Genomic DNA, 56,885 nt, shown 5'->3' with positions numbered 1-56,885 from the left:
GAATGTGAATTTCGCTTCAACCATCGCTACGAAAACGTGTATAAAGTCTTGCTCAAAGAACTTCGCCAACGGCCCCTCTAAGCTCGATTTGCTTCCTAAGCCCCTCCCTGATTATGTATGGGCATAACACTTACCGCAGCACCTCCAGAAACATCTTGGTGCCAGCCAGGTCCCGGAACTCCAAGTCCTCGACGGCGCGCTGGGCGAAGGTACGGTCGAGCTGGATGGCCCGGCGCAGGTTCTGGCCGACCTGGGCCTCGTCCCTGGCGCGGGCGGCCACCACGGCCAGGCTGTAGTAGGCCAGCGCGTCGTTGGGCTTCAGGGCCAGGGCTTCCTGGTAAATGCCGGCGGCCCCGTCGTAGTTGCCCTTGAGCACGTAAATCAGCGCCTTGTTCATCGTGTTCTGGTAGCTGCGGCTGCTGTAGCCCAGGCTGCTGACGGCATCGTCGAGCTGCCCGATTTCAATTTCGAGGGCGGCTTTATCGGCGAAAATCTTGTCCAGCACCGGGCGCGGGCCGCCGAGCTTGATGGCGTAGTCGTAGTTCTGCAGGGCTTCGAGCTTGTCGTCGGCGCGGTGGTAGGCGGTGGCCACGCGGTAGAACATATCGGCCGTGGGGTTGCGGTGGGCGGCCAGCGTGAAGTTGGTGGCGGCCCGGCGCAGGTAGGCCCGGCGCACCTTGTCATTAACTTCCTTCTCGGAGCGCTGCAGCAGCACCACGGCCAGGTTGTGGTAGGCCTGCCAGGAGCCGGTGGTAGCCACCGAGGTTTCGTAGATGCGCTGCTTTTCGGCCAGCAGGGGCGTGAGCGTGGCCGAGTAGCGCAGCTCTTCGGCCGTGAGGGCGTCGGCCTCGGTTTCCTTGGCCACAATCTTTTTCGAGAGCAGGTAGATTTCCGAGTCGTAGCGCTTGGGAGCGGTGTACTCCACGGCCACGGTGCCGAAGCGCAGCACGGGGTAGATGTACTGGTCGAGGTAATCGAAGAAGGACAGCTGGTGCAGGCTCTTCTCCTTGCGGGCAAAGGAGCCGGGCGTGTCGTTGAGCAGCAGCAGCACCGAGTCGACCTGCGCGGGCTTCAGCGCCGACTGCTGCACCTTGTTCAGAAACAGGTCCCAGCGGCGGTGGTAGGCCAGGGTCTGAAACTCGATGGCGCGCACGGAGTTGAGGTAAGAGTCGGTGTCGACGCGCTTCCTGTAGTATTTGAGCAGGGCCTGCACCCGCTTGTCGGCCAGGCGCGGGTCGTGGGCATCGAGCGAGTCGGGGGAGTGGCCGGCCACAATCATCACCTTGCGGGTGCGCTGGTTGGCTTCAATGAAATCTTCCAGCGCCGCCACGTTCGTGCCCAGGTAGTTGCGGATGGCTGCCTGCCCGCCGTCGAAGAAGAAGGGCAGCACCCGCGTGCCGCTCATGTTGTTGTCGGCCGTTTCGGGCAGCAGGTTGAGGGTCGTGTCCTGACGCACCACCAGGCGCCCGGTCGTGACGATGCCGCGGGCCAGGCGCAGCTCGGGCCCTTTCAGGCGCTTGCCGTTGCGCTTGGTTTCGCGGGCGTCGGGCCGGGCAATCAGCTCCCCGGGGTTTTTGCGCGGCGCGTAGGCAAACGCCACCTGCCGGGTGATGACGACGCGGTCCTGGTGCTCGGGGTCGTAGACGAACTCGCCGGAGACGAACGTGAGGCGGCCCAGCGTGTCCTCGCGCAGGCCGTTGTCGTAGCGGTAGCTCAGGTCGAGGTTGTAGGCCTGCCCCTTGCGGATGGCCGCGGCCGGCACGCTGGCCCGCACTTCAAAGAGCACATTTTCGCCGTTGCTCTCCAGCACGCCGGGCTTGACCGAAATCTGTTGCCCCGCCTGCGCAACCTTTAGCAGCCGCGGTAGCGTACAACCGGGCAAAGCACCCGCGGCCAGCAGTAGCAAAACAAACGAAGACGGACGGAGAAAACGGCGCATAAGCAACGAGTGAGGTAGAAACGGCGGGGCGGCCAGGCTGCCCCTCAAACGCAAGAACTGCCGCTAAGGGTCAGAAATTGTACCTGATCGGGACGCCCGGGCTTGTCATTCGCAGTTTTTCTTGTTATTTTGGACTGGCGTAGGTCGCGTCAACTGGTTATAAATGAGGAGCAATGAAACGACTAACTGACTTCATCGAAAAGCAGAGCTTCGGGGTCTGCAACGCGTTGGGGGACCGGCTCGGCTTCTCCAGCAGCAGCGTACGGCTCTCGTTTGTGTACGCGTCCTTTTTTACGTTCGGCTCGCCCGTTGTGCTCTATTTCGCCCTGGCTTTCTGGCGGAACGTGCGCCAGGCCATGCGCCGGCAGCGCAGCACCGTCTGGGATCTGTAAGCTAGCGCGGCACTGATTCCGCCCCGGAACCTGCCCCGACTGCCCGCCCCAATCCGGACTGGTCGCCGGGGAAGCCGCCGGGGTCGAGCTGGGAAAAGGCCCGGATTCCCCGGGCAAAATAGGCCCAGACCAGACTGCCGTTGTACACGCCGGGCCGGGCCTGCGTGAGCAGCTGCTGCCGGGCTTCCGCCCGCTTCTGCCGCCAGTAGCTGCGGCCTCGGAAAAAGTCGCGGTGCGCCCGCAGGATGGCTTTGGCGTCGCCGGTACTGCCCTGGGCAAGAAAGCGCAGGGCCGCCACCCAGTCCAGCACCAGCCGCGCGGCCATGATGCCCGGCAGCTCCCGGGAGTGCGCGTTTTTGTACACCAGGGCCAGCCCGTTGCGGAAGTTGAGGTAGGTTTTGCGCGGGTTCGACTTGTGAAGCGTCCCGCCGCCCACGTGGTAGACCGTGCTGCCGCCGTGGTACCACACCTGCTGCCCTGCGTTCCAGAGGCGCCAGCACAGGTCAATTTCCTCCATGTGGGCAAAAAAAGCCGTTTCCAGCCCGCCCAGCGCGTGCCAGGCACTGGCGCGCACAAACATACAGGCTCCGGTGGCCCAGGCCACCGGCCGGGCATCGTCGTACTGGCCCCGGTCTTTTTCCAGGGTATCGAACAGGCGGCCGCGGCAGAAGGGGTAGCCCAGCCGGTCGAGGTAGCCTCCGCCGGCGCCGGCGTACTCAAAGGCGTCGGGCGCGGCCTGCGCCCGGATTTTGGGCTGGCAGGCTGCAATGCCGGGCTGCTGCTCCAGCAGCTCGCGCAGGGGCCGCAGCCAGCCGGGCGTCACGGCTACGTCGGAGTTGAGCAGCACGTAGTACGATGCCTGAATCTGCTGCAAAGCCTGGTTGTAGCCGGCGCAGAACCCCAGATTTTCGGCGTGCGCCAACACTTCCACGGTCGGAAATTCCTGCGCCAGCACCCGCACGGAGTCATCCGTGGAGGCATTGTCGACCACGATGATGCGGGCATCGGCGGAGTGAGCCAGCACCGACGGCAGAAACTGCCGCAGCAGCGCCTGCCCGTTCCAGTTCAGAATCACGACGGCCACATCGGCGCAGGAAGCCGCCGCGGAGGGTTTAGAGGCCAAAGCTGCCCAGGTCGAGGCCGGGAAGGTTGGGCATCAGGCCGGAGGTTTTGCTTTTCAGCTCTTCCCGGGCTCTTTCGGCCACTTCCTCCATCACCTTGTTCACGGCTGCCACTACCAGGTCCGCCAGCATGTCGCGGTCCTGGGGCGTGAGCAGGGACTCGTCGATTTCAAGCTTGAGCAGGCGCCGCTGCCCGTTGGCCGTGGCTTTCACCAGGCCCCCGCCCGATTCGGCCGTGGCGGTGAGGTGCTGCAGCTCGTCCTGGGCCTGCTTCATCTTTTCCTGAAGCTCTTTCACCTTGCCCATCATGCCCATCATGTCAAACATAAGCTCTGAATCGTTGTTTCCAGCGTGCTGGAAGGGTTTTATGGAATCTGTTGGCGGCCGCCCAGCCTGACTTAGTCCGGGCAGTCCGCGTGGGCGTCGGGCCCGGGCCGGCGCAATGAAAAAGGGCAAAGCCACCTTTTCATTGCGCCGGCCAGCGGGTAATCCGACGGGCAATTTACGCAAAGCCCACGCATCACGGCGCGGCCGCCCCCCCCGTAGTCGGCGCCGGGGTAATTTGGCCCCCCCGGAGCCCGGCCTCGGCCCGGCCAACACAACCTGAGCCAGAGCAATGGGGTACTAGGAGCCGGGTCCGCACCGCCGCGGGCCGCCCAGTGGCCGCTTACCGGCGGGCCAACGCTGGCTTAACCCCCGATTTCTGATGACGAAACACACCTACGACATGGGCCTGATCGGCAACTGCGCCTTTCTGGGCCTGATCGGCACCGATACGGCCGTGCGCTGGCTTTGCTGGCCCCGGTTCGACAGCAGCTTCGTGTTTGGCTCCCTGCTCGATTCCGGCAAGGGCGGCGAGTTCAGCATCCGCCCCACGGCGGGCGGCGGCTTCGAGTCGCGGCAGTACTACCAGCAGAACACCAACGTGCTGTGCACCGAAATCACCAATGCCGACGGCAGCTACCGCGTCACGGACTTCGCCCCGCGCTTCGAGCAGTACGAGCGCAGCTTCAAGCCCCTGATGATGGTGCGCAAGGTGGAGCCCCTGCGCGGCACGCCCCGGGTGCGGGTGGCCTGCCGCCCGGTGGGGCAGTACGGCGAGCTGGCCCTGAACCGGCGCCGCAGCTCCAACCACATTGCGTTTCTGGGCCTGGACGAGGAAATTCGCCTCACCACCAACATTCCGCTGACCTACGTGCTGGATGAGGAGGACTTCACGCTCAACGAAACCAAGTACCTGGTGCTGACCTACGGCGCCCCGCTGGAAGCCCCGCTGGAAAGCACCGTCGAGCGGTTTCTGTCCAGCACCCGCGACTACTGGCGCAAGTGGGTGAAGAGCATGAGCATCGGCGACTTCCACCAGGAGCAGGTGATTCGCTCGGCCCTGGCCCTGAAAATGCACCAGTACGAGGACACCGGCGCCATCATTGCCGCCACCACCACCAGCCTGCCCGAGGCGCCCGGCAGCACCCGCAACTGGGACTACCGCTACTGCTGGATGCGCGACACCTACTACATCCTGACGGCCTTCAACAACATTGGCCATTTCGAGGAGATGGAGCGGTATTTCCACTACATCGCCAATATCTCGACCAAGGTGCAGGACAAGTACCAGCCCCTGTACGGCATCAGCGGCAGTGCCCAACTCGTGGAGCAGGAGCTGCCGCTGGAAGGCTACCTGGGCAACCAGCCCGTGCGCATCGGCAACGACGCCTACACCCACATTCAGAACGACGTGTACGGGCAGGTGCTCGTGGCGCTGCTGCCGCTCTACGTCGACCGGCGCTTTATCGACCCGGAGCGGCCTAACCCCGAAAAGCTGATTTTTGAGGCCCTGCGCATGATTGAAGTCACTATGGACCAGCCGGACGCGGGGTTGTGGGAGTTTCGCAACCTGGCCCAGTACCACGCCTACACCTACCTGTTTCACTGGGCCGGCAGCCACGCCGCCCGCCGGGTGGCCCAGACGCTGGGCAACCCCGAAATGGAGCAGCTGGCCACCCGCCTGATGCACGAGGCCGCCGACCACATCGAGCAGTGCTACAGCCCCGGGCAGGCCGCTTTCACCAACGCCATCGGCTCGCCCCACCTCGATGCCAGCGGCCTGCAGCTGATTATGATGGGCTACCTCGATCCAAACTCGCCGCTCACCCACCGCCACCTGGAGGCCCTGGAAAAAGAGCTGAAAACGCCCGAGGGCCTGTTTTACCGCTACCGCCACGCCGACGACTTCGGCACGCCCGAAACCACGTTCCTGATCTGTTCCTTCTGGTACGTGGAGGCCCTGGCCTGCGTGGGCCGCGTAGACGACGCCATCCGCGAGTTCGAGAAGCTCATCACCTACACCAACCACCTGGGGCTGCTCAGCGAGGACGTGGACGCCAAAACCGGTTCCCAGTGGGGCAACTTCCCCCAGGCCTACAGTCACGTCGGGCTGGTCAATGCCGCCTACCGGATTGCCAAAAAGCTGGATAAGCCCAATTTCGTGTAGGAAGCCCCACCACGGTATCGCCCGGCCGGCGCCGGGGAAACATTGCTGCGTCAGCGGGCTGACAGTAGCCTTTCCCCGGCACCGGCCGGGCTTTTTGGCGGCCGGTGCCGGGCCGAAGCCGGCGGGCGGGCGGGCGGGGTGAGAAAACGGCAGCCCGGCGCCTAACCCGCAGCGGGGCCCGGACCGTAACCAAGCCGAACCATCTTCTCCGTCGCCATGCCTCTGCACCCTGAATTAGATAAAAAGCTCAGCAGGCTCTACGAGCCCCGCACCAGCATCGACGACGTGTTCAAGGGCTACGATATCACCTTCGTTACCAATGAGCACGGCGAGCCGGTAACGCTGTTCTTCGGCAAGCGCCGCCCCGACGGCCTCATTGCCGGGGAGCGGTACACCCGCACCATCAAGCGCCAGCCCGACAGCCCGCAGGTGCGGGCCAGCCACTGGGACAACCAGGGTAAAACCAGGCGCTGATTGCGCCTTCCGCAGCCTGCCCTCAGTGCCCGGCCGCCGCTAGTGCGGCGCTTCGAGGAGGCTGCGCAGCAGCTGCCGCACGTCGGGGGTAGCGCGCAGGTGAAACCGGGCCTGAGACCGGGACGAGGTGCCGACTTTGATGGTGTAGGCCTCGGGCGGCATGGCGGCGAAGGTGTCCTCGTCGGTCCGGTCGTCGCCGATGGCGAGGATGAAGCCGGGCTCGTGCTGGCTCAGCCAGCGGGCGGCGGCCGTCCCCTTGTTGACGCCGGCGTTCTTGATTTCAATCACCATGTTGCCTTCCAGCACCTGCAGGTCGGTATTGGAAGCCATGAAGGTGAGGTGGCTGAGCAGCTCCCGGGCCCGCATGGCGCCCAGGTCAGCATCGGCGCGGCGGAAGTGCCATACCAGCGAGTACTCTTTTTCCTCAATGAAAGAGCCGGCGGTGCGGGCCACGTACAGCTCCAGCACCGGCCGCAGCTCCTTCATCCAGTCGTTGCGCAGGGGCTGAAACAGCTGCCAGTCCTGGCCCGCGGCGCGCAGCCACACGCCGTGCTCGGCAATAAAGTCGAGGGGCAGGTGGCCGAGCCAGCTCTGCAGCGTGTGCCGGTCGCGCCCACTGATGATGACGACATGATTCCGGGGGTTGGCGGTGAGGGCCCGCAGCAGCAGCAGCAGCTCCTCGTCGGGCCGGGCCCGCTGGGGGTCGGCGTGAAACGGGGCCAGGGTGCCGTCGTAGTCGAGCAGCAGCAGGCGGTGGTCGGCCGTCTGGTACTCCTGCCGCAGCTGGGCGCCGGTGGCCGGGTCCAGCGTGGCGGTGGCCAGCATGTGCTGCTTCATCTTGGTGTAGGCCAGCTGATTCATAAACAGCCGGCTCCAGGCAAACACGTTGTAGCGCTTCACCAGGGCCTGCATGGCCGCCATGCGCTGGATCTGCTCATCCTCGGGCATCACCAGCGCGTCGTGCATGGCTTCCACCAGCTGGTTGGTATCGGTGGGGTTGATGATCAGCGCGTCGGCCAGCTCCCGGGCGGCGCCGGCCCGCTCACTGAGAATCAGCACCCCGCGCTGGTCGGCTTTGCAGGCAATAAATTCTTTGGCTACCAGGTTCATCCCGTCGCGCATGGGCGTCACCAGCGCCACTTCGGCCAGCTGGTACAAAGAAGCCAGCTCTTCCAGGGGCAAAGAGCGGTAGAAGTAGTGAATCGGGTTCCAGCCAATGGTGCGGTACTGGGCGTTGATGCGGCCCACCAGCTCGTCGATTTCCTCCTTCAGGGCCGCGTACTGCGCCACCTGGTCGCGGGAGGGCACCACCAGCATAATCAGGCTGACCTGCTCGTGCCACTCGGGGTAGCGCAGCAGCAGCAGCTCAAACGCCCGCAGGCGCTGGGCAATGCCCTTGGTGTAGTCGAGGCGGTCGATGCTGAGAATGACGCGGGTATCGCGCAGCGCGGCGCGGTACACCTGCCCGTGCTCCTGCGCGGCAGAAGAGGCGGCGGCCCGGGCGTAGCGCTCGTAGTCGATGCCCATGGGAAAGGCATCGACGCGGATGGTGCGGGTCGGGGTTTCAATCTGCCCGTTCTGGGTGGGCAGGCCCAGCAGCTGGGCCACGGCGCTCAGGAAGTGGCGCATGTAGCCGAAGGTGTGAAAGCCGATCAGGTCGGCGCCCAGCAGGCCGCGCAGCAGCTCGGCGCGCCAGGGCAGCACCCGGATCAGCTCATACGATGGAAACGGGATGTGCAGAAAAAAACCGATGGTGCAGTCGGGGCGGGCCTGGCGCAGCATCTCGGGCAGCAGCAGCAGCTGGTAGTCGTGAATCCAGATGGTGTCGTCGGGGCCGGCCTGCTCAAGCACGACCCGGCAGAATTTCTCGTTCACGGCCACGTAGGCATCCCAGTGGCTTTGCTCGTAGGTGGCCAGCTGGCTGAAGTAGTGGAAGGTGGGCCAGAGGGTGGAGTTGCTGAAGCCCTCGTAATAGTCCCGGATTTCGGCCTCCGTCAGAAACACCGGCACCATGCTGTCGGCCCGCAGCTGCTCGGTTACGTACTGCTCCTCGGCCGCATCTTCCACAAACAGCCCCGGCCAGCCGACCCACATGTTGCCCTCGGCCCGGTAAATAGAGCCCAGGCCGGTAGCCAGGCCGCCCTCACTGGGCTGGAAGCTCAGGCTGTCAGCGGTGCGCTGGACTTTGGTGGGCAGGCGGTTAGAGACGATAATCGTTTGAGACATGCGCTTGGCAGGATGGTAAACCCTTCAGCTTACGCAGCAAGGGCCGGTTTAGCTGCAACGGATGAGCAACTTGTGCCGCTGGCCCGGGCCAGGCCGGCCGGCGCCGGATGGCCGGAGCCCGGCGCGCCAGCGGCTGGCAGGCCGCCGCGCAGCAGCAGTCTGGGGCAGTCAACGGGCCTGGCCGCCTCAGCCCCTAAACCCGTTGGCGGGCACGCCGGCCACTCCGGGCCGCACGGCAAACAGGTCGCCGCTGCGCGGGTACTGCCGTAGCTGTTCCGGGGTCAGCCCGTGGCGGGCGGTAGTGATGTAGAGCGTCAGCAGGCCGGGCCCGCCAAAGGCGCAGGAGGCCGTGTTGGGCGCCGGGACGGGAATGGTATGCAGCCGCTCGGCCGTAGCGGGGTCGTAGCACACCACCTGGCCGCCTCCCCACAGGGCAATCCACAGGTGGCCGGCGGCGTCGATGGTCATGCCGTCGGGGGCGCCGTCGGCGGCCGGAATCCGCAGGGCGGGGCGGCCGTTGCGGAGGTGGCCCGAGGCGTGGTCGTAGTCGAAGGCCTGCACGGTCTGGGTGGGCGTATCGACATAGTACATGATGCGCTGGTCGGCAGTCCAGACCAGCCCGTTGGAGATGGTAACGTGCCGGAGCACCGGGCGCAGCTGGTGGTCGGCCCCGAAACGGTACAGCGTAGCGGCGCCCGCCTGGGTGTCCAGGGCCATGGTGCCCACCCAGAGCCGGCCGGCCGGGTCGCACTTGCCGTCGTTGAAGCGGATGGCGGGGTCGGTAAGCGGGCGGCCCAGCAGCGTCAGCTCGCCGGTGCGGGTGTTGAGGCGGTGAATGCCGCTCTGCAAAGCCAGCACCACGTAGCCCGGTCCGGCCGGCACCACGGTGCCCACCCGGGAGCCGGTGGGCAGCTGCCGGTCGTAGTTAGTGGCCGGGTCGAAAATGTGCAGCACCATGCCCTCGATATCGACCCAGTACAGCCGCTCGTCGTCGGGGTTCCAGATGGCGCCCTCGCCCAGCTCGGCCTGGGCGGGCAGCAGGTGCTCGACGGGCGGCAGTGGCAACGGGCCGGGGAGGGCAGCCATAAGCGGAAAGGCTAGGAGGAAAGAGCCGCCGAATCCAGCCGACTCAGCAAGGCCGCCTGCCCACGCAGCGTCACGTCGGCGGCGCCCTGGGTGGTAACGGCGGCGGCCCGGTCGGTGATGCCCAGCACCGCCAGGGCCGTCTGGTAATGGTCGAGCAGGTGCGCTTCCCCGGCCAGCACGATGCGGCCGGTAAACGAGGCGGGAAACGTGCTCAGCTCGGCGCCAATCAGGATGCCGCTGAGGTAGTAGAAGTTGGCCGGCCTGGAGAGCTTGTCGAACAGGTCGTTGGTGCGCACCCGAAACGCGTTGTGGAGCAGGTGAGCCCGGGGGCTGGCCCGCACGCCCTGTTCAAACGCCTGCCGGTAAGCGGCCGTGCCCAGGTCGCCGCCGGCCCTGACCGAGGCTGCCAGAATGCTCTGGCCCGACAGCAGGGCGAAAAACTCCCCCGTCATGTAGGTTTGCAGCGCTACGGCCTGGCCGTGCCGGATGGTGACGTGCTTGCAGTGGGTGCCCGGGTGCAGAAACAGCTGGTCCTCCCCGGTGGGCGCAAAGCCGCAGCCGACCAGCTGCACTTCCTCCCCGCGCATCACGTCGTCGGCGGTCCGCACCCCCGACACCAGCAGCGTGGGGTGGCGGAAGTCGACGGTGGCGGGCAGCAGCAGGGTGGCCAGGTCGGAGCCGTCGGTGGCGAAGGGAAACGCCTTGTAGGGCAGCTCCCGCATCCCGATGGTGGAGGACGCCATGCCCGAAATGACCAGCGGCAGGTCGTCCAGGCTGGTGCCGAGCTGGGTTTCCAGCGTCCGGAGGTGTTTTTGAATGACGGCCCGGTAAAATGCCCCGCGCTGCCCGGTGGGCTGCTGGGCCTGCTGCCAGGCCGCAAACGTGGCGGCGTTGCCCTCGTCGGATGTGGCCGTGGCCAGCACCCGCAGGCCGGGCAGCGCCACCAGCTTCAGCCGAAACGACGAAGTGCCCCAGTCGCAGCTCAGAAATCGGGTTGGGTTCGGCATTTTAAATGGCAGTGCTTAAATACGAGAGCTTAGAATCAGGGCCGTGGAAGTCACGTGAGAAGGGGCAGTGAGGCCAGAGCTTTTCTCTCAGTTCTATCGTCTGAGTTCCAGGCTCTGAAATAAAGCCGCTTACCACTCGGCTACGCTGCCGTCGGGGTTGCGCCAGATCGGGTTGTGCCAGTTGTGGCCGATGGCGGCGCGCTGCTGCACGTACGCCTCGTTGATATCGATGCCCAGGCCGGGGCCTTCCGGAATGGTGGCGTAGCCGTTGTCGTACCGGAACACGCTCGGGTCGACGAGATAGTCGAGCAGGTCGTTGGTGGTGTTGTAGTGGATGCCCAGGCTCTGCTCCTGAATAAAGGCGTTGTGGCAGGTGGCGTCCACCTGCAGGCAGGCGGCCAGGGCAATGGGGCCCAGCGGGCAGTGCGGGGCGGCGGCCACATCAAACGCCTCGGCCATGGAAATAATTTTCTTGCACTCCGTGATGCCCCCGGCGTGGCTCAGGTCGGGCTGAATGATGTCTGCGTAGCCGTCGATGAGCAGCTTTTTGAAGTCCCAGCGCGAAAACATCCTTTCGCCGGTGGCAATGGGAATGGAGCAGTGGCGGGCAATTTCACGCAGGGCCTCGTTGTTTTCGGCCAGCACCGGCTCCTCGATAAACATGAGCTTGAAGGGCTCCAGCTCCTTGGCCAGCACCTTGGCCATGGGCTTGTGCACCCGGCCGTGGAAGTCGACGCCGATGCCCAGGTAGGGGCTGGTGGCGCGCACGGCCGCCACCCGGGCCAGCACCGCATCCACCTTCAGGTGGGAGTCGACGTAGCCCATTTCCTCGGTGCCGTTCATCTTGACGGCCGTGAAGCCCTTGGCCAGCATGTCCTGGGCGGCGGCGCCCACGTGCTCGGGCCGGTCGCCGCCAATCCAGGAGTACACGCGCATGGTGTCGCGGACCTTGCCGCCCAGCAGCTGGTGAATCGGCACGCCCAGAAACTTGCCTTTGATGTCCCACAGCGCCTGGTCGATGCCGGCCAGGGCACTCATCAGGATGGGTCCGCCGCGGTAAAAGCCGCCCCGGTACATTACCTGCCAGTGGTCTTCGATGTTTGCGGGGTCTTTGCCGATCAGGTTCTCCATCAGCTCCTGCACCGCCGCGTGCACCGTGGCGGCGCGCCCTTCCACCACCGGCTCACCCCAGCCCACGAGGCCCTCGTCGGTTTCGATTTTGAGAAACAGCCAGCGCGGCGGCACCTGATAGAGCTTAAAACCGGTGATTTTCATGGTAAGGAAGAAAGCAGGAGCGGAAGAAACAGGGTAGGCCCGGGCTGCAGGGCCCGGCGAAGTAGGGATGGGCTCGTGCGCTAAGCCGAAGCCGAAACGGCCTGCACGAACTGCCGGGCTTTGTCGGTCAGGACGGCCAGGTACTCGGGCGTGGCGGGCTGGCGGGTATCGACCAGGGCGCTGCCCACCCCGAAGGCCACGGCGCCGGCCTGCCGCAGGGCGCTGATGTTGTCCAGCGTCACGCCGCCGGTGGGCATGAGCGGAATGTGGGGCAGCGGCCCGGCCAGGTCCCGGAGGTAGCCCGGGCCCAGCGTGGCGGGAAACACCTTGATGATGTCGCCGCCGTGCTCGTAGGCGGTCAGGATCTCGGTGGGCGTGAAGGCGCCGGGAATGCTGATGGCGCCGTAGCGCTTGGTCATCCGGATGGTTTTCGCGCTCAGGGTAGGGGAGATGATAAACCGGGCGCCGGCCAGCAGGGCCGCCCGGGCCGTTTCGGGGTCGAGCACGGTGCCGGCCCCGATTAGCATCCGGGAGCCCAGCTCCGCCGTCAGCTTCTCGATGCCGGCCAGGGCTTTAGGCGAGTTGATGGTAACCTCCACCGCCCGCACGCCGCCCGCGTGCAGGGCCCGCACAATGCTGACGAGCTGCTCCGGGTCGGCCCCGCGGATGATGGAAACGACTTTATGCTCGAGCAAGTGAGCTAAAACATCCTGCGACATGACGGGCGGAAAAGGAAGTGGAAACAAACAAGGACCACAGCTACTACGGATGCCCGCCGTTTTCTGCCGACTCCCGAATGCGCAGCCGCTCGCGCGGCTTGCCTTCCCCGAATGCCGCCGCCAAGGAACCGGGTCTCGGGCTGAGGCTGCGGCCCGCTACCGCACAATCGTGACGGTGCCGTGCTGGACGATGCGGGTGCCGGCGTCGTCGGTGGCCTCGAAGCGCCAGACGTAGGCGCCCGGGGCCGGCTCGGCGGTACCGATGCGGCCGTTCCAGGTCTGGGTCGGGTCAGTGCCGCGGAACACTTCCTGCCCGTTGCGGTCCACTATGGTGAAGGTGAACTTGGTCACAAAGCGGCCTTTCACGCCGAACACATCATTGAGGCCGTCGCCGTTGGGGCTGAAGGCATTGGGCATAAACAGCCGGAGCTGGCGGGCCACGGTGGCCACGTTGGAGTAGCTCACGAGCTGGCCGGGGCTGCTGGCCGCCACGCGGTAGCGCAGCACCTGCCGGTCGGCGGGCGGCTGCAGGTCAACAAATTCGAAGGCCGCCAGGGCGGCGTTCAGGGCCCGCCACGAGCCGTCGGCCAGCTGCACTTCCACGGCGTAGCGCACGGCCGCCGCCGGGGCCTGACTGCCCAGGGCCGTCCAGTTGAGCTGGGCCCGGGTGCCTTCGGCGTCGGCGGCCCGGGCCGTCAGAAACACGGGGCAGAACGGCTCACTGGGCGCCGACTTATTGCCGCACTCATCCAAAAACTGCACGGTATAGCAGCTGGCGCCTTTGCCGGCAGCGGCGGTGGAGTCGCGGGCGGTGCGGCGGGCGGTGGTGGCCACGGTCTGGGTGTTGTCGCGCAGGTACAGCAGCTGGCCGCCGCTGGGTAGGTTGGGCACGGTCGCCGTCAGCTCGACCTGGTTGCGGGCGTTGAACGTGGCAAACAGGCGCGGCACCGGCTGCACCCGCAGGGCCGAGGTCAGCACCGTGACCTCACTGGTCGAAATGCCGGCGCCGGCGGTGGCTTCGAGGCGGTAGCGGTAGCTTATCCCGCAGGTGATGCCCACCGAGTCGGTGTAGGGCGAGGCCGCCCCGGGCAGCACCACGCCGTCGCGGCGCAGTACGTAGCCGGCAAAGTTGCCCGTGGTCGGCCACGAAAGCAGGTTGCGGCCATTGGCCGAGGTACCCGTTAGCGCGATGGCGCACAGCTCGGCGGAAGGCAGGCTGACCACGCTGGTCTGGCAGACGTCGGTGAGCAGCAGGCGGAAGCAGCCGGCGGCCGGCGCCGGGGTGAGAATATGCGTGGGCTGGGTAATGGCCGCAAGCGTGCGGTAGCCGCCGGGCGCGGTGGCCTCGGCCTGCTGCAGGCTGTACCGGTAGCCGGCCTGCAGGGGGGCAAACTGAAATTCGAGCTGGCCCGCCTGGGCGTTGAGCTGGCGGATAAAGGGCGCAACCGGCGTAGCGGCGGGCGTAAACGACTGCGCCACGGGCGCCGAGGAGCAGCCCCCGGTGTACTGGCCCGTAACGGTTACGCTGGTCACGCCGCTGCCCACGGGGTATTGCGTGGGGGCCGCGCCGCGGGGCACGGTGGCCGTGGCCGCACCCACCTGCACGAAGTACGAGGTGTAGGCAAGGCTCTGGTCGTTGATGCGGACTTCCACCAGGCCGGGCGAGCAGCTGGTCAGCGTGAATACCGGGGCCGGCCGCTCCCGCACTTCAAACGTGCGGCTGTAAATGATGCCCGTGGCCGGGTTGACCAGGTTGGGCGTGTTCTGGGTAATGACCAGCGGGCCGGCGGCGGTGGGGGTATAAAACGTGGTGGTATCGGTGCCGGCGGCGCAGGAGATGACCGGCCCTTTCAGGTAGTAAATGCGGGACGCGGGAAAGATCTGGGGGGGCGTGAGCTTGTCGCTGACGTCCTTGAGCCGGTAGCGGATGCCGACGCACAGCGCGTTGACTTCCTGCTTGGTGGCCGCGTCGTAGACCCGGAAATTCCGGGTGCCGTTGGAGTTGTCGGGGCAGCTCTGCCCGTACCCGGCCGTCAGGCCGCCGAGCAGCAGGGCCAGGAGAAGAAGCAGTTTGGAATTCACGGTACTCATAACGCGCCCCGGCGGTATTTACGTTTGCAACTGCCTAAAAATAGCACCTTCAGCCCGAACTGCGGCGGCGGCCCGCTACTGCCAGTCGTAGGTGCGCACGAAGGCAGCGGCGGCGTGCAGATCGGGGTAGAGCACCCGGTCGCGGCTCACAAACTTTACCTTTTCGCGGAAGGCCTCCACCACCTGCTCCAGGGCCGCCGAGGTGCGGGCCGGGCGCCGGAAGGCCAGCGCCTGGGCCGCATTCAGCAGCTCGATGCCCAGAAGCTGCTCCACGTTCTCCACCACCCGGCGGGCCTTGGTGGCGGCATTGGCGCCCATGCTTACGTGGTCTTCCTGCCCGTTGCTGCTCACGATGCTGTCGATGGAGGCGGGCGTGCACAGCTGCTTGTTCTGGCTCACGATGCCCGCGGCGGTATACTGCGGAATCATCAGGCCCGAGTTCAGGCCCGGCTCGGCCACCAGAAACGGCGGCAGCCCGCGCTGCCCGCTGATGAGCTGGTAGGTGCGGCGCTCGGAGATGCTGCCCAGCTCGGCCACGGCAATGGCCATGAAGTCGAGGGCCAGGGCCAGGGGCTGCCCGTGAAAGTTGCCTCCGCTCAGGATCAGGTCGTCGGCGGGGAAGATGTTGGGGTTGTCGGTGACGGCATTGCACTCGGTTTCCAGGGTCTGGGCCACGTAGGCCAGCGCGTCGCGGGAGGCCCCGTGCACCTGGGGCTGGCAGCGGAAGGAGTAGGGGTCCTGCACGGCCGTCTTGGGCTGGCTTTGCAGCTCGCTGCCCGCCAGCAGCCCGCGGATTCGCTCGGCCACCTTCAGCTGCCCGGCGTGGGGCCGGATGAGGTGCAGGCGGGCATCGAAGGGCTCGGGCCGGCCGTCGAAGGCTTCCAGCGACAACGTCCCGATGGTGTCGGCGGCGTTGGCCAGCCGCTCGGCGCGCAGCTGGCAGTGCACGCCGTAGGCCAGCATAAACTGGGTGCCGTTGAGCAGGGCCAGCCCTTCCTTGGCTTCGAGCACCAGCGGCTCCCAGCTAAACAGGCTCAGCACGTCGGCGGCTTGCAGGCGGTAGCCCTGGTAGTTGACCTCGCCCAGGCCCAGCAGCGGCAGACACAGGTGGGCCAGCGGCGCCAGGTCGCCGCTGGCACCCAACGAGCCCTGCTGGTAGACTACCGGGAAAATGTCGCGGTTGTAGAAGTCGAGCAGGCGCTGCACGGTGGCCAGCTGCACGCCGCTGTGGCCGTAGCTCAGGCTCTGCACCTTGAGCAGCAGCATCAGGCGGACCAGCTCCTCGGGCACTTCCTCGCCCGTGCCGCAGGCGTGCGACATCACCAGGTTTACCTGCAGCTGCTGCCGTTCCTCGGGCGCAATGCTCTCGTGGCACAGGGCCCCGAAGCCGGTGTTGATGCCGTACACCGGCGCGTCGGACTGCGCCAGCCGGTCGTGCAGGTACTGGGAGCAGGCCTGAATGCGCTGCCGGGCCTCGTCGTCGAGCCGGACGGTGGCTTTGTCGGCCAGCAGCCGGCGCAGGGTGGGCAGGTCGAGGTGGGTGGTGGGGCTGATGAGGTGGTCGGCGGCGGCGGGCATGAAGCGGGTGAAAAAGGCGGGGGTGGGTGGCCCGAAAGTTCCTGAATCTTTTCCAGACCCGCCCGGTTGCCGGCATTCCTCATTCCGGAAACCGGAACGGGCCTCATGGGACCTATCCAGCCTAATCCGCAAAAAGAACGGTCATGCCGAGCATGGGGCGCTTCAGGCCAGCGCCGCCACCACCTGGGCCAGCGTCAGCGTCTGCTCCTGGCCGGTGCGCAGGTCTTTGAGCTTGAAGACGGCGGCGGCGCGCTCCTCCGAGCCCTGCAGCAGCACGTAGGCCACACCCTTGCCGTCGGCGTACTTGAACTGCTTGGCCAGCTTGGCCGGCTCGGGGTATAGCTCGCTGGCAATGCCGGCCGCCCGCAGCCCGCGCAGCACGGGCAGCATGGCCGTCATGTTGTCGGCGTCGAAGTTGGCAATCAGGCAGCGGGTGGTGGCCGCGGCGCCCTCCGGAAACAGGCTCAGCTCTTCCAGGCAGTCGTAGAGCCGGTCGACGCCGAAGCTGAAGCCCACGCCCGACACGCCGGGCAAGCCAAAGGAGCCGGTCAGGTTGTCGTAGCGGCCGCCGCCGCTCACGCTGCCCATGTTCACGTTGTTGATCTTGATTTCGAAGATGCAGCCCGTGTAATAGGAGAGGCCCCGGGCCAGGGTGGGGTCGAATTCGAGGTTCCCGAACTGCTCGAAGCCGAAGCCGCGCAGCAGCTCCAGCACCTGGCCCAGCTCGCGCAGCCCCTTGTAGCCGTCGGCGTGGTCGGCTTCCACGCCCGCCGTCACGAAGCCGGCCAGCAGGCGCTCCAGCTTTTCCTGGAAGTCGCCGCTCACCGACAGCAGCTCAAACAGCGTGTCGATAACCGGCGCCGAAAAGCCCCGCTCCCGCAGCTCCGTGGTCACGCCGTCGCGCCCGATTTTGTCGAGCTTGTCGATGGCCACGAACAGGTCGGACTCGCGGCCCTCGCCGCCCAAGGCCTGGTAGATGTTGCGCAGCACCCCGCGGTGGTTGATTTTGATGGTGAAATCCGTCAGGCCCAGCGCGTTCAGCACCTCGCACATCATCAGCACGATTTCGGCCTCGCAGAGCAGCGAGTCGGTGCCCACCACGTCGGCGTCGCACTGGTAGAACTCGCGGTAGCGGCCGCGCTGGGGCCGGTCGGCGCGCCACACGGGCTGAATCTGGTAGCGCTTAAACGGGAATACCAGCGTGCCGCGGTTCATCACCACGTAGCGGGCGAAGGGCACGGTGAGGTCGTAGCGCAACCCTTTTTCGGCTACTTTGGGCAGCACCCGGCGGGTGGCTTTGCCGTCCTCGTTGGTCAGGTCGTCGGCCGTCACGTCCTTGAGGAAGTCGCCGGAGTTCAGGACTTTAAACAGCAGCTGGTCGCCTTCGTCGCCGTACTTGCCGGTGAGTACCGACAGGTTTTCCAGGGTCGGGGTTTCGAGCGGGGCGTAGCCGAACTTCTCGAACGTGCGGCGGATGATGCCGAAGATATAGTTGCGGCGGGCCACTACGGCCGGGCCAAAGTCGCGGGTGCCTTTCGGGATGCTGGGCTTCTGAATGCTCATCGGGAGGGATGCGGAATGATGCCGCGAAGGTACAACGGGTGGCCTGACTTCAGCCTTTGCCGGTCGTATTGCCCCCGGCAAGAATGCTCACATCATCATGTGGGGCGCCATGACGCATTCTTACAATGAGTCAGGGTCGGGGAAGCCGTACCTTTAAAGAGCTGGTTTTGTGGCGCAGTACCTGCTTTACCTCCCTCCCCACCATGCATATCCAATCGTTTCCACCAGTGCCGGCGCTGGCCACCTACGTGGAGCAGTATTGTCTGTGGGATGATGAGGCCACCCCGCAGACTCCGGTCCTGCACCCCGTATTTCCGGGGCTGGTCAATGGCCTCAACGTGCTGTATGGGGAGCCTTTCGAAACCGTCACCATTGCCGGCAACGAAGTGCTGACCACGCCGGGGGTAGAAATGATCGGGATGGTGACGGAGCGCCGGCTCTACCTGCGCCAGACCGGCCGGGTAGGGGTGCTGGGTGTTTATTTCCAGCCAACGGGCTTCTTCCGCCTGTTCGGCGTGCCCATGTCGGCCGTCACGGATGCTACGCTGGAGCTGGACAGCGTGGCCGGACAGTTTGCGCGCGAGCTGCGGCAGCGCGTGGGCGAGGCGGGCACGCCGGCCCAGCGGCTGGCGGTGGCCGAGGAACTACTGCTGCGGCAGCTGCGCCGGGTGCAGCCCGCGTCGGAGGTCATTGCGCGGGTAGCCACTTGGATTCGGGGGCACCACGGGCAGGTGTCGGTAGAAGCGCTGGCGCATGCGGCCAACCTGAGCCGGCGGCAGCTGGAGCGGCGGTTTTGGGCCGAAGTAGGCACTACGCCCAAGCTGTATGCGCGCATTGCCCGCTTCAACCACGTTTTTCAGCTAGTGGAGCACACTTCCACTCCTGACTGGCTCGATGTCAGCCACCAGTGCGGCTACTTTGATCAGGCGCATTTTATCCGGGAGTTCAAGCACTTCACCGGGGAGTCGCCGGGAGGATATTTCCAGCACTACAATGACTTTGCCCGCTTTTTCTGGGCTCGTTAGCCGGCCGCGTCGCATTCGTCCAATACTTCGGCAGACGGCCGCCTTATCTTTCCTAGGCGCTTCTTTTCGCCCTTCCCACTTGCCCCGTTGCTCAGCGGCCCCGGAACCCCGCTTTGGGCCCCACGGTCCCGCCAGGCCTCTTTTTTCTCATTCCAACCTCATCCTGAACTCATGAAAGCGAACCGACTTCTCTATCTGGTGCTGGTCAGCATGCTGCTGTTTACTTCGCTGGCTTCGGCCATGCCGCGCCCGCGCCCGTTGCCCGTGGGAGGCTACTGGAACCTGGAAACCAACCTGGCCACCCGCGACTACACCATTGTGCGCTTCTACGACGCCCAGGATCAGCTCATGTACGAAGAGCGCCTGGACAACCTGTGCCTCGATCTGAGTGGTGGCACCAGCCTTTGCCGCCGTACGGCCCGGCGGCTTGATGTAGCCCTGCAACAGGTTCTGCGGAATCCTTCCTCCGCTGGGGAGACTACCACCATGCTGGCCCTGCAACTTGGTCAGAACCGTCGGGTGCAACGCTCCTACGCCGTCCGCTAGGCTTTTCTTGAGGGCTATACCGCCGCCGCCTTCGTGAACTGTGCAATGCGCCTACGCCGTCCGCCAGGCGCGCGGGGTTGGCGGTAACATGCTGCTCTGTACCCATTGTTGTGCCTTCCCGGGGCATACCAGTAGGGTGGCTAATACTCCATTCGGCTTATCTCCTGCACGGCGTCGAGCAGTGTGAGGGCCAGCAGGGGCTGGGAGGGCTCGTCGAGGTCGAGGAAATGGAAGCGCATCGGGTCGGGCACGTGGCACATGACGAGGCGGCGGTTCTGGGCGTGCAGCATAAACGAGTAAGCCAGCAGCAGGTCCACGGCTTCCTCGCTCAGGCACTCGACCAGGCTGCAGTCGACCAGCACGGCGTACTTGCTGCTGCGGCTGGCCCGGTGCAGGGCCCGGGTGAGCTTCACCTCGTTGGGCTCGCAGCCGACGTCGGGCGAGAGAATCAGCAGAAAGCCGTTGGGCAGCAGTTCACGTTGAACATCAAGCATAAGAATACGATAAGGGTAAGCAAACCGGGCGGCCCCGCTCAACCCCGGCCGGCCGCTTTTGGCAGGCCGGGGTTGAGCGGGGCGGTATGGGTGTATCGGTGAAATTCCGCGCGAGTTGCACTTTGGGGAGTGATTCCCGCATCATTTATAGTTTTTATCGGCCCCGCCCAATTGGGCCGGTGCTGCCGGCGGCGGCAGCCAATTTCTGCCGGCGCCCTGGCCGGGTGGGCTCCGGAACCGGCCGCCCTACTGCTCCTTCAGGCGCCGGAGCTGGGTCAGGACCGGGCCGGCCAGCGGCGTCTTCAGGGCCGTACGGACGCCGGTGCGGCGCAGCAGGCGGGTGGTCCAGTCGTTGCAGGTGCGCAGGGCATGGTAGCGGCCCCGGGCGCGGAAGAAGAAGTCCTCCGCCGTGTAGCCGGCCGCGTGGTAGCGCTGAAAACGGCCCAGGCTGTCGGGGGCAAAAGCCTGGGTCAGCTGCCCGGCCAGGACGCGGTATTCGTCCGGGGTGAGGCGCAGCTGCACGGCTCGCCGCCCCGGCCGCGGGGCTTGCCGGTAAAAATCGACGTTGAGCAGGGTCGGGCCCGGCACCAGGGCCCGGGCAAAAGCGCCGGGGCCGGGTAGCCGGCCCCCGTAGGAAGCCCTGAAAAACTTCTCGCTGCCCCAGCCAAAGGCCACGTAGCGGTAGGTGCCAAACGTGGCTTCCCAGCCCGGCTGATTGAACGCCGGCAGCCAGAACGTGTGCGTGCGGCTTTCCCGCAGCGGCAGCACCAGCGACGTATGCCAGCCGTTGGACACCACGAACACCGGGATACCGTCGGGCGCTGGCCGGAACTGCCGGTTAACCGGAATCAGGGCGCCGCCAAGGAAAAGCACCAGAAAAGCCACCGCTGCCTGCATGCTGCCAGCAACAGCGGCCGCGGGTGGAAAGTGTCAGGCCGCCGCCGCTAGTCGGCCAAAACGGGTCAGGCCCACCGCCGGGGTAAGGCAGAGGGCCTGGGAATAGCAGTGGTTAGGCGGCGCCGCAAGGCTACCCGCCGAAGCCGCCCCCGCCGCCCTGGGGCTGGCTGTCAATCTTTTTCCCCGGCTTGTTGGAGCCGAAATACCAGGCAAAGCCCAGGTAGCCCACCCGCGTTTCGTACTTGTTGTCGTAGGTGGCCGCGAAGCCCGGGCCAAAGGCGGTGGTGCGCTGCTGCTGGGTGTTCAGCACGTCGCTCACGCGCAGGGTGAGGGCGCCCCGGTCATGGAACAGGCGCTGGCGCAGGGCCACGTCCAGCCCGCCCTGCGGGGCCAGCCGGCCCTGGGGCGTGAGCACGGCGGCGCGGTAGCTGCCGGTGAGCTGCACGTCGAGTTTGCTGGTCGGGTTGAAGGTGTTTTGCAGGCGCAGGGTGCCCGTCAGGTTGCGGCGGCTGGCCTCGGTACCCGTCGCGGCCGTGATTTGGTTGCGGAACAGCGAGCCGCTGGCCGTCAGGCGCCACCACTTGGCCAGGCTCTGATTCAGGGAAACCTCGGCACCGTAGCTGGTACTCTGCCCCACGTTTTTGCTCAGCTCGGCCGTTACTACGCCCCCGGCGCCGTTGAGGCGCGTCGCCACGGTGTCTACTTCCCGGATGCGCTGGATGGAGTTGGTGGTCTGGCGGTAGAAGACCGTGCTGCTCATGCTGGCGCTGCCCACGGTAGCCTGGTGCCCCAGCTCGAAGGCGTTGATGTATTCGGGGCGCAGGGCGGGGTTGCCGAGGCGGTAGCTGCGCGGGTCCTGGTAGAGCGGGAAAGCCAGCAGCTGCATAAAGCCGGGCCGGTTGAGCCGGCGGGCGTAGCTGAGCTGCAGCTTCTGGTCGTGGGGCAGGGTGCGGGCCACGGTAGCCGAGGGAAACAGGTTGAGGTAGCGCAGCCCGAAGCGGCCCTGGCCGCCCACCACCTGCCCGTAGGTATGGGTGTATTCGGCCCGCAGGCCGCCCTGGTAGCTCCAGCGCCCGTGCTGGCTCTGGTAGGTAGCGTAGCCGGCCTGCAGGTATTCGGTGAAGTCATAGGCAAAGGAGCGGTCGGCCACGCGGGTGGGCTGCTCGGGGTTTTGCAGCAGCAGGTAGTCGTCGATGCCGTGGTTCTGCTGCCACTGGCCCTTCAGGCCCAGATCCAGGCGGTGCAGCGAGTCGAGCGGGTGGGTGTAGTCGAGCTGGCCATACACGGCGTGCAGGCGCACCTGCAGCTCCTGCTGCCACTCGGGCTGGGCTGTGCCGGCCGCCGTCACCTGCTGGCCCACGTTCACGTTGGCCCACAGGTTGGTGTAGCCCAGGTTGGTGGTCAGCTCCCGGCCTTTGTGGGCCGCCCAGGTGCGGCGGTAGTCCGACGACATATCCAGGGTACTCACGTTCTCGTTCACGTGCAGGCGGTTGTCCTGGCGCGTAGTCGAGTCGGGGGTGGTCAGCGTAGCCAGCTGGGTGCCGATGTTGGTGCCGCGGGTCAGGTTGGGCTCCGCCGTGAAGGTCAGGCTCTGCTCGGGCGAAATCGTGTAGTCGAGCCCCACCCGGCCGCTGTGGTTGCGGTTGTGGCGCTGGCTGCGGCCGGTCTGGTCGATGCGCAGCGGGCTTTGCTCCAGGGTGGTGGTCTGGTGCAGGTCGTTGCGGCTGCGGTAGCGCTCGTCGCGCAGGTCGTAAGAGCCGAACAGGTTCAGCTTGCCGGTGCGGCGGTTCAGGCTGAGCGACGGATTGTACTTGTCGCGGGTGCCCAGGTTCAGGGTTGCCTGGCCGTTCCAGCCGTCTTGTCGCTGCTTTTTCAGAATGATGTTGATGACGCCCCCCGCGCCGGCCGCATCGTAGCGGGCCGAGGGGTTGGTGACGACTTCCACCTTCTCAATGGCGCTGGCCGGAATCTGCTCCAGGCGGGTGCCGGTGGCGCCGTTGCCGGCCCCGGAGGGCTTGCCGTCGATGAGTACCGTGATGTTGCTGCTGCCGCGCATACTCACGGTGCCGCTGGCATCCACGCTCACGGAGGGCACGTTCTGCAGCACGTTCACGGCCGTGCCGCCCACGCTGCTCAAGTCCTTCTCCACGTTGATGACTTTCTTGTCGAGGTTGTCGACCACGGCCGCCCGCTCCCCCTGCACCGTCACGCCGCGCAGGGCCGTAGCCGTGGGCCGCAGCCGTAGCGCCCCCACCTGTCCTTGCGGGGCCGCCGCCGTCAGCACCACCAGCTGGCGGCTGGGCTGGTAGCCCAGCACCGTGGCCCGCAGCTGGTAGGCGCCCAGCGGCAGGTGGTCGAGGCGGAAGCTGCCGTTTTCGGCCGTTGCCGCCCCGGCTACAAAGCTGGAATCCTGGGCGCGCAGCAGCACTACGTTGGCAAAGGACAGGGCTTGGCCCGTGCTCTGGTCGAGCAAAGTGCCCGTGACGGCGCCGGAACTCTGCGCCGTGGCAGCCAATGGGCCCAGCAGCAGCACTGCGCTCAGGGCGCGAAAAATCCGCAATAAATTGGGGAAGAAGTTCATCAGACAGGTAGTTGGGATGACCCCGACGGTGCTGGACAGGCTGATAGCAGAGCAGCAGGGGGGGCAGCTATTTTAAAAGTACTGGGTGATACAAGGTAAAGGCGCAAAAAAAAGCAGGAATCGGAGGGGTTCCTGCGCGTAGGCTGAGCGCCAAGTCAGTGGTTCGACTGCGGGCCCGGGTGGCGGCAGGCAGACTGGCTCCGCCACCCGGGCAACCTGTAAGGCAGGGCTAGCGGGCCGCAAACGTGCCGCCTTTCGGGGCGCGGTGGTAGCGGCCCAGGCCGTTGGCTACCATGGTCGTATTGCGGGTGCGCTGCACCTGCACCAGGGCTTTGCTCAGCATGCGGGCCGTGCGGCGGCAGGCGGCCGTGCCTTTGCTGGGGTCGAGGCACAGCTCATTGAGGCGCTCCTCGTAGATTTTCTCGTGCTGCGCCGAGTAAAAGCGCACGATGCTGTAGTCGCGGTGGCTCTGGTCCGATTCGATGGTCCAGTAGCCGGTGCCGGCGGGCCGGGCATCCTCGGTGTAAGTGGTGGTTTGGGCGGTAGCCAGGGTGATGGACAGGCCAAACAGGATAGCCAACAAACTCAGACGGGCAAGCAGGAAAGTTTTCATAGTTCAGAAAGACAAAAAGGTTGGAAGTCAGGAAAGCAAAGGCAAGGCACTGGCCGTAAGCCCCCGGAAAGCCGGGGCCAAAGGCAAAAGCAACTGAAAAGGCAGGGTGGGTCGGGCAGCCCGGAACCGGGGCTAGCGGGCGGCCAGCAGCACGCGGGGGGCCGTCGGCACCGGGGCCGGCTGGGTGGCTAAGGGCTGCAGGGCTACTTTGCCCATGGCCACCGTGGTCTGCTTGGCGTGGAAAGCTACGGCCGGATACTGGGCGCGGTAGCCGAGCACCGTGGTGCGGAACGAATACTGCCCGAACGGCACCCGGGAAATTTCAAACGTGCCATCGGCGCGGGTGATAGCCGTCCGGATCAGGGCTTTGTCGGAAGCGCGGAGCAGCACCACGGTGACGTTGGGGATAGGCTCTTTGGTGCTGGCATCCAGGAGCTTACCCGTGAGCGTGCCGTGCCGCAGCGTCTGGGCCTGGACCGGAGCGGCCCCGGCCAGCAGCAGGAAAAAGGAGAAAATGGCCAGGGCACGGTTGAGAAGGGACGTTTTCATAACGACGGGAAAAAAGGGGAAAGAAAAGGAAACGGTCAGCCGATGCGCGCCTGGAAAGCCGCGGTTCTGTCCCGTAGCACGGGGCTGAGCCAAAAAAAGTGAGAGGAACCTCAAGCCCGCTAAAGCAGCTCGGGAGCTGGGAAGCGGGGCAAAATCTCAGCTCAGCTAGCTGAAACGGCTCTGAGAGGCGGTTGGCCAAGTCCGGGGGGGAAGCCGGACCGCCGCCAGGCAGAGTAAAGGAACGGAACAAAGGTAAATTACAGTACTATGTAAAGCAAGGTACTTTTGAAATTAATTTTTCTGAGTCTCCAAAAACAGCAGGGAACGGGGAAGGAATTAGACGGCAGCGGGGAAAAGCCGGTAGCTTAGCTGGGGCCGTCGGAAGGGTAGATGGCTGGCTGTCTGGCAAGGTTGCCTGGCCTTTCAGAAAAAGCGCCAGACTCGTTCGGCTGGCCCTGGGGCAACTGGTGAATTCCGTTCTTTCGTCTGAAAAGCGGGTTTCTGGCCGGGAGGAGCATATACACCAACCCAAAATTCTGCCGGAGCAGCACCGCGCCCACGAGGGGCAGCTGGCCGCCGGGCACTACCGGCGGTGGGGAAGCGGCTATTTGAGCTACTGACTACGAAACGATTCGTAGGTTGCAGGGCTCGTATGCTCCCCGTAAAATATTTTCAACTTTTTTTAGGGGTCAGGCTATTTCAGCCGCTTTTAGGCTGCTTTACCCATCCCGCACCAGCCAGATACTGCTGGCTCTACCCTGCTATTTTTTTTGAGCCTTTGGCTGCCGCTTCCCGGTTCTTGTTTTCAGGCTTCCAGAGGCCGTTTTGGAGAGTCGGGGTAGGAACCGAGCGAAAGCGAAAAGCTGCCTTCAGACGCTATTTCAGCACCTCCGAAATTTTAGTAGGCTGAGTACTTGACTGCCAAGCCCGCTAGGGCCGTGACGGTAAAGAGCACCAAGGCGAAGCGGTTAGCCCGCTTGCGGTATTGCGGCGACTGGTTGCGGTCATCGTGGAAGATGGGGAAGGCAAATGGAATCATGGCGTACGAAGGGGTTAGGTGAGATACAGATACTATATCGCCAGAGCAGGTAGCGCATTACAGGTAACCGGCTAAAATTTTCTTTGGCTTAACGCTTCTTTTGTTATTCAGCCCTTTTTCCCGACTGGGGACGATTTTGTCACCCGCCGCATGAGCCCCTGACGCATTTGATTATCGCTAAGTTCTCCGTTCAGCCAAAGAGTCGGGTTGCTGGATGAAACCCATACTCCTCTCAGTACTCTACCGTGCTATTTTTTTTAAGCCTCCCGGTGCTGCCTCCCGACCATCCATTTCAGACGCTGTTTTGGCACTGCAGAATTTTTAGTAGGGTAGCGTATGCTGCCCCACTACTGCAATGCCCCTTGTTCTCAGCGCCGCATTGCCGAAGCCCGCCGGCGCCCAGAGTATCCCAAAAGGCTCGGTAGAAGCGGACGGCAGCAGTCGTAAGTGGCGAAGAAGTGAGCAGGGCAACCGGGCGGACAAGGCGGAAGCCCGCCGCTGGGTTGGCGAAGAAAGTCTACGCGCTGTTCCGCCGGCTGCTCGGGCCGCCGACACCGGGGCAACAGCGGCTTTTGCCGGCAGGAACATGCCTGGAAGTCTAGCCCGGCTTACAGACAAGCCGGCATTCCAACGGTTGCACCCGAAGCCGCCACCCGAACGAAGGCCCCCACCAAGCCGCTGCCGGCGTTCCGGATGCCAGCGGCGACTTGGTGGGGGCCTTGCCTAGACGCAAACGGGCGGCAGCTTCCAGGCTTACTTGGCGGCTTTCACTTCCTGGCCGTTGCGGAAGGTTTTCTTCTGTACCACCGTCTTACCATCGGGGCCATAATAGGTCCAGAGGCCGGTTTCGCGGTTGTTGCGGAAGGCGCCGGCAATTTCGGGCGTGCCGTCTTCGCGCAGCTGCCGGAAGGGCCCCACCTTGACGCCCTTCACGTAGGTCGTCTCCTTCCTGAGCTTGCCCGAAGGGTAGAACTCCTGGCCCAGGCCGCCGGGCTTGCCGCTTTCGTAAACGACTTTGCTCTGCAGCGCGCCGGTGGGGTAGTAGAGCAGCTTTTCGCCTGCCAGCCGGCCCGCCGCGTAGGTCTGCTGCTGCTGCACCTGCCGGCCGCCGGGGTAAAACGTGCGCCACAGGCCGGCCATCTGCCCGTTTTTAAACTGCTGCTCCTCGTGCGGAAAGCCGTCTTCGAAGTAGGTGGTGATTTTCCGGTCCCGGCCCTGGTTGGCGTACTCAATCTTCTGCTCGGGCTTGCCCGACTCGTAAAAATCGTCCTGGGTGCCTACCAGCGTGCCGTTGCGGTAGTTCAGGCGGCTTTTCACGGCCCCGCTTTCGTAGTAGGCCTTGGCCGGTCCGTCGAGGTTGGAGGTGCCGCCGGCCAGGCTTTTGGCCTGCTTGGTCAAATCGTCCGCCAGGGGGTTTTTAATGGCCCGGCCCGAAAACGTGGCGGCCACGTAGGTGCCTTCCGTGCGCAGCTTGCCCGAGCGGTAGTAGCTGTGGTAAGAGCCCCGGCCCGACTTGTCGGCCAGCACCTCGGTCTCGGTCTGGCCGTTGTCGTAGTAGGTTTTGTACGGCCCCGCCAGCAGCCCGCGGCTGTAGGTACCCTCGCTCTGGAGCTGCCCGTTGGCAAAAAACGTTTTCACCGGCCCGTTGGCCTGCCCGTTCTGGTAGGTGATTTCCACCTTGGATTTGCCCGACGGGTACAGCTCCCGCACCGTGCCGGCGGGCTGGCCGTTGGCCAGGGTCGTTTCCAGCTTTATTTCCCCGTTGGGGTGGTAGTAGCGGAGCGTGCCGGTGGGCTGGTCGTTTTCGTAGGTGCCTTCCTGGGCTAGCTTGCCGGTTTCGTAGTAGGTTTTGAACGGACCCTGGCGCACTCCGTCGCGGTAGGTTACTTCGAGGCGGCGCGGGCCGCCGGGGTGAAACTCCACGTAGGCCGAGTCGCGCTTGCCGCCGGCGTAGCGGGTCTGGGCTTCGAGGCGGCCCGAGCGGTAAAAGCGCTTGTAGGGCCCTTCCATCACGGTGTCGCCGGCTACGATGGCCGAGTAGATTTCCCGCTTGCGGGTGTTGGTCGAGTCGTAATAGGACGTAAAGCGCCGCAGCTTCTGGGCCTGGGCGGTGGTGGAGAGCAGGAGCAGCAGGAAAAGAACTCGTTTCATAGCGCCAAGAACGGGGGAATGGGGAAAGTATTTCTTCAGCCGGCTGCAGGGAGGCCTGCCAGATCCTGGACTGAAGCCGGGGGACCGGGCCGCCGCCGGCTGACTTCGGCCGAAAACAAAAGCCCTGCCGCAAAAAATGCAGCAGGACTTCAGGGCAGGACTACCGCTAAACCCGATGGGTCAGGCGGCTAAAGCACCGGTTAGATCTTCTCGATGACGAGGCTGCTGGCGCCGCCGCCGCCGTTGCAGATCCCCGTGACGCCGATTTTGCCGCCTTCATTGCGCAGCACGTTCAGCAGTGTGGTCACGATACGGGCCCCCGAAGCCCCCAGCGGGTGGCCCAGGCTGACGGCTCCGCCGTACACGTTTACCTTCGAGCCTTCCAGGTTCAGCAGCTTGTTGTTGGCCAATGATACCACCGAGAAGGCCTCGTTGATTTCGTAGAAATCCACTTCCGAAGCATCCACGCCGGCATTTTTCAGCGCCTTCGGAATAGCCAGGGCGGGCGTGGTGGTGAACCACTCCGGGGCCTGCTCGGCGTCGGCGAAGCCCCGGATGATAGCCAGCGGCGTCACGCCCAGCTCGGTGGCCTTCTCGCGGCTCATGAGCAGCACGGCGGCAGCGCCATCGTTGAGGGTGGAGGCGTTAGCCGCCGTTACCGTCCCGCCCTCTTTAATAAAGGCGGGCTTCAGGCCGGCTACTTTGGTGAAATCGACCTTCAGGTATTCCTCGTCATCCTCCACTACCGTCGTTTTGCCGCGGCTCTCGATGGTCACGGGGATGATTTCGTCCTTTTTCTTGCCGGCTTTGGCCGCGTTGGCGCTGCGGGTGTAGCTCTCGATGGCAAAGGCGTCCTGCTGCTCGCGGGTGAAGCCCATTTCCTTGGCCGTATTCTCGGCCGCGTTGCCCATGGCGTAGTCGTGATACGGGTCCCAGAGGCCGTCGCGCACGAGGCCGTCAATCATCTGGCCGTGGCCGTACTTGGCGCCGAAACGGGCTTTGTCCAGGTAGTAAGGGACGTTCGACATGCTTTCCATGCCGCCGGCCAGCACCACGTCGGCCTGGCCCAGCATGATGGCCTGGGCGCCGTACATGATGGCCTTGGTGCCCGAGGCACACACTTTATTGACGGTGGTGCATTCCACGGTATCGGGCAGACCGGCTTTTTTGGCAGCCTGCCGGGCCGGAGCCTGACCCAGGTTGGCCGAAATAACGTTGCCCATAATCACCTGCTGCACTTCCTTCGGATCAACGCCGGCCTTTTCCAGGGCGCCTTTCAGGGCAATGGCCCCCAGCTCGGTAGCCGACAACGACGACAGGCTGCCGCCAAACGAGCCAATAGGAGTACGCACGGCGGCCACGATTACAACTTCTTTGATTTGCATAAGCTTGCGAAGGGTGGGGTTTGGTTGGATTGGACGGTAAAGGTAAGAATTGACGGGCAGCACACGGCTACCCCCACTCCCGAGTCACCGCGGCCCGGCAGGCTACCAGGCGGGCTTGCCGGAATCCGGCTTACGGACGGCTTTGTGCGGCAATTGCTGCAAATACTGCTGCTCGGCCGCGTTCAGGGCTTCCAGCAGCTGCCGGGCCTGCCCCGAGCTGAGGTTCATCTGCTGCAGCCGCTCCCGCTGGGTCTGCAGCTGGGTTTCGTTGGGCGCCGCCGGCTCTGAGCCGGCCCGCCGGCTGGCTCCGGTGGCTTCGGCGCCCGGGCCATTGTCGCTCAGGCCCCGCACGCTGCCGGGCTCGGTGCCGCGGGCTACCTGCTGCGGCTTGCCCGGGCCGGGCTGAAACCCTCCCGGCGCGCCCGTGCCGGGGCTGGAATCGGAGCGGGCGGGGTCGCGCTGGCCCTGCTGGTCGGCTCGGGAGCGGGGAGCGTTCTGACGGTCGGCGGGCTTGGTTGGGTCGTCGAGCTGGCCGCTGCGGTCCTGGCCGGCCCGGGGGCGGGGCTGCCGTCCCGGGTTTTGCCGATCGGGGGGGCGCTGCTCGGGCGGTCCCGCGCCATCCGGCGCCGGGGGCGGCAGCTGCGGCTCCTGCTGCCGCTGGTCCAGGTAGGCTTTCAGGGCTTCGTAGTTGTAGCGGGCGCCGGGGTTAGTGGGGTCGGCAACCAACGCTTTGCGCAGCAGGCTGAGGGCCTGGGCGTAGTCGCCGGTGCGGGCGGCCAGCACGGCCAGCTGCTGGCGGGCAATGCTGCGCACCGCGGGCTGCCGGCTCAGCAGCAGCCGGCCGTACATGCTGCGGGCTTGCGCCCGCTGTCCGGCCTGGGCGCTGGCGTGGGCCAGGTTCAGCACCACGGCTTCATCCCGGGCGCCCAACTGCTCCACGGCCTTGTGATACTGCTGCGCTGCTACCGTAAAGTTACCGCGGGCGTAGGCGACCTCCGCCCGCTGAATGGCCACATTCCGGTCCCGGATCCGCGTCAGGCTGCCCCAGCTGCCCAGCATCAGCAGGCTGGTCAAGACGAGAGTTTTCAAGGGCGGATTACTTTAACGGTGAGTATAACGTCGAGCAGCAGCAGGGCCAGGGCCAGCAGCAGCGGATACCGGTAGCGGTTGTCGGCCACCGACACGGTGCGTACCTGCTCGGCCTGCCCTTCCACCCGGTTCAACGCATTTACCAGCAGCGGAAATTCATTGCGCCGGTCCGTAAGCTCAAAATACTGCCCGTTGGTTTGCTCGGCCAGCCGCCGCAGCATGAGCGGGGCCAGCTTGCTGACGGCATCGCGCCCCTGAGCATCACGCACGAAGCGGCCTCCTTCCCGCGGCACGCGGGAGCCCTCCAGCGTCCCGACTCCCATGGCAAACAGCCGGGCACCGGAACGGGTCAGCTCGCGCAGCGTCGGCTCGATAGTTTCCCCAAAGTCTTCCCCGTCGCTGATCAGCACGACGGCCGTGGCCCGGGGGGGGCTGCCCGCCACTGGTGGGGTAGCGGCAATACGGGTGAGCAGCAGGTTCAGCGGGGCGGCCAGATCGGTGGTGCCCACGGGCACCAACTCCGTCTGTAGCGTATTCACAAAAAGCTGCAGTGCCCCCTGATCGTACGTCAGCGGGCATTGCACGAAGGCATCGGCGGCAAATACGATCAGGCCGATCCGGTCAGCCTGAAAGCGGCTGATCAGGGCCGTCAGCTCGGCTTTGGCCTTGCTCAGGCGGGTGGGAGCTACGTCGGGGGCGTTCATGGAGCGCGACAGGTCTACCAGCAGCCACACATCCTTGCCCGAGGTGCGCACGGGCTGCTGGGTAACGCCGTAGGCCGGGCCCCGCAGCGCAATCAGGAACAGGGCGAAGTACAGCAGGCGCAGGCCCAGCTTCCAGCCCAGCCGCCACGCCTTTTGCCGCAGCGGCAGGGCCAGCCGGCGGGTGCGCAGGGCGTAGCCTACGTACAGCCCCAAAAAAATCAGGGCGGCCGTGGGCTCGGTCCAGGATAGCGGGAAGGCCCAGTTCATAGGCGCAGGCGGGGAGCCAACTGGTTAGCGTTCATTCGGAAACGGGCCGCGGGCAGCATTCGTGAGAGGGCAAAGATAGGCCCTGGCGGGGCTTGCGGCGGGTTTGGCAAAAGAAGTTATTTTTTTTCGGAGAGTTTGTTTTTCGGGACTAGTCGTATATTTGCGCACTCTTCGGACGGAAGAGCAGCCTTTCTGGAGAGATGGGTGAGTGGCTGAAACCAGTAGTTTGCTAAACTGCCGTAGCTCTAAAGGTTACCGGGGGTTCGAATCCCCCTCTCTCCACATTTCCGGAATGTTGAATTTTGGCGGTTGCGTTTTGAGTGCCGGTCATTCAGAAGCCAACCGCTAAAATTCAACATTTCTTTTCGGGGTGTAGCGTAGCCCGGTATCGCGCCTGCTTTGGGAGCAGGAGGCCGCAGGTTCGAATCCTGCCACCCCGACTTCAATGTAGCCGTCAGCCCGCCTTCGGGGCAGGCGGCTATTTGTTTTTGACCCCGTAGCTCAGCTGGATAGAGCAGCTGCCTTCTAAGCAGCCGGTCATGTGTTCGAATCACATCGGGGCCACGTTGTACCTGAAAAGCCCTGACTGTCGCCCCGATAGTCGGGGCTTTTTTTGCTTTTATCGTTGCGCTTTGCTGGTATTTTTTTAGGAAAAGCAGTAGATTGCTGATCCCTGCGGTGGCTTTTGCATATAGAAAAAGTCTTAGCTTGCCATCGATTCCAACCAGGGTTGCACCTCCCTACCACTCACTTTTTCCCCTTCATGAAAAAAAACTTACTCCCTCTGGCCTTACTCTGCGGATTAGCCTTTTCGGCGCAGGCGCAAACCAACTCGAAATGGACGCTGCAGAACACGACCGGCGCCGCAACGCCGCCTAACTTCTTATCCCGTCAGATTCAGACGGTGAGCGAGCAGGTCGCTTGGCAACTGATTCAGGAAAGCGTTGATGGAGCTTCCACCAACCTGTTCACGCGCACCATCAACGGCGGTTCGACTTGGTCGTTCAACGCCGTCACCGGCGCGGCTAACTACCAGGCCGCTGGTATTCACGCGCTGGACGGCAACACGGCCTTCGTGGCGCAGTTTGGCGCAGCCGGTGGCGGTGAAGTGGTGAAAACCACCAACGGCGGCAATTCCTGGACCAAGTCCACGACCATTTCGCAGTTTGCTGCTCCGGCGGGCTTCAACAACTGGGTGTACTTCTTCGATGCCAACAACGGTGTTTGCCTGGGCGACCCGAACGGTCCGGGTGCTGCTTACTTTGAAATCTACACCACTAGCAACGGCGGCAATACCTGGGTGCGCGTACCTTCTTCCAACACTCCGGCGCCGCTGGGGCCCGGCGAATACGGCTTGGTAGGCTCGTACTTTGCGTTGGGTAACACTATTTGGGCGGGCACTACTAACCTGTCAAACCCCTCAGATCAGAATTCCGGTATTCCAACCCGCATCCTGAAATCGACGGACCGCGGTCTGACCTGGACGGCTTCAGTCCAAACGACTCTGGTGGGTTCTGTTAGCAAAATCGCTTTTACCGATCAGAACAATGGTATTGCTTTCAATGCCTCCACAACAGGCGGTATAAACCTGATTGGTACCACTGATGGCGGTGCTACTTGGACTCCTCGCGCTTATACGGGTAACTTCAACTGCTTCGACATTGACGCAGTACCGGGTACGAATATGCTGATTAGCGTGGGGTCTTCTGTTTTGCCGGTTGCTACTACCGCTGATTATGGCTCCTCCTACTCCACCAACAACGGCCTGACTTGGATTGATATTGACCGCCGGAATTACTATTCATCGGTTGATTTCATTAGCCGCACGGTGGGTTATGCCGGCGCACGTACGGATGCCAACGGCGTCGGGGGCGTGTACAAAGCCAACGCGACCATTCTGGGCAACCGCAACGCGGAGCTGCAGAAGGCGCTGTCGGTTTATCCTAACCCCAGCGCTTCGGGCGTATTCAACCTGCAGCTGGCTACGGGCATCAAAGCCGGTACTTCGGTGCGCGTGTTCGACGCCGTTGGCCGCCTGGTGCTGAGCCAGACCCTGAACGCTACGGCCATTGCCTCGCAGCTCTCGACGGTGGACCTGAGCAAGGAGAAAGCCGGCCTCTACACGCTGGAGCTGCGCACCGAAAACGGCGTCGCTCAGCAGAAGCTGGTGATTGAGTAACCCCGCGAAACGCTTCGCTTTTTCAAAAAGCTCCTTCCTTATGGAAGGAGCTTTTTTGTTGCTCGGTTACGCCGATCCGGGAGCAAAGGGGCTGGGGTCCGAAAAATGCCGTGACGACATTTAAAAGCCTGTTTTCGGTTGCTGCTGACCCGCCCGCAAACGCCGGGAAGCTGGCAAAAACCGGATAAAATAGGTATCTTTGTAAGTAAGCAAATAAGCTGCAACAAGAGCGTTACACATGAGCGAACCGAAAGTAAACAAAGTCGACGATCAGTACTCTGCCGATAGTATTCAGGTATTGGAAGGCCTGGAGGCCGTGCGCAAGCGGCCGTCTATGTACATCGGCGATACGGGCACGAAAGGGCTGCACCACCTGGTTTGGGAAGTTGTCGATAACTCTATCGATGAAGCGCTGGCCGGGCAGTGCGACCATATCGAGGTCCATATTCATCCCGGCAACGCCATATCCGTCCAGGACAACGGCCGCGGTATTCCCGTGGGTATCAACCAGAAATTCGGTAAGTCAGCCCTCGAAATTGCCCTCACCGTGCTGCACGCCGGGGGTAAGTTCGACAAGAACAGCTACAAGACCTCCGGGGGCCTGCACGGCGTCGGCGTATCGTGCGTGAATGCGCTGAGCACCCACACCCACGTAACCGTGGAGCGCGATGGCCACGTGTACGAGCAGGAATACCACATCGGCGTGCCCCTCTACGATGTGCGGGAGATAGGCGACAGCACGGGCCGCGGTACCCGGGTTATGTTCCAGCCCGACCCTTCCATCTTCGATGAAACGCTGGTGTACTCCTACGAGCGGATTGCCACCCGCCTGCGCGAACTGGCTTACCTGAACCGCGGTATCCGCATCGTGCTGACTGACCTGCGCACCCCGGCCGATGGGGGCGAGGAGCAGCGCGACGAGTTCTACTCCCAGGGCGGCGTGGCCGAGTATGTGCAGTACCTCGACAACAGCCGCACCGTGCTGATGACGCGGCCCGTGTACGTGGCTACCGAGCGCGGCATCCCGGTGGAAGTGGCCTTCCAGTACAACGACTCATATCAGGAGCACATCTTCTCCTACGTCAACAACATCAACACCCACGAGGGCGGTACCCACGTGGCGGGCTTCCGCTCGGCCATTACGCGGGTGCTGAAGGCCTACGCCGAGAAATCGGGGGAGGTCGCCAAAGCCAAAATTGAGATTCAGGGCGACGACTTCCGCGAGGGCCTCACGGCCGTTATTTCGGTGAAGGTGCAGGAGCCTAAGTTTGAAGGCCAGACCAAGGGCAAGCTGGGCAACTCCGAAGTGAGCGGCGCCGTGAATCAGGTGGTAGGCGAGATTCTCAACCAGTACCTGGAGGAAAACCCCAAGGAGGCCCGCATCATCGTTGAGAAGGTGATCTTGGCGGCCAAAGCCCGCGTGGCGGCCCGCAAGGCCCGCGAGATGGTGCAGCGCAAATCGGTGCTGGGCTCCAACTCCCTGCCCGGCAAGCTGGCCGACTGCTCGGAATCGGACCCGGCGCTGTGCGAGCTGTATCTGGTGGAAGGCGACTCGGCTGGCGGCACCGCCAAGCAGGGCCGCAACCGGGCGTTCCAGGCTATTCTGCCCCTACGCGGTAAGATCCTCAACGTGGAGAAAGCCCAGGAGCACCGCATCTACGAAAACGAGGAAATCCGTAATATGATTACGGCCCTCGGCGTGAGCTTCGAGAAGAAGACCGACGAGGACGACGGCAGCACCACCCGCTCGCTGAACCTGGACAAGCTGCGCTACCACAAGGTCATCATCATGACCGATGCTGATATCGACGGCTCCCACATCCGGACGCTGATCCTGACGTTCTTCTTCCGCTATATGCGCGAGCTGATCGACAAGGGCTACATCTACATTGCCCTGCCGCCGCTCTACCTGGTGAAGCGCGGCAAGGAAGAGCGCTACTGCTGGACCGAGCAGGAACGCTCCGCCGCGCAGGAAGAGCTGGGCCGCGGCAAGCCCGAAACGGTGAACGTGCAGCGCTACAAAGGCCTGGGCGAGATGAACGCCGAGCAGCTCTGGACCACCACCATGCAGCCCGACACTCGCTCCCTGAAGCGCGTGGATGTGGACTCCGGCGTGGAAGCCGACCACCTGTTCTCCATGCTGATGGGCGACGAGGTACCGCCCCGGCGCGAGTTCATTGAGAAGAACGCCAAGTACGCCAAGCTGGATGTGTAGACCACGGATTCCGGCGGATTTTTCGGATTCCACGGATTTTGTGGCCGGCTCAGATTCCCCTTTTTGGCTTTAATATTATCAACAAAAACAGCCACCCTGAGCAGAGTGGCTGTTTTTGTTGATATGTGCCCAATGGTCAGCGGTGGGCGGCGTGGGCTTCTCTTACCCACGCGCGGAGGCTGGCGGGTGCCAGCACCTCTACTTCGGGGCCGTAGCTGAGTAATTCCATGCGCAGGTCGTGGGTATCGTAGACGGTAAGCTGGATGCTGATAGCGTCTTCATCAACTGCTACCACTTGCTGAGAGGCGTGTAGTGGATAGCTCAGCGCATAGCGCCCCTGCACGGGCTCGAAGCGCAACCGAATTTCCTGGGGTTCTTCTCCGTCCGTAGGGCGGGTGATGCCGAAGCAGTGGGTGAAGTAAGTGGCCGCGTCAAAGGCGGGTGGGGGACTGAATTGGTCGGAAGAGGGCAACAGGTGATGAATCCGGTCAAGGCCGAAGCAGGCCAGGCGGCCGCTGCCCACCATCACGGCCACCACGTACCAGCGCCCCCGAAACTCGCGCAGAAGCAACGGGCCAATGGTGCGACGGTGGGGTTGGTCGTCCCAGTGCTTCTGATACTCCAGCTCCACAACCTGACGGGCTTGGGCTGCCTGCAAAATTGGCCGCAGATACTCCAGGCCCAGCGGCCGGCGTGGCTCCGTCTGCACGAAGGAAACCAGCGCCGCTGGCAGCCGCAGGAACTCCTGCAGCTCAAACGCCTCCAGCAGCCGCTGTTGCTCTGGCAGTAGCGGGTCAGTTTCGGCAATGCAATAGCCTTGGCCCCGCTGGTGGCGGATGGTTACGCCGAAGTTTTCGGCCATCAGCGGAATTTCGCGCTGAAACGTGCGCAGCTGATAGCCGCCGCTGAAGTCGCCGACGCTGGTGCTTTCCAGCAGGTAGCGTTGCAGCTCCGCGAACGGAATAGCCCGCCCCCGCGCCTGTTGCAGCCGCTGGATGAGGTGGAACTGGCGGCGCAGGTGGGCGTGGGCGGGCATTACTTTACGCAGGCGTTTGAACCGGAGTGAAATCAGAATTAAATTGCTGTTGTAGTGCTATTTGTGTTACAGCTATGAATTCCTGCAACTCCTGAAAAAACTGGCTAACAATGATTCTTCGCTTCTCAGGATTTGCGAGTTGAAGTGTGACAGGAGTGTTAAATGACTCAAAATCGATTTCGGTGTTATTGGACTTCAAACCAGCCCAAGACGGGGAGTGTTGTGTTGTCAATGGTTCGATAGCCATCTTTATTTTTGAGCGAAGCTCAGTTTGAGTTTCATCGAATGGATATGGATAGCCATAATATATCGGTCCCTCGTTACGCTCTATTCTAACATTAACGCCTGCTCCATGTAGATTGCCTACACAGAAACTTAGCCCATACCAGGGGCTCCTATTTCTACTCCCATGTACTGTTCTTGATATAGATTCGTCAGAAAATTTACCGATAGTAGATACCTCGTATTTATTTTCAACCAAGGCAAGTAACTCATTCCAGAAATCCCACTCTGTATGCCACCGCACGTGGCTCCAGTTGCGAGCGATAATAGCAGCTTGCTCGGCATTATTGTCCTTGGCCATTAGAGTAAGCACCTGCTGTTTTTCTTCTTCGTTCATGGTCTTGCCGGTTAATTGATGGATTAGTTGTTGGTACTGTATTATTGTTTCGCGTACGGAGGGCTTCAGGGCCGCTTCTTTTATGCAAGCAGTCAGCCACCTGTCAATTTCCTGCGAATAGGCCAGGCACCTTACTTCTGCTTGCAAATCCCCGACTGACCAGTCAGAGGGAGGATTCCCATCAAGAGTGAGATAGAACAGGGTAGGGGTGCGGAGTGAACGCACCACGATGTCGTGGTATCGCTTAAGCTGCTCGTGCTGGTCGCCAGCGTAAATCTTGTTCTCGATAACGATGGCCTGATGACGGTCCTGTATAAGGATGTCAATATTGGCGTGCTCGCGCAAAACCTGTACGGTATCATAGCTCAAAGACGGCAGTTCGCATTCAACGGCAAACAGCCGCAAGAAAGCGTCTTCCATACCGTGACTGCCTTTGGGATTTAGCAGCTCATGAAGAAAGCGGGAGTGCAGGTTTACTTCGTCATGCTCCGGGCGTAGCAAGCGAAAGATATTGAACGAGTCTGTAGATTGCCGGCCTTCCTGGCGTAGACGAATAAGCTCTAGCTTATCGAGTAGGTGTTGTAGTTGTTGCATGAAGCGAAAGTAGAAGGTTTTAAGTGGAGTCTGTATTGCCTTGGGGTTTATATTTTGGCGAGTTTATAAATCGTGAAGATTATATATTCAAGCAAGGATTTATTTTTTTCTTGCTACCTCATACCCATCTCCAGCCTGCCGCCTGATAACCCCCGCAGCTTCCAATTCCTCCAATAACCGGCAGGTACGGTGGTAGCCGGTGCCGAGGTGACGCTGCAAAAAGCCAACACTTACTTTCTGGTGTTCTGCGATTAAGCGGACCGCTGCCGGAAATACTTCTTCCGGCGGCAGAGCTGGCCGGGGTGCCAGGGCGGGAGTGGGAGCGGAGGACGAGCCATAACCGATCAGTACGCTGACCTGCACCTCCTCGGCAAGGTGATGCCGGACGCCATGACCAAATAGCACTTCCACCGCTTGCCCGACATGCGTCTGCAGGTATTCCGTAATTGTTGTCAGCTCATCCATGTGTATTCCGGCAGATGGTGCGCTGATAATAGAGAGGAGCACCGCGTTGGCAGGCCCCGCCGATACTGGCCCCAACGCACCCTGCTGGCACGCCTCCATAGCGGCGGCGGCAGCCCGGAAGGCCCGGTCTGGCCCACTGCGGCCGGCGCTGCCAATCTGCAGGCCATTCGCCCGAAACAGAACGGTGCGGACATCTTCAGCATCAACACTTAGGTCTCCAGAGAGCAGGACTTGCTGACTGAGCAGATGAAACTGTGCCAGAAATCGGCTTCGCGAAGCGCTGTACCCGGCGGAAGAAGCTGGTTGGTTGCGGGCTTCCCACTCGGTCAGTAATGCTTCCGCCAGCTCGGCAGGCGTGAGGGCATTTAGGTCTTGTAGCATCAGGTAGCATGATGAGATGGCGCAAATGTGTCCGGACAGCGCGTCAAACCGTGTCGTTGTGAAAAACTTTCGCGGCTTCTTTCGCTCCCAATTGCCCCAAACCGTGGCAAGCCGCTATCTTGCCTACCACGGCGGTAGCTCCGGTCGTTCCTGCACAGCCTCACCCCAACCTTTCCCTCATGCGCCATAACATCTCCTCTGATTCGCCCTGGGAAGAAATGGTGGGTTACTCCCGGGCCGTGCGGGTAGCTAACGTGGTGGAAGTGTCGGGCACTACGGCGCCGGCCGAGGGCGCGTATGAGCAAACCCGGCAGGCGCTGCTGAAAATAGAAGCGGCCCTGCACGCGGCCGGCGCTACTTTGGCCGACGTGGTACGTACGCGCATATACGTCACCGATATTACGCAGTGGGCCGCCGTAGGGCGGGCGCATGCCGAAGTGTTCGGCGCCATCCGGCCGGCTACCAGCATGGTGCAGGTAGCGGCGCTGATTGCCCCGGAGCTGCTGGTTGAAATTGAAGCCACCGCTATTATTTCCCCGGACGAAAACGCGTAACTGAGCTCTTCCGCTGCGTATATTACCCGGCCTTACCCTTTGCTATGAAACTCTTCAAATCCGCCGACCTTATCCGCAAGAGCAAGTACATCAGCCGCGACCTGAGCTGGCTGCGCTTCAACTACCGCGTGCTCGACCAGGCCAAGGACGCCGGCCGTACGCTGTTCGATCGGCTCCGGTTCCTGGCCATCACCTCGTCCAACCTCGACGAGTTCTTCATGATCCGCGTCGGCTCGCTGTACAACTACCTTGATTACGGTAAGGAGCGCGTCGACTACTCGGGGCTGCGGGAGCTGCCGTTTCGGCGCAAGCTGCTCGACTTTGCCCACCGCTTCGTCAACGACCAGTCATTGACCTACCTCAATGAGCTGAAGCCCCAGTTCGAGAAGAACGGCTTCAACATCCTGCGTATGGATGAGCTGACCGAGCTGGAGCTGCGCAAGGCCGAGGGCTACTTCAAGAACACGGTGTTTCCGCTGCTCACGCCGATGGTGTACGACTCCTACCACGGCTTTCCGCTGATGATGAACCAGATGCTCATCTTCGGCGTGGCCACCAATATCGGCAACGAGTCGGGGACGGGGCCGGTGGAGGAGGGCAAGGGGCAGGAGCGGCTCACCTTCGTGCAGATTCCGCAGAACCTGTCGCGCTTCTTCGAGCTGACCCGCAAGGACAAGGTCATCTTTGTGCCCATTGAGGAAATCGTGCGGGCCAACCTGCCCAAGCTGTTCCGCAACGTGGAAATCGTGTCGGCCAACCTGTTCCGCATCACCCGCAACGGCGACTTCACCCTGGAGGAGTCCGACGACATCGACGTGGACTTCATCAAGGAAATTCAGGTAGGCCTCAAAACCCGCAAAAAAGGCCGCGTGGTGCGTCTGGAGGTGGAGAAAGATGCCTCCCCGGTGATGATGGCCGTGCTCAAGGAGCGCTGGCAGATCGACAACGGCAACGTGTTCGTCATCAACTCGCTGATGGACATGAAGGGCCTGCTGCAGATCCTGAAGCATCCCAACTTTAGGGGCAGGTCGACGCGGCCGCCCGCGACGGTGGCCCCGCTGAGCCTGCCCGAGGGCAACGAGGAAAACATGTTTGAGTTTCTCAAGCACCACGACGTGCTGCTGCACCACCCCTACAACAACATTGAGCCCGTGGTGCGGCTGCTGGAGCAGGCCGCCGAAGACCCCCACGTGCTGGGCATCAAGCAAACCATCTACCGCCTCGCCGACGACTCGCGGGTGAGCGCCGCCCTGCTGAAGGCCGCCGAAAACGGCAAGCACGTCTCGGTGCTGTTTGAGGTGAAGGCGCGCTTCGACGAGGAAAAGAACATCCGGGAGGGCGCGCGGCTGGAAAAAGCCGGCTGCTTCGTGATTTACGGCGTCAGCAAGTACAAGACCCACACCAAGCTGCTGATGATCATTCGCAAGGAAGGGGAGAAGGTGACGCGCTACGTGCACATCGGGACCGGCAACTACAACGAGCAGACCAGCAAGCTCTACACCGACGTGAGCCTGCTCACCACCAACGACGTGTACGGGCACGACGTGTCGGAATTCTTCAACGTCATCACCGGCCACTCCCAGCCCGACGAGTACGAATACCTGATTACGGCGCCCAAAGACATGCGCCAGCAGCTCATTCAGCTGATCCGGGAGGAGGTGCGCAATGCCAAGAAGGGCCTGCCCAGCGGCATCGTGATAAAGATGAACTCGCTGGAAGACAAGGAGCTGATCGACGAGTTTTACAAGGCTTCCAGGGCCGGCGTGCCGGTGCGCTTTATCGTGCGCGGCATCTGCTGCCTGCGGCCGGGCCGGGCCGGGCTGAGCGAAAATATCGAGGTGCGCAGCATCGTGGGCGACTTTCTGGAGCACGCGCGGCTGTTTTACTTCCACCAGGCCGGCGAGGCCAAGGTATACGCCGGCTCGGCCGATGCCATGGTGCGCTCTTTCGACCGGCGCATTGAGGCCCTGTTCCTCATCGTCAACCCCCAGCTTAAGCGCGAGGCCATCAGCATTCTGATGCTCAACCTGCTCGACAACCAAAACTCCTACCAGATGCGCGAGGATGGGGCCTACGTGCGCTGCCAGCCCGAGCCGGAAGAGCCCATCGTCAACATTCACCGCGACTTCTACCGCCGCGACGAGGAACGGCTGGCCGCCGCCACGCCCGTGGGGCTGCTGCACCTCATGTTTCAGCAGGCCCGCCGCCAGCTGGCGGCCGAAGCCGCGAAAACGGCCGAGGCGGCGTCCCTGGAAGCCTGCCCCGATCCCGTTGATGAGGAGGAAACCGAGGAAGCCGGCGCCGAGGCAGCGGCGGACGACGCCCTGGCGCAGGCCCTGGTGGAAGGGGAGCCGAACGCCGAGGACGGCTTTGCCAACGCATAGGGCGTTGCTCGCTTTTCGTCTGTCATCCTGAGCGAAGCGAAGGGCCTTCCTCTGATTTCCTGCAAAGTTTAATAAAAGTAAAAAGCCCTTTACCGTTGGCGCGGTGAAGGGCTTTTTACTTTGACGAAGGCTTAGAAATAGGACCGAGGAAGGTCCTTCGCCAGCTCAGGATGACAGACGAAAAACGAACAGCCAAACACCAAAAACGAATAACCGCTTACTCCATCTCGGAGGAGCGGGCGGATACGTCGGCGTAGGGCGTGATGCCGGAGTGGTCGGTGCTGGGGCGGATTTCCTCGAAGTGGTCTTCGAACAGCGTCTGGAGCATGCCGTCCTTCAGGCCGATGTCGGGCACGATCATCTGGCTGATGTTAGCCCACTGCATGGCGGACAGGTAGATGTGGCCGGCGGGGATGATGACGTCAGCGCGGTCGGGGTTGAGCATGGCCACGTTAACCCGCTCATCCATGGTCATGGCGGTCAGGTTGCCCAGCACGGTGGCAATACGGCGGCGCGTGACGGGCTTATCGAGCGAGGCCTGGGCCAGGCGGTAGAGCTTGTTGATGTTGCCGCCGGTGCCGATGGCGCGGGTAACGTGGTACTTGCGGCCGTTTTCGGTGACCCAGTCTTCCATGCGCTGCCACAGGCCGTTCTGCGCGTCGGTGCTGGCCAGGCCGCTTTCTTCCTGCTGCATCCGCCGGATGGAGCCGATTTCAAACGACTGGGAAGCTACTTTGCGCCGGTCGTGGTAGATGTTGAACTCGGTGCTGCCCCCGCCCACGTCGATGTGCAGGTAGTGCTTCTTGTCTTCGAGCAGGTGCTCAATCACGCGGTTGATGTAGGCGGCCTCGGCCTGCCCGTCGATTACCTGCACCGTCATGCCCAGCTCCTGCTGGATGCGGGCCGCTACGGCGGCGCCATTGGCGGCCGTGCGCATGGCGGAGGTGGCGCAGATCAGGTAGTGGGCCACGTCGTGCACTTCCATCAGCAGCTTCAGCGCGTGCAGAAACTTGATGAACTTCTCCTCCTTCTTTTCTGAGATGGTGCCGGTGGCAAACACGTCTTCCCCCAGCCGCAGCGGGTAGCGCACGTATTCCACGCGCTTGAGCCGGTACCGGTCGCCATAGTGGAGCACCGCCGAAATCTGGCAGCGCACCGCATTTGATCCAATATCGATGGCGGCCAGTTTTAGCAAGGGGTAATCCATAAGGTTGGGTAAGGTGGCGTGGGCGCGGGGCCGGCACAAAGATATAGGTTTGGACGCACCGCACCAGCGGATGAGGCGCGGGTTGGTAAGAAGCGCTGCGGGAGGAACACGGGGTGGGGGAATCCGCCTTCGGAAGCATCGCTACCGCTTCGCCAAAAAGCCTCTAACGAAGCGGTAGAGATGCTTTGGCAAGCGGACGACAGATGAAGCATGACAATTCCCAAACACGCTCTTGGTACCTAAGGGCCTGTCCTGGGAATTGCGCAAAACATTGTTTTCCCCGTGTCAAGCAAAGCTGGCGCGTCCATGCTGCACTCGTAATTCCTGTTGCAGCAAATCCGGTTGAGAAATTTCGACAAGTCCAGTACGAAAAGTGTCAAACACAACTTTTGCTCACAAAAAAGCCCCGCTTTCGGCGGGGCTTTTTTGTGGGTAGGGGAGGATGCCGGGCGGGTGTAGCGACGCATCTTTGCGTCTCGGCGTTTGCGCCTTCCCAACGATTGTCGTTCAACGGGCAGACGCAAGTATGCGTCTCCACATCGTTCGGGACTGTCGTTCAGTTCCGGCACGCAGGTGCGCGTCGCTACTGGTCGATGCGGAAGCCGAGGCCAACCTGAATCAGCCCGTTTTCCGGGGACTTCTGGTAGGATACCGACAGGGCCAGCTGGTCGGAGACGGGGGCGATGAAGAAGCCGGCGCCGTAGCTGTCGTGCCAGCCGGCGGGGGAGCTGCCCTTGAAGTAGACCCGGCCCCGGTCGTAGAAGCCGAACAGGCCGTAGGAGAAGGGCAGGAAGGAGGTTTGCACCCGGCCCAGGGCCAGGCGCAATTCCGTGTTGATGTACAGGCTGGCGTCGCCGCTGAAGCGGTTGCGGTAGTAGCCGCGCAGGTTTTCGCGCAGGCCCAGGGTGGCGAACTTGTAGAACGGGATTTCGTCGTCGTCGCCGTAGTTGCGGGCGCCGCCGCCCTTAAGTACCAGCGTGACGGGCACGAGCAGGCGGGCCGTGCCGTAGTACTCGGCGAAGCCCTGGGTTAGCCCGAAGTTGCCCTTGGTGCGGTTGAGCTGGTGGTAGCTGTCGTGCTGGGCCAGCAGGCGCACCCCGCGGCGGGCGAAGCTTTTCCGGTCGCGCAGGTCGAGGTCGAACAGGGTATTCACCCCAATCAGGCGCTGAAAGCTGGTGTTGGGCCGGATGATATCCGGGTTCGGGTTGGTCTGAAGCTGGCCCAGCAGGCTCTGGCCGCTGAAATTGCTGGTGTACTGCTCGTAGGTGGGGCCGATGCGGAACAGGCTGCGCTGGAAGAAGGTGCGCTCGGTGAAGGCGTTGAGCGTGTAGCCTTTGTAGCGGGCCTTGTAGAAGAGGTTATCGTGGAGCGTCTCGTCCTTGGTGGTGTTGTTGCCCAGGCCGAAGAAGTTGTAGAACGGGAAGAAGTTGCCATACTCGGTGCGCGCCCCGATATCCCACTGCCCCACGGCGTGCCGGTGCCGGGTGTTGAGCGAGACCTGGAAGTTGCCGTTGGAGGAGCCGCGCACGTCGAAGCCGTACAGGTTCTTGTAGTCGGGCTTACGGAAGCCCTGGCGCACAATGTCGAAGCCGGCGCCGGCCCCGAATCCGTCGCTCTGGTTGTAGATGAGCGTGGCGCGCGGGTTGTAGCCGTCGTACTCGAAGGCTTCGCGGTCGTAGCGGTTTACGGCCAGCTGGTTGGAGGTATGGTTTTCACTTTCCTTCCCCAGCTTCAGCTCCGTGTCGGTCAGGTCATACACCTTGGTCTTGGCCCGCAGCCCCGAGACGCGCGACTCGTCGGTGATTTTGTCTTTGCCGTCGCCGCCGATGATGCGGACCAGCACGCTTTTGGAAGCCGTACCCGTGACGGTGAAGACGTCCTTGCCGTCGAGGCCGTAGAGGGCCACTTCGGCGGTTTCCTGGTGGCGGAAGGTCCGGTCGAACAGCGGGTCGCCGTTGGGCGCATCGCCTTCCTTGCCTTTGTCGAACATGCGCACCCGCACGTTGCCGTCGGGCAGGCGGTCGACCTGAAATACCTCGGCCTTGTTGGAGCCCACCACGTCCACGCGCTTGGCCAGCATCAGGTAGTACTCGTCCAGGGCCTTGGGCAGCTCCTGAATCCGGGCTTTGAGCTTGCGGTTCAGGTCGTTGCCCGACAGCGGCTGGATTTCCCTGGGCAGCGTGGCCGTAGCCTGGTCGATGGCGGCGGGGGTGATGCGCTGCTGCATGTATTGCGCCGTTTCCTGCCACTGCTCCCGGGTCACGCTCTGCAGCAAAAACCGGTCGAGGTGGCGGGCGGGCCAGTTCAGGCTTTCCATATCGTGAAACTCAGACTGGAAATCCTCGATGCTGGGCACGGCCCACTCGCGGTTGGCCACGTAGGTCAGCAGGCCGTTCCAGAGGGTGAAGCTCTGGTCCCGGTCGCGGGGGATGGGGCGGTAGATGGTTTTCTTGCCCTGCTTGTAGCCGGCCCACTTCCAGTTGTCCTCGTGCTTGCCAAAGTCGGCCACCAGCATGTCGAAGGCGCGGGCCTTGGCCAGGGCCGGGGCATCGATCTGGTTGTCGTGGTCCTTGTAGAGCTGGCGGAAGAAGCTGAACGAGCGGCGCACATCGTCAGCCCCGCCGAAGCCGGGCAGGTTGGGCTTGGGGTCCACGGGCCGGTCTTCGAGCGTGCCCAGCAGGCCGGCGTACTTCTCGCGGTAGGGGCCCAGCGTGCTGTTGTCGGGCAGCACAAACAGGCGGGGCCGGGCGTGCAGAATGTCGGTCTGGTCGAGCAGGGAGCCGGTGACCAAGGCCGAGTAGGGGTGGGCCGTGGGCGTAATGTCGCGGAGTACGTCGGCGGCTACGGAGTTGCGCAGCTCGGGCGGCAGGATGCGGGTCACGTCCTTATCGACGGAGCGGAATACGTATTCGGAGGAGTCGGCGGCAATCAGCTTGACCGAGGTCGTCTGTCGGCCGCCGCCTTTGCCGAAGATGCGCAGCCCGCCTTTCTCCGTGGCCAGGTCCAGCGTCTTTACCGCCACCGGCTGGATCCAGGAGCTGCGGTAGAGCTGCCCGAGCATCAGGCGCTTGCCCGGGCCGGCCGTGTACTGCGCGCCCGGGGCCAGCGTTGTCGTGGCCTGAAACGGAACGTCGGGCTTGGTCCCGGCTACGCCCGCCGGCGCCGTCGGGCACTCCGGAATAAAGAAGTTGACCGGCACGTCGGGCAGGCGCGGCGTGGCGCAGGCCGACTGAAACAACGTGGTGCTGTAGGCTTCCGCTACGGCGGTACCGGCTTTGTCGAACGTGAAGAAGGCGGTCTTCACGGTGCCGTCGGCGTAGTAGTCGAGGCGGGTGTAGCCTTCCGCCGCCTTGTTGAACAGCGCCTGGGAGTTGGTTCCCACGTGCTCCTTCTCGGCGAAGCTGCCCGCTATCAGATGGTAGTTGTCTTCGAAGCGGGTGAGCTGCAGGCTGAAGTCGTGGGCGGCGGCGTACACCACGCCGGGATTTTCCTTGAGCGTGCTCAGCATCTGCTTGCGCAGGTCCTGGTAGGCCGGGTTGGCCAGGTCGCGCGGGGTGCCCACGTTTTGGCGGTAGGCAGAATAGATGCTGCCGAAAACCGGCAGCGGAATGCCATTCCCGAAGGGAAACAGCTGGCGGCTCAGCGGCATCCGCCCGCCGTACACGCCGTTGCTGATAACGGGCTGATGGCCCACGAGCAGCACGTTGCGGCCCTTGGTTTCGTCCAGCACATCCTGTAGCTGCTCCCGAAACTCCTCCTTGGTCATGGTTTTGCACTCCGTGTCCGGCGCTTCGGGCCGGTCAAACGGGTGCGTCCACCAGGGCGAGTTGATGGCAACCAGGCGCACCAGCGGAGCTACGTCCACAATTTCGGGACCGGGGCAGCCGCCACTGGGCAGGAAGGCATTCTGGTTGGGCAGCTTGGCCTCGATGTATTTTTCCAGTCGCTGCACCCGCTTCAGGCCATCGGGGCCGGAGTTGTCCCAGTCTTTGTCGCCGGGCAGGAAGTAGATGCGGCCGTTGGGCAGGCCCTGCACCAGGGCAATCAGGGCATCGGCGCGCTCGGTCTGACCACTTTGAGTGGAGTCCTTCCTGCTGCCCAGGCCCGCATTGCCCACGATGTCGCCGAGGTGGACGACCGTGAAGGCCCCTTGCTGCTGCTCCAGCTGCTGCCGCAGGGCGCGCAGGTGGGTTTGAGGCAGGTCTTTGCCGGCGGTGTTGCCGAGCAGGTACACGGCGTGGGCGGGAGCGGAAGCAGATTGAGCGTAAGCGGACGACGCAGCGGTGGCAAGCAGCGCCGCCCAAAGCAAGCGGTAGGTTTTTCGCATAAAACGGAGCGAGGAGTAGAGTGGAATTCCTCCCTTACGCAGGAAACCCGGCCGTGGTCCATGCGGTTAGCGCCCGGCGCTGGCCGGAGAACCGAAAAACCGCTGCAGCGTGAGCAGAACGGCGCAGGGCAGCACTACCCAGATGGCTTCGCTTTGCAGCACCCGCCACACCGTGGAACCCACAAAGTTACGGACCCCGATGGGCGACACTTCAATGGGGCAGAAGCCAAAAAAGTAGCGCTCCGGCCAGAAGGGGCTGAAGAAGGCCACGCCCAGCCCGCCGGTAGTCATGGCGTCGAGCACGCCGTGCGAAGCCGTGGCCAGAAACAGCAGCAGCCACAGCCGGCCCGGCGGCGGCCCGGCCCGGCGGCGCGCTAGATGCCCGATACCAACGGCCCCGGAGGCCACTACTGCCGCCGCCAGCAACGAGTGCGTCAGGCCGCGGTGGCCCCACAGGCTGGCGTACGGCACGTGCAGCTTGAAGCCCAGCACGTCGATATCGGGCAGAAAGGCGCAGGCGGCGGCCAGCAGCCAGTAGCGCAAGTACCGCGGGTCGGGCAACAAGAGCTTGCCCAGCGTGACGCCCAGCGCCACGTGTCCGAAAATGGAAGCCATGTGGGTAGGGAGATAAGTCGGAAGCGAAAAATGAGTAGGTTAATTTACACCAGTTTAGCCAGTATCAGCTTTTCCCCAGCCCGCTGACCGGCCTCTCATCCCCTCCTCATCCATGGCTAAGCCCGGACAGCAACAGCGGCCCGGGCCCGGAGTTGAGGCCGCAATCGGTGCCAGCAGGTGCTAGCGCCGCAGCAGCGCGGCGACGCGTGGCACGCCGGTCGAGGCGGGCTCCGTAATGAACTGCACGTTGGGCCGGGCCGACAGCGGCGGCTGATTGGGGTCGATGATGTAGACCGGACAGCCCGGCGGCGCAAAATGGACCAGACCCGCGGCCGGGTACACCTGCAGGGAGGTGCCGATGACCATAAACACGTCGGCGGTGGCGGCCTGCTCCGCTGCCAGCTCCATCAGGGGGACCTGCTCGCCAAACCACACGATGTTGGGGCGCAGCTGGTGGCCTTTCTCGCAGGTGTCGCCCAGGTTTATCGTGTCGCCGGTCATGGGGTACACCAGCTTTTCGTCGTGGGTGCTGCGCGCCTCGAACAGCTTGCCGTGCAGGTGAATGACACGGCTGGAGCCGGCGCGCTCGTGCAGGTCGTCCACGTTCTGGGTGATGATGACGACTTCAAATTCTTTTTCCAGCGCGGCCAGCGCCCGGTGGCCGGCGTTGGGGTGGGCAGCGCGGGCGGCGGCGCGGCGCTGGTTGTAGAAATCCAGCACCAGCGCCGGGTTGCGGGCCCAGCCTTCGGGGGAGGCCACGTCTTCTACCCGATGCCCTTCCCAAAGCCCATCGGAGCCGCGGAAGGTGGCCAGGCCGCTTTCGGCGCTGATGCCGGCGCCGGTCAGCGCTACTAGTTTCTTTTTCATGGGTACTGGAATACTAGGGACCAAGATACTGCCGGGAGGCCGGGCAGCAACGAAAGCAGCAAGACGCCCCGCCGGCGGCAAAGTAATAAGCCGGCCGCACTGTCAGAAACGCATCAGCTCATTGCTGCCAAAGGTCCATTCCGGGGTGTGGAAGCGCTTTTCCTGCGGGCTTACTGCAAACCAGGCGCCCAGGGCCGCGTCGCCTCCTTCGTTGCGCAGCACGTGTAGCTGCTGGGCGGGCATGTAGCTCTGGGCCAGCAGCACGTAGCGCCGGCCGGTAGCAGCGTGCTCGGCCACGTCGAGCACGATGACGGCGTGGCCCGGGGAGCCGCCATAAACCAGCACGTCGCCGGGCTGCACGTCAGTCAGCAGCACGGGCAGCAGCTCCCGGGCCAGGGACAACGTGCCGGCGTAGGTGAAAATCCGGTCGAGGTACTGCCGGAAAACGGCGTGGGTGGGCGGCTGCGGCGGGCGCGAAACGGGTTCCACCACGGACCCCCGCACCCGGAAGCCCCGGCCGCCGTACCAGTCGGCAAACCGGATGTCGTCGCCGCTGGTCAGGTGAAAATGCACCAGCGCCGGGTCCTGCGCAAACAGGTACTCGGCCCGCAGCCGGATGACGGCATCGGCGCACTGCTGCAAATCCTGGCGGCCGACGTCCAGCTTGACCACGGCCGCGTGCACGTCCTGCCGTTCCTTGCGCGTGCCGTCGTACAGATGCACCGCCGTGCCCGCGGGCAGCAGGGGCAGATACCGGAGCCAGTGCCCAAAAGAGCCCGGGGCCACTGCCACCCGCCGGCAGCCCCGCGGCGGGGCAAACCGGGCCGCTACGCTCCGGCGCGCGTCGTAGGTGCCGGCGGGGAGCCAGGCGTAGCGGTTGGCAATGCCTGCCGCTACCGGGGGGGCAGGTGGTAGCGCGCCGGTGGCCGTTGGCCTGGCCTGGGGAAGGGGACTGGACGTGAGCAGCAACAGGGCAGCATAGTATTTCATCGGCCGGATAATAAAAATCAACTCGGCTCATAACGCGCCCGGCAGCGGTATATTTCTGTTCGGCTATCTTAAAGTTGAGCGTTCCGGTAAAGTAAAAAAGGGCTCCAATTCGAAAATTGGAGCCCTTCTGACTGGATTGAGTCAGCTTGTTACTTCGCTTTTACGGCGGCCTTTTTGGCGGTGGTGCCGGCTGCCTTCTTAGCCGCGGGCTTTTTGGCCGCCGGTTTCTTGGCGGCCGGCTTTTTCTTGGCCGGCTTATCGGCCGCGTCCTCCGCGGCGGGCACTGCCTTCTTGGCGAAGCGTCCGCCCTTGGCCGGCTTGTCCGGCGTCGCGTCGCCCAGCTCGATGCAGCGGGCCAGCGTCAGGTCGGCCGGCTCTTCGCCTTTCGGAATCTTTACGTTCTTCTTGCCCACCACGATGTAAGGACCGAAACGGCCGTTCAGCACCTGGATGTCCTCCCGCTCGGGGAAGCTTTTGATCAGTCGCTCGGCGTCGGTTTTGCGCTTGGTTTCAATCAGCGTCACGCCCTCATCCGCCGTGATGGTATGCGGGTCCTGCTCCTTGGTGAGCGAAAAGAACTTGCTGTCGTGGCGGATATAGGGCCCGAACCGGCCCAGGGAAGCCGTCATGTCCTTGTCTTCGAACTGACCCACGATGCGCGGCAGCTTAAACAGGTCCAGGGCTTCCTCCAGGGTGATGTTCTCAATGAACTGCCCTTTGCGCAGGCTGGCGTACACGGCTTTCTCATCTTCCGGCGCGCCTTCCTTGGGCTCAATCTGCACGTAGGGACCATAGCGGCCCAGGCGGGCGGTGAGCTTCTGCCCGGTTTCGGGGTGCAGCCCGATTTCGCGGGTGCTGCCCAGCGTGCTGCGCTCAATGTCCTGGCCCCGCTCGATGGTTTCGTGGAAGGCCCCGTAGAAGTCGCCCAGCATCTTGCCCCACTGCTCCTGGCCGTTGGCAATCAGGTCAAACTCGCCCTCCACCTTGGCCGTGAACTGGTAGTCGATAATGATGGGGAAGTGCTCGACCAGGAAGTCGTTGACGACCATGGCCGTATCGGTCGGAAACAGCTTGGCCTTGTCGGCCCCGTAGGTTTCGGTTTTGGCTTCCGTCTTCACCTCGGTGCCGTCCAGGGTGAGCACGTGAAACTTGCGCTCCTTGCCTTCCCGGGTGTCTTTTTCCACGTAGCCCCGCTTCTGAATCGTGCTGATGGTGGGCGCGTAGGTCGACGGCCGGCCGATGCCCATTTCCTCCAGCTTTTTTACCAGGGAAGCTTCCGTGTAGCGGGCCGCCGGCGAGGCAAACCGCTCGGTGGCGCGCAGCAGCTGCAGGGGCAGGTTCTGCTCCAGGCTCAGCGGCGGCAGCCCCCGCGAAAACGACGACTCGGTGGTGGCTTCATCATCCACCGTCTCCTCGTCTTTCGACTCGCTGTAGACTTTCAGAAAGCCCTCAAACGTAATGACTTCGCCCGAGGCCGTGAGCGGCGTGCCGGGCTGGGTGCTGATACCGATAGTAGCCACCGTGCGCTCAATGGTGGCGTCGGCCATCTGCGAGGCCATGGCCCGCTTGCGGATCAAATCATAGAGGCGCTGCTCCTGCGAGTCGGAGCCGGCTTTGAGCAGGGCAAAGTCGGTGGGGCGGATGGCTTCGTGGGCTTCCTGGGCCGAGGCCGACTTGGTTTTGAAGTGGCGGGTGTGGGCGTACTCGGGGCCGTAGGCGCTGCTGATTTCGGCCTTCGCGGCCACCAGCGCGTCCTGGCTCAAGTTCACCGAGTCGGTCCGCATGTAGCTGATCTTACCGGCCTCGTAGAGCTTCTGGGCCACGCTCATGGTCTGCGCTACCGAGAAGCCGAGCTTGCGCGAAGCTTCTTGCTGCAGGGTAGAGGTGGTGAAGGGCGGCGCGGGGCTGCGCTTGCCGGGCTTTTTCTCCAGATCCTCAATCTTGTAAGTGGCGCCCACGCAGCGGGCCAGAAACTCCTGGGCCTCCGGCTGGGTCTTGAAGCGCGTGGGCAGCTCGGCCTCCAGCACCGCCCCGCGGCCGGCATCGAAGCGGGCCGTGACGCGGTAGGCCGACGACGACTTATGCTGGTTTATTTCCCGTTCCCGCTCCACCACGAAGCGCACGGCCACGCTCTGCACGCGGCCGGCGGAAAGGCCGGTCTTCACTTTTTTCCACAGCACCGGGCTCAGCTCAAAGCCCACGAGCCGGTCGAGCACGCGGCGGGCCTGCTGGGCATTGACCAGGTTCAGATCAATTTCCCGCGGGTTCTCAATGGCGGTCAGGATGGCGTTCTTGGTGATTTCGCGGAACACGATGCGCCGGGTTTTGGCGCTGTTCAGGTTCAGCGTCTCGGCCAGGTGCCAGGAAATGGCTTCGCCCTCCCGGTCATCGTCACTGGCCAGCCACACCGTTTCGGCTTCCTTGGCCAGCTTCTTCAGCTGGGCAATGATTTCGCGCTTATCGGGCGAAACCACGTAGGTGGGCTTGAAGCCATTGGCAATGTCAATGGCATTGTTGTCCTTCGGCAAATCCCGAACGTGACCGAAGCTGGACTTTACGATATAGTCCTTGCCTAAATACCCTTCGATGGTTTTGGCTTTGGCCGGTGACTCGACGATGACTAGATTTTTTACCATTATAAGGTAGTAGGGAGCGGGGGGAGGGTGGGTTTTGCTTGGAAACGCCCGAAGCAATGCAAAAGTTGAATTTTGCCGCAAAGATGCCGGAATAATCCGGCGCAGCTACGTCCCGGCCGGCAATTATCCGGTGAGTCATCAGCCCAGCAAATAGCGGCGCAAGGGCTTTTTTAACGCCGCAAGCTACGCAAGTGGTTCACACAATGACATTTTGTAAAGTATTTTCATATTTGCAGACGTATGCGTGGGAAGAGGCGGTATTTATTACCTTTGTAAGTCTAGGAACCGCTTGATGGCGGTTCCTGGTTTATCGCAATGCCTTCTTCTCCCAGGCTTCGCAACCCATCCCCTTAGTATGGCTTCAGGTAAGACTACCAAGAATACTGACTCTCCGGAAACTGCCGCTCCCGAGACATCTGCCTCCGCGACGCCTGCCCCGTCCGCGGCCTACGATAAAGCTCCGCTGCTGCGGCCCGCCGGGGCCCGCACCAGCTCCGACATCACCCGAAAACGGGGCAGTGGCCGGGGTTCGGAGGACAGCCAGGAAGCCGACTACGTCAACGATCAGCTCAACCGGGTGCTCTACGCCCTCGACGCCTTCAAAAAAGGGGACGTGTCGGTGCGCCTGACCAAGCAGAACGACGACATCTTCGCCGAGATTGCCGAAGCCTACAACTCGATGGTAGAGATGATCGGCGGCGTAGGGGGAGAGGTATCACGCATTTCGAAGGTGGCCGGGGTAGAGGGCAACCTGAAAGCGCGGGCTTCGGCCGAAAACGCGTCGGGCTTCTGGCGCGACATGATCAACAATATCAACGGCCTGGTGGACAGCATCGCCGTGCCGGTATTGGAAGTAGGCAAAGTACTCAAGAACATCAGCAAGGGCAATCTGGACGAAACCTTCCAGATTCCGGTGTCGGGGGACTTCAAGGTAATGGCCGAAACCATCAACAAGACCATCGACAACCTGAACCTGTTTGCGGGCGAAGTAACCCGCGTGGCCCAGGAAGTAGGCACCGAGGGCAAGCTCGGCGGCCAGGCCTCCGTGCCCAACGTGGGCGGCGTATGGAAGCAGTTGACGGACAACGTAAACACGATGGCCGCCAACCTGACCAGTCAGGTACGCGACATTGCCAACGTGGCTACCGCCGTAGCCAAAGGTGACCTGAGCCAGAAAGTTACCGTCGATGTCAAGGGGGAGCTGCTGCAGCTCAAGCAGAACCTGAACCAGATGGTGGACTCGCTGAACCTGTTTGCGGGCGAAGTAACCCGCGTGGCTCAGGAAGTAGGCACCGAGGGCAAGCTCGGCGGCCAGGCCTCCGTGCCCAACGTGGCCGGCGTGTGGAAGGAGCTGACCGACAACGTAAACTACATGGCCTCGAACCTGACGAGTCAGGTGCGCGACATTGCCAACGTAGCCACGGCCGTAGCCAAAGGCGACTTGTCGCAGAAGATTACGGTTGACGTTAAAGGGGAGCTTCTCTTGCTGAAGCAGAACCTGAACCAGATGGTGGACTCGCTGAACCTGTTTGCGGGCGAGGTAACGCGCGTGGCCCAGGAAGTAGGCACCGAAGGTCGCCTCGGCGGCCAGGCCTCCGTGCCCAGCGTGGCCGGCGTGTGGAAGGAACTGACGGACAACGTAAACTACATGGCCTCGAACCTGACCCTTCAGGTGCGCGATATTGCCAACGTAGCTACCGCCGTAGCCCGCGGTGACCTGAGCCAGAAAATTACGGTTGACGTTAAAGGGGAGCTTCTCTTGCTGAAGCAGAACCTGAACCAGATGGTGGACTCGCTGAACCTGTTTGCGGGCGAAGTGACCCGCGTGGCTCAGGAAGTAGGCACCGAGGGCAAGCTCGGCGGCCAGGCCTCCGTGCCCAACGTGGCCGGCGTGTGGAAGGAGCTGACCGACAACGTAAACTACATGGCCTCCAACCTGACGAGTCAGGTACGCGACATTGCTAACGTGGCCACCGCCGTAGCCCGCGGTGACCTGAGCCAGAAGATGACGGTGAATGTGAAGGGCGAAATCCTGGAGCTGAAGAACATTCTGAACCAGATGGTGGACTCGCTCAACATCTTCGGCGACGAAGTGACCCGGGTAGCCCGCGAAGTAGGCACCGAGGGCAAGCTGGGTGGCCAGGCCAACGTGCCCCGCGTGGGTGGCACCTGGAAGGAGCTGACGGACAACGTAAATACGATGGCCTCGAACCTGACGCTGCAGGTGCGCGACATTGCCAACGTAGCTACTGCCGTAGCCAAAGGTGACCTGACCCAGAAGATGACGGTGAATGTGAACGGCGAGATTCTCGACCTGAAGAACATCCTGAATCAGATGGTGGACTCGCTCAACATCTTCGCCGGCGAAGTAACCCGCGTAGCCCGCGAAGTAGGTACGGAAGGGATTCTGGGCGGTCAGGCCAACGTGCCGAGCGTATCGGGAACCTGGAAGGATCTGACGGACAACGTAAACACGATGGCCTCCAACCTGACGAGTCAGGTACGGGACATTGCCAACGTGGCTACCGCCGTAGCCCGCGGCGACCTGAGCCAGAAAGTAACGGTAAATGTGCGTGGTGAGCTGCTCCAGCTCAAGGAAAACCTGAACCAGATGGTGGACTCGCTGAACACGTTCGGCGACGAAGTAACCCGGGTGGCCCGCGAGGTAGGCACCGAGGGTAAGCTCGGCGGTCAGGCCGTGGTGCCCAACGTGCGCGGTACCTGGAAAGACCTCACCGACAACGTAAACACCATGGCGGCCTCCCTGACCTCGCAGGTACGGGACATTGCCAACGTAACCACCGCCGTAGCCCGCGGCGACCTCAGCCAGAAAGTATCGGTTGACGTCAAAGGCGAGCTGCTCGATTTGAAGGACAACATCAACCGGATGGTGGACTCGCTCAACATCTTTGCCGGCGAGGTAACCCGCGTGGCGCAGGAAGTAGGCACCGAGGGTCGCCTCGGCGGCCAGGCCAACGTGCCCAACGTCTCGGGCGTTTGGAAAGACCTCACCGACAACGTAAACACGATGGCCGCCAACCTCACCACGCAGGTGCGGGGCATTGTGAAGGTAGTAACGGGCGTATCGAAAGGTGACCTGACCCAGAAGCTGAAGCTGGAAGCCAAAGGCGAAGTAGCCGAGCTGGCCGACACCATCAACCGCATGGTGGACGACCTGAACCGCCTCGCTCTGGAAGTAAGCCGCGTGGCGAAAGTAGCCGGGGTAGAAGGCAAGCTGACGGAACGTGCCACGGTCGGCGGCGTATCGGGCTCGTGGAAGGAAATCGTGGACACGCTCAACGACCTGATCGAATCCATTGCCTCGCCGGTACTCGAAGTATCGCGCGTGGTACGGGCCATCTCGGAAGGTGATCTGACCCAGAAAGTTGAAATCCAGACCGCCGGCGACATTCTGGCCATGTCCAACGCCCTGAACATCGCCGTAGACAACCTCAACGAGCTGCTCGGCGAAATCAACGAGTCGTCGCAGTTTGTGGGCGAGTCGTCGGAGGAAATGGCGGCCAAGGGCCAGGAAATGAGCCGGGTTACGGTAGACGTGGCTTTGGCCATGCAGCAGATGGCTGAAGGCGCGCAAAACCAGGCTTTGAAAACCGACCAGGCCTTTAAGCTGATTGAGGAAATCATGCAGGCCACGAAGGAAACGGCCGGCAAGGCCGACATCGTGAACAAGTCGGCTATTCTGGGGGAGCAAACCTCGCAGCTGGGTCTGAAAACGGTGGCGGAAGTGGTAAAGAACATGGAGGAAATCTCCAATGCTGCCGCCCAGACCAGCAAGACCATCGAAGTACTGAGCACCCGCTCGCAGGAAATCAGCAAGTCGCTGGGCGTCATCACCGACATTGCTTCCCAGACCAACCTGCTGGCTCTGAACGCCGCCATCGAAGCCGCCCGCGCCGGGGAAGCCGGCCGTGGCTTCGCCGTAGTAGCCGAAGAGATTCGCAAGCTGGCCGAAGGCTCCCGCAAGTCGGCTTCCGAAATTGCCACTCTGGTAGAGGACGTAAAGAAAGATACGACCTCGGCCGCCACCGCTATTTCGACCATGGAAGGCCGGGTACTGAAAGGCAAGAACGCTACGTTCGAAGCCTCCAGCGCCTTTAAGAACATTGCCACCAGCAGCGGCGAAACGCTGCGCACCTCCCGCGACATTCTCACGGCCACCGAGGTCCAGAAAACCTCGATTGGCGACGTCGTGAAGTACGTGGAGGAAGTAGTAGCCATTGCCGAGCAAACCGCCTCCGGTACCCAGCAGGTAGCCAGCACGGCCAAGCAGCTCTCGACCTCGATGCAGGAGCTGACCACCTCCAGCCAGAACCTGACCGACATTGCCGACGACCTGCAGGTCGGGCTGTCCGCCTTCCAGCTGGTGGAGGAGATGCTGCCCGAGCCCGAGCCCGAGCCTGAGCGTCGGGGAGCCCTGCGCCGGATGAGCAACCAACGCGCTGCCCAGCAGGCGTCGGCCGCTCCGACGGTGTCAGATAGCTCCTCGCGCCGGG

At 63.2% G+C, this 56,885-nt stretch carries 40 protein-coding genes and 3 tRNA genes (1 of these 43 cut by a window edge); 13 read left to right on the top strand and 30 right to left on the bottom strand.

From position 1 onward, the window contains the following. Window positions 1–130: 130 nt before the first annotated feature. The gene (locus tag ABD842_RS06055) at window positions 131–1,939 is read right to left on the bottom strand and encodes a tetratricopeptide repeat protein (protein WP_345111461.1); all 1,809 of its coding nucleotides are present in this window, start codon (window positions 1,937–1,939) and stop codon (window positions 131–133) included. 173 nt (window positions 1,940–2,112) lie between these two features. Here ABD842_RS06055 and ABD842_RS06050 point away from each other — a divergent pair, with 173 nt between their 5' ends. Continuing rightward, the gene (locus ABD842_RS06050; protein ID WP_345111458.1) at window positions 2,113–2,331 is read left to right on the top strand and encodes a PspC domain-containing protein; all 219 of its coding nucleotides are present in this window, start codon (window positions 2,113–2,115) and stop codon (window positions 2,329–2,331) included. 1 nt (window position 2,332) lies between these two features. On the opposite strand, the gene ABD842_RS06045 is transcribed toward ABD842_RS06050, so the two are convergent. Beyond that, window positions 2,333–3,454, bottom strand: coding sequence for a glycosyltransferase family 2 protein (locus tag ABD842_RS06045; protein WP_345111455.1), 1,122 nt, complete (start codon window positions 3,452–3,454; stop codon window positions 2,333–2,335). After that, window positions 3,444–3,779: a YbaB/EbfC family nucleoid-associated protein gene (locus ABD842_RS06040; protein ID WP_345111452.1), complete on the bottom strand. Its 336-nt coding sequence runs from the start codon at window positions 3,777–3,779 to the stop codon at window positions 3,444–3,446. The genes ABD842_RS06045 and ABD842_RS06040 overlap by 11 nt, the downstream gene beginning before the upstream one ends. 379 nt (window positions 3,780–4,158) lie before the next feature. Here ABD842_RS06040 and ABD842_RS06035 point away from each other — a divergent pair, with 379 nt between their 5' ends. Beyond that, the gene (locus tag ABD842_RS06035) at window positions 4,159–5,943 is read left to right on the top strand and encodes a glycoside hydrolase family 15 protein (protein ID WP_345111449.1); all 1,785 of its coding nucleotides are present in this window, start codon (window positions 4,159–4,161) and stop codon (window positions 5,941–5,943) included. 216 nt (window positions 5,944–6,159) lie between these two features. Next, window positions 6,160–6,417, top strand: coding sequence for a hypothetical protein (locus tag ABD842_RS06030; RefSeq protein WP_345111447.1), 258 nt, complete (start codon window positions 6,160–6,162; stop codon window positions 6,415–6,417). 39 nt (window positions 6,418–6,456) lie between these two features. Here ABD842_RS06030 and ABD842_RS06025 read toward each other — a convergent pair whose 3' ends face one another. The 8 genes from ABD842_RS06025 to hisS form a co-directional block, all read right to left on the bottom strand. Beyond that, window positions 6,457–8,643 (bottom strand): bifunctional alpha,alpha-trehalose-phosphate synthase (UDP-forming)/trehalose-phosphatase, encoded by a 2,187-nt coding sequence (locus ABD842_RS06025; protein ID WP_345111445.1) that lies wholly within the window; start codon window positions 8,641–8,643, stop codon window positions 6,457–6,459. Between the two features lie 186 nt (window positions 8,644–8,829). After that, a complete protein-coding gene (locus tag ABD842_RS06020; protein WP_345111443.1) occupies window positions 8,830–9,729 on the bottom strand; it encodes an SMP-30/gluconolactonase/LRE family protein in 900 nt (299 codons plus the stop codon). Between the two features lie 11 nt (window positions 9,730–9,740). Then, on the bottom strand, window positions 9,741–10,736 hold the full coding sequence (locus tag ABD842_RS06015) for a 2-dehydro-3-deoxygalactonokinase (protein ID WP_345111440.1): 996 nt from the start codon (window positions 10,734–10,736) through the stop codon (window positions 9,741–9,743). 129 nt (window positions 10,737–10,865) lie between these two features. After that, the gene (gene dgoD / locus ABD842_RS06010) at window positions 10,866–12,011 is read right to left on the bottom strand and encodes a galactonate dehydratase (protein WP_345111436.1); all 1,146 of its coding nucleotides are present in this window, start codon (window positions 12,009–12,011) and stop codon (window positions 10,866–10,868) included. Window positions 12,012–12,091: 80 nt separating this feature from the next. Beyond that, a complete protein-coding gene (locus ABD842_RS06005; protein WP_345111433.1) occupies window positions 12,092–12,730 on the bottom strand; it encodes a bifunctional 4-hydroxy-2-oxoglutarate aldolase/2-dehydro-3-deoxy-phosphogluconate aldolase in 639 nt (212 codons plus the stop codon). Window positions 12,731–12,886: 156 nt separating this feature from the next. Next, on the bottom strand, window positions 12,887–14,812 hold the full coding sequence (locus ABD842_RS06000; RefSeq protein WP_345111430.1) for a T9SS type B sorting domain-containing protein: 1,926 nt from the start codon (window positions 14,810–14,812) through the stop codon (window positions 12,887–12,889). Window positions 14,813–14,896: 84 nt separating this feature from the next. Then, window positions 14,897–16,399 carry a histidine ammonia-lyase gene (hutH, locus tag ABD842_RS05995; protein WP_345111427.1) on the bottom strand — a complete coding sequence of 501 codons (1,503 nt, stop codon included), beginning with the start codon at window positions 16,397–16,399 and terminating at the stop codon, window positions 14,897–14,899. 162 nt (window positions 16,400–16,561) lie between these two features. Further along, window positions 16,562–17,962, bottom strand: a complete 1,401-nt coding sequence (gene hisS, locus ABD842_RS05990) for a histidine--tRNA ligase (RefSeq protein ID WP_345111424.1) — start codon at window positions 17,960–17,962, stop codon at window positions 16,562–16,564. A gap of 203 nt (window positions 17,963–18,165) precedes the next feature. On the opposite strand from hisS, the gene ABD842_RS05985 reads away from it, so the two are divergent. Both ABD842_RS05985 and ABD842_RS05980 read left to right on the top strand, forming a co-directional pair. Then, a complete protein-coding gene (locus ABD842_RS05985; RefSeq protein WP_345111422.1) occupies window positions 18,166–18,987 on the top strand; it encodes a helix-turn-helix domain-containing protein in 822 nt (273 codons plus the stop codon). 171 nt (window positions 18,988–19,158) lie between these two features. Beyond that, window positions 19,159–19,533, top strand: coding sequence for a hypothetical protein (locus tag ABD842_RS05980; protein WP_345111419.1), 375 nt, complete (start codon window positions 19,159–19,161; stop codon window positions 19,531–19,533). A gap of 140 nt (window positions 19,534–19,673) precedes the next feature. Here the strand turns inward: ABD842_RS05980 and ABD842_RS05975 are convergent, their stop codons facing one another. The 10 genes from ABD842_RS05975 to ABD842_RS05930 form a co-directional block, all read right to left on the bottom strand. Continuing rightward, a complete protein-coding gene (locus ABD842_RS05975) occupies window positions 19,674–20,027 on the bottom strand; it encodes a hypothetical protein (protein ID WP_345111417.1) in 354 nt (117 codons plus the stop codon). 246 nt (window positions 20,028–20,273) lie between these two features. Then, a complete protein-coding gene (locus ABD842_RS05970; RefSeq protein WP_345111415.1) occupies window positions 20,274–20,900 on the bottom strand; it encodes a DUF2459 domain-containing protein in 627 nt (208 codons plus the stop codon). A 154-nt stretch (window positions 20,901–21,054) separates the two neighbouring features. Further along, entirely contained in the window at window positions 21,055–23,505 is a 2,451-nt protein-coding gene (locus ABD842_RS05965; protein ID WP_345111413.1) for a TonB-dependent receptor, read from the bottom strand. Between the two features lie 229 nt (window positions 23,506–23,734). Then, entirely contained in the window at window positions 23,735–24,118 is a 384-nt protein-coding gene (locus ABD842_RS05960) for a hypothetical protein (RefSeq protein ID WP_345111410.1), read from the bottom strand. A gap of 132 nt (window positions 24,119–24,250) precedes the next feature. Next, window positions 24,251–24,667, bottom strand: coding sequence for a carboxypeptidase regulatory-like domain-containing protein (locus ABD842_RS05955; RefSeq protein ID WP_345111407.1), 417 nt, complete (start codon window positions 24,665–24,667; stop codon window positions 24,251–24,253). A gap of 898 nt (window positions 24,668–25,565) precedes the next feature. Next, on the bottom strand, window positions 25,566–25,706 hold the full coding sequence (locus ABD842_RS05950) for a hypothetical protein (RefSeq protein WP_345111405.1): 141 nt from the start codon (window positions 25,704–25,706) through the stop codon (window positions 25,566–25,568). 753 nt (window positions 25,707–26,459) lie between these two features. Beyond that, window positions 26,460–27,857 carry a toxin-antitoxin system YwqK family antitoxin gene (locus tag ABD842_RS05945; protein WP_345111402.1) on the bottom strand — a complete coding sequence of 466 codons (1,398 nt, stop codon included), beginning with the start codon at window positions 27,855–27,857 and terminating at the stop codon, window positions 26,460–26,462. A 200-nt stretch (window positions 27,858–28,057) separates the two neighbouring features. Further along, window positions 28,058–29,242, bottom strand: coding sequence for an acetyl-CoA C-acyltransferase (locus ABD842_RS05940; protein WP_345111399.1), 1,185 nt, complete (start codon window positions 29,240–29,242; stop codon window positions 28,058–28,060). A 102-nt stretch (window positions 29,243–29,344) separates the two neighbouring features. Beyond that, complete coding sequence (locus ABD842_RS05935; protein WP_345111396.1) at window positions 29,345–30,331, bottom strand: tetratricopeptide repeat protein; 987 nt, start codon at window positions 30,329–30,331, stop codon at window positions 29,345–29,347. Then, window positions 30,328–31,302 (bottom strand): vWA domain-containing protein, encoded by a 975-nt coding sequence (locus ABD842_RS05930; protein WP_345111393.1) that lies wholly within the window; start codon window positions 31,300–31,302, stop codon window positions 30,328–30,330. The genes ABD842_RS05935 and ABD842_RS05930 overlap by 4 nt, the downstream gene beginning before the upstream one ends. A 194-nt stretch (window positions 31,303–31,496) precedes the next feature. On the opposite strand from ABD842_RS05930, the gene ABD842_RS05925 reads away from it, so the two are divergent. The 5 genes from ABD842_RS05925 to gyrB all read left to right on the top strand — a co-directional run bounded on the left by ABD842_RS05925 (window position 31,497) and on the right by gyrB (window position 35,696). Beyond that, window positions 31,497–31,584, top strand: a tRNA-Ser gene (locus ABD842_RS05925). Between the two features lie 84 nt (window positions 31,585–31,668). Further along, a tRNA-Pro gene (locus tag ABD842_RS05920) sits at window positions 31,669–31,742 on the top strand. A 50-nt stretch (window positions 31,743–31,792) separates the two neighbouring features. Continuing rightward, window positions 31,793–31,866, top strand: a tRNA-Arg gene (locus ABD842_RS05915). Between the two features lie 199 nt (window positions 31,867–32,065). After that, complete coding sequence (locus ABD842_RS05910) at window positions 32,066–33,481, top strand: T9SS type A sorting domain-containing protein (RefSeq protein WP_345111390.1); 1,416 nt, start codon at window positions 32,066–32,068, stop codon at window positions 33,479–33,481. Between the two features lie 238 nt (window positions 33,482–33,719). Continuing rightward, on the top strand, window positions 33,720–35,696 hold the full coding sequence (gene gyrB, locus ABD842_RS05905; RefSeq protein WP_345111388.1) for a DNA topoisomerase (ATP-hydrolyzing) subunit B: 1,977 nt from the start codon (window positions 33,720–33,722) through the stop codon (window positions 35,694–35,696). A gap of 136 nt (window positions 35,697–35,832) precedes the next feature. Here the strand turns inward: gyrB and ABD842_RS05900 are convergent, their stop codons facing one another. The 3 genes from ABD842_RS05900 to ABD842_RS05890 form a co-directional block, all read right to left on the bottom strand. Continuing rightward, complete coding sequence (locus tag ABD842_RS05900; RefSeq protein WP_345111385.1) at window positions 35,833–36,732, bottom strand: helix-turn-helix transcriptional regulator; 900 nt, start codon at window positions 36,730–36,732, stop codon at window positions 35,833–35,835. Window positions 36,733–36,736: 4 nt separating this feature from the next. Next, on the bottom strand, window positions 36,737–37,945 hold the full coding sequence (locus ABD842_RS05895; RefSeq protein WP_345111382.1) for a PDDEXK-like family protein: 1,209 nt from the start codon (window positions 37,943–37,945) through the stop codon (window positions 36,737–36,739). Between the two features lie 99 nt (window positions 37,946–38,044). Beyond that, window positions 38,045–38,791 (bottom strand): DNA translocase FtsK, encoded by a 747-nt coding sequence (locus tag ABD842_RS05890; protein ID WP_345111380.1) that lies wholly within the window; start codon window positions 38,789–38,791, stop codon window positions 38,045–38,047. Window positions 38,792–38,970: 179 nt separating this feature from the next. Here ABD842_RS05890 and ABD842_RS05885 point away from each other — a divergent pair, with 179 nt between their 5' ends. Both ABD842_RS05885 and ppk1 read left to right on the top strand, forming a co-directional pair. Continuing rightward, on the top strand, window positions 38,971–39,345 hold the full coding sequence (locus ABD842_RS05885) for a RidA family protein (protein WP_345111378.1): 375 nt from the start codon (window positions 38,971–38,973) through the stop codon (window positions 39,343–39,345). Between the two features lie 44 nt (window positions 39,346–39,389). Next, the gene (gene ppk1 / locus ABD842_RS05880; RefSeq protein ID WP_345111375.1) at window positions 39,390–41,729 is read left to right on the top strand and encodes a polyphosphate kinase 1; all 2,340 of its coding nucleotides are present in this window, start codon (window positions 39,390–39,392) and stop codon (window positions 41,727–41,729) included. A 217-nt stretch (window positions 41,730–41,946) separates the two neighbouring features. Here the strand turns inward: ppk1 and ABD842_RS05875 are convergent, their stop codons facing one another. From ABD842_RS05875 to topA, 6 genes are all read right to left on the bottom strand, one after another. Beyond that, window positions 41,947–42,936 carry a Ppx/GppA phosphatase family protein gene (locus tag ABD842_RS05875; protein WP_345111373.1) on the bottom strand — a complete coding sequence of 330 codons (990 nt, stop codon included), beginning with the start codon at window positions 42,934–42,936 and terminating at the stop codon, window positions 41,947–41,949. A 583-nt stretch (window positions 42,937–43,519) separates the two neighbouring features. Further along, on the bottom strand, window positions 43,520–47,263 hold the full coding sequence (locus ABD842_RS05870; RefSeq protein WP_345111370.1) for a hypothetical protein: 3,744 nt from the start codon (window positions 47,261–47,263) through the stop codon (window positions 43,520–43,522). Window positions 47,264–47,329: 66 nt separating this feature from the next. Continuing rightward, a complete protein-coding gene (locus tag ABD842_RS05865; protein WP_345111368.1) occupies window positions 47,330–47,878 on the bottom strand; it encodes a metal-dependent hydrolase in 549 nt (182 codons plus the stop codon). Between the two features lie 180 nt (window positions 47,879–48,058). After that, window positions 48,059–48,745, bottom strand: coding sequence for an SIR2 family NAD-dependent protein deacylase (locus tag ABD842_RS05860; protein ID WP_345111365.1), 687 nt, complete (start codon window positions 48,743–48,745; stop codon window positions 48,059–48,061). Window positions 48,746–48,847: 102 nt separating this feature from the next. Next, entirely contained in the window at window positions 48,848–49,735 is an 888-nt protein-coding gene (locus ABD842_RS05855; RefSeq protein WP_345111362.1) for a DUF4846 domain-containing protein, read from the bottom strand. A 149-nt stretch (window positions 49,736–49,884) separates the two neighbouring features. Further along, the gene (topA, locus tag ABD842_RS05850) at window positions 49,885–52,371 is read right to left on the bottom strand and encodes a type I DNA topoisomerase (RefSeq protein WP_345111359.1); all 2,487 of its coding nucleotides are present in this window, start codon (window positions 52,369–52,371) and stop codon (window positions 49,885–49,887) included. Between the two features lie 355 nt (window positions 52,372–52,726). Here topA and ABD842_RS05845 point away from each other — a divergent pair, with 355 nt between their 5' ends. Next, window positions 52,727–56,885 carry the 5' portion of a HAMP domain-containing protein gene (locus ABD842_RS05845; protein WP_345111356.1) on the top strand. The gene runs 269 nt beyond the window's last position, so only the first 4,159 of its 4,428 coding nucleotides appear in the window; the start codon lies at window positions 52,727–52,729; its stop codon lies beyond the right edge, outside the window.

This window comes from Hymenobacter algoricola, from assembly GCF_039539525.1.
Lineage (GTDB): Bacteria > Bacteroidota > Bacteroidia > Cytophagales > Hymenobacteraceae > Hymenobacter > Hymenobacter algoricola.
Note: the sequence above shows the minus strand (reverse complement) of the source record. Positions and strands in the feature narration are given on the sequence as shown.

Excerpts from the sequence above, each read along its gene's own strand:
- ABD842_RS05980 (WP_345111419.1), top strand. The coding sequence starts at position 19,159 with ATGAAAGCGAACCGACTTCTCTATCTGGTGCTGGTCAGCATGCTGCTG.
- ABD842_RS05860 (WP_345111365.1), bottom strand. The coding sequence starts at position 48,745 with ATGAAAAAGAAACTAGTAGCGCTGACCGGCGCCGGCATCAGCGCCGAA.
- ABD842_RS06020 (WP_345111443.1), bottom strand. The coding sequence starts at position 9,729 with ATGGCTGCCCTCCCCGGCCCGTTGCCACTGCCGCCCGTCGAGCACCTG.
- ABD842_RS06040 (WP_345111452.1), bottom strand. The coding sequence starts at position 3,779 with ATGTTTGACATGATGGGCATGATGGGCAAGGTGAAAGAGCTTCAGGAA.
- ABD842_RS06015 (WP_345111440.1), bottom strand. The coding sequence starts at position 10,736 with ATGCCGAACCCAACCCGATTTCTGAGCTGCGACTGGGGCACTTCGTCG.
- ABD842_RS05885 (WP_345111378.1), top strand. The coding sequence starts at position 38,971 with ATGCGCCATAACATCTCCTCTGATTCGCCCTGGGAAGAAATGGTGGGT.
- gyrB (WP_345111388.1), top strand. The coding sequence starts at position 33,720 with ATGAGCGAACCGAAAGTAAACAAAGTCGACGATCAGTACTCTGCCGAT.
- ppk1 (WP_345111375.1), top strand. The coding sequence starts at position 39,390 with ATGAAACTCTTCAAATCCGCCGACCTTATCCGCAAGAGCAAGTACATC.
- topA (WP_345111359.1), bottom strand. The coding sequence starts at position 52,371 with ATGGTAAAAAATCTAGTCATCGTCGAGTCACCGGCCAAAGCCAAAACC.
- ABD842_RS05965 (WP_345111413.1), bottom strand. The coding sequence starts at position 23,505 with ATGAACTTCTTCCCCAATTTATTGCGGATTTTTCGCGCCCTGAGCGCA.
- ABD842_RS05855 (WP_345111362.1), bottom strand. The coding sequence starts at position 49,735 with ATGAAATACTATGCTGCCCTGTTGCTGCTCACGTCCAGTCCCCTTCCC.
- ABD842_RS05930 (WP_345111393.1), bottom strand. The coding sequence starts at position 31,302 with ATGAACTGGGCCTTCCCGCTATCCTGGACCGAGCCCACGGCCGCCCTG.
- hutH (WP_345111427.1), bottom strand. The coding sequence starts at position 16,399 with ATGCCCGCCGCCGCCGACCACCTCATCAGCCCCACCACCCACCTCGAC.
- ABD842_RS06050 (WP_345111458.1), top strand. The coding sequence starts at position 2,113 with ATGAAACGACTAACTGACTTCATCGAAAAGCAGAGCTTCGGGGTCTGC.
- ABD842_RS05940 (WP_345111399.1), bottom strand. The coding sequence starts at position 29,242 with ATGCAAATCAAAGAAGTTGTAATCGTGGCCGCCGTGCGTACTCCTATT.
- ABD842_RS06055 (WP_345111461.1), bottom strand. The coding sequence starts at position 1,939 with ATGCGCCGTTTTCTCCGTCCGTCTTCGTTTGTTTTGCTACTGCTGGCC.
- ABD842_RS06025 (WP_345111445.1), bottom strand. The coding sequence starts at position 8,643 with ATGTCTCAAACGATTATCGTCTCTAACCGCCTGCCCACCAAAGTCCAG.
- ABD842_RS05910 (WP_345111390.1), top strand. The coding sequence starts at position 32,066 with ATGAAAAAAAACTTACTCCCTCTGGCCTTACTCTGCGGATTAGCCTTT.
- ABD842_RS05985 (WP_345111422.1), top strand. The coding sequence starts at position 18,166 with ATGCATATCCAATCGTTTCCACCAGTGCCGGCGCTGGCCACCTACGTG.
- ABD842_RS06005 (WP_345111433.1), bottom strand. The coding sequence starts at position 12,730 with ATGTCGCAGGATGTTTTAGCTCACTTGCTCGAGCATAAAGTCGTTTCC.
- ABD842_RS05875 (WP_345111373.1), bottom strand. The coding sequence starts at position 42,936 with ATGGATTACCCCTTGCTAAAACTGGCCGCCATCGATATTGGATCAAAT.
- dgoD (WP_345111436.1), bottom strand. The coding sequence starts at position 12,011 with ATGAAAATCACCGGTTTTAAGCTCTATCAGGTGCCGCCGCGCTGGCTG.
- ABD842_RS06030 (WP_345111447.1), top strand. The coding sequence starts at position 6,160 with ATGCCTCTGCACCCTGAATTAGATAAAAAGCTCAGCAGGCTCTACGAG.
- ABD842_RS05895 (WP_345111382.1), bottom strand. The coding sequence starts at position 37,945 with ATGCAACAACTACAACACCTACTCGATAAGCTAGAGCTTATTCGTCTA.
- ABD842_RS05890 (WP_345111380.1), bottom strand. The coding sequence starts at position 38,791 with ATGCTACAAGACCTAAATGCCCTCACGCCTGCCGAGCTGGCGGAAGCA.
- ABD842_RS05865 (WP_345111368.1), bottom strand. The coding sequence starts at position 47,878 with ATGGCTTCCATTTTCGGACACGTGGCGCTGGGCGTCACGCTGGGCAAG.
- ABD842_RS05945 (WP_345111402.1), bottom strand. The coding sequence starts at position 27,857 with ATGAAACGAGTTCTTTTCCTGCTGCTCCTGCTCTCCACCACCGCCCAG.
- ABD842_RS06035 (WP_345111449.1), top strand. The coding sequence starts at position 4,159 with ATGACGAAACACACCTACGACATGGGCCTGATCGGCAACTGCGCCTTT.
- ABD842_RS05870 (WP_345111370.1), bottom strand. The coding sequence starts at position 47,263 with ATGCGAAAAACCTACCGCTTGCTTTGGGCGGCGCTGCTTGCCACCGCT.
- ABD842_RS05960 (WP_345111410.1), bottom strand. The coding sequence starts at position 24,118 with ATGAAAACTTTCCTGCTTGCCCGTCTGAGTTTGTTGGCTATCCTGTTT.
- hisS (WP_345111424.1), bottom strand. The coding sequence starts at position 17,962 with ATGAGCATTCAGAAGCCCAGCATCCCGAAAGGCACCCGCGACTTTGGC.
- ABD842_RS05955 (WP_345111407.1), bottom strand. The coding sequence starts at position 24,667 with ATGAAAACGTCCCTTCTCAACCGTGCCCTGGCCATTTTCTCCTTTTTC.
- ABD842_RS05950 (WP_345111405.1), bottom strand. The coding sequence starts at position 25,706 with ATGATTCCATTTGCCTTCCCCATCTTCCACGATGACCGCAACCAGTCG.
- ABD842_RS05900 (WP_345111385.1), bottom strand. The coding sequence starts at position 36,732 with ATGCCCGCCCACGCCCACCTGCGCCGCCAGTTCCACCTCATCCAGCGG.
- ABD842_RS05975 (WP_345111417.1), bottom strand. The coding sequence starts at position 20,027 with ATGCTTGATGTTCAACGTGAACTGCTGCCCAACGGCTTTCTGCTGATT.